The organism is Orlajensenia leifsoniae, from assembly GCF_004570845.1.
Classification (GTDB): domain Bacteria; phylum Actinomycetota; class Actinomycetes; order Actinomycetales; family Microbacteriaceae; genus Orlajensenia; species Orlajensenia leifsoniae.
Map to the genome: position 1 here is coordinate 1 of NZ_SPQZ01000006.1, position 55,263 is coordinate 55,263.

Consider the following 55,263-nt stretch of genomic DNA (forward strand, 5'->3'; position numbering starts at 1 on the left):
GAAGCTAAGACTCTCAGCGCCGATGGTACTGCAGGGGAGACCCTGTGGGAGAGTAGGACACCGCCGGACTTAACTCACGAAAAGGCCACCCACACACTGGGTGGCCTTTTCGCATTTAACACAAATTCAACAGCGACCCCGCGATAATGGCGAGGGCGGCGCGACCAGTTCGCGCGCCTTTCGCAAGAGAAGGATTCCCCCGTGAGCGACTACCCACCCAGAGACCGAGCACCGAAGCGCGACGACGATCGGCCGGCACGATCGGGTGGCACCGGAGGAGCCCGCGGGGACGGCGACAAGAAGCCCTGGGAGAAGCGCGACGGAGCGCCTCGCAGTGGCGGCGGTGATCGCAAGCCGTACAACTCGGATCGTCCGCAACGCTCCGGTGCGGCATCCGGAGACCGTAAGCCGTGGGAGAAGCGCGATGGCGCGCCCAGCGGTGACCGTCGTCCCCCGCGCGATGGCGACCGCAAGCCGTACACCTCCGATCGGAAGCCCTACAGCTCCGATCGTCCGCAGCGATCGGGTGCGCCCTCGGGCGACCGCAAGCCGTGGGAGAAGCGCGATGGCGCACCGAGCGGTGACCGCCGTCCGCCCCGCGATGGGGACCGCAAGCCGTACAACTCGGACCGGAAGCCCTACAGCTCCGATCGTCCGCAGCGATCGGGCGCGCCCTCGGGCGACCGCAAGCCGTGGGAGAAGCGCGACGGCGCACCGAGCGGTGACCGCCGTCCGCCCCGCGATGGGGACCGCAAGCCGTACAACTCGGAGCGGAAGTCGTACAGCTCGGATCGTCCCCAGCGCAGCGGCGGCCCCTCTGGAGACCGCAAGCCGTGGGAGAAGAACGACGACCGGGGCGGCTCGAAGCCGTGGGAGAAGCGCGACGGTGCGCCCAGCGGCGACAGTCGACCCCCGTGGGTCGGTGACCGCAAGCCCGCGCGTGATGGCGACCGCAAGCCGTACAACTCGGATCGGAAGCCGTACGGCTCCGACCGCCCGCAGCGCTCCGGCGCGCCCTCCGGCAAGCCGTGGGAGAAGCGCGACGACCGGGGTGGGTCATCCTCGGGCAAGCCGTGGGAGAAGAAGGACGACCGCGCGCCGAAGAAGCTCTGGACGCGCGACGGCGCTCCGGCCCGGGGCGACCGCGGTGCATTCGAGGCCGAGGTCGAGCTGACTGAGGAGGAGCGGCGCGCTGAAGAGCTGCGCATGATCCGCCCGCGTCACGACGACCCCTGGGTGCCCGACGGCGTCGAGCCCGACGAGCTCGATCGGGTCGCCCGCAACGAGCTGAAGACCCTCACCAAGGAGAACGCGGAGTGGGTGGCCAAGCACCTGGTGATGGCCGTCCGTCTCATCGAGGACGACCCCGAGCTCGCCCACCAGCACGTGATCTCCGCGTCTCGTCGCGCCGGCCGCATCGCCGTGGTGCGCGAGACGCTCGCGATCACCGCGTACGCCGTGGGCGACTACGCCCTGGCGCTCCGTGAACTGCGCACCTTCCGCCGCATCTCGGGCAAGAACGACCAGTTGCCGCTGATGGTAGACAGCGAGCGAGGAGTGGGTCGCCCCGACCGGGCCCTCGAGCTCGGGCGATCCGTCGACCGGTCGACGCTCGCCCCTGACGTGCAGGTAGCCCTGGCCATCGCCATGTCGGGTGCCCGCCTCGACCTCGGTCAGACCGACGAGGCCCTCGCCGAACTCGAGATCACGCAGCTCGACCCGAACACGGCCTTCTCCTACAGCCCCGGCCTGTTCGCGGCCTACGCCGACGTGCTCGAGGATCTCGGCCGCAACGAGGACTCCGCCGTCTGGCGCGAGCGCTCCGAGCGTGCCGCTGCAGCGATCACGGCACGCGACGGTGGCGACGACGACTACGTCGAGGTGCTCGAGGAGGAACTCGAATTCGACGACGTGGAAGAGGATGTCGACGGGGAGTACGCCGAGGACCGCGCGGCCGATGCCGATGCCGATGCCGATGCCGATGCCGAGGCCGAGGCGGACGCCGACGCCGATGCCGATGCCGAGATTGAGGCCGACGCCGAAGCCGAGGAGGAGGGCGAGGAGCTCGAGGCCGAGCTCGACGCCGACCTCGAGGAGGCCCTCGAAGCCGACGAGCCCGTCACCGACGAGCCTGTCACCGACGAGGCGGATGCGACCGAGCCCGACGCCATCGTGACCGATGCCGAGACGGAGAAGTAGCGGCGTGACACCTCTGGATGGTGTCGACGTCGTTCTCGCCGACCTCGATGGCGTCGTGTACGCCGGTCCGCGGGCCATTCCGTTCGCGGTCGAGGCCCTCAATGCGGCATCCGCGCATGCCCGCATCGGCTACATCACCAACAACGCCTCGCGCACCGATGCCTCGGTGGCGACCCATCTCTCGGAGCTCGGCCTGAGTGTCGCGCCGAGCGACGTGGTGACGTCGCCGCAGGCTGCAGTGCGCCTGCTCGCCGGGCTCGTGCCTGCGGCATCCGTGATCCTCGTGATCGGCGGAGACGGCCTCGTGACCGAGGTCGAGAAGGCCGGCTTCACGGTGACGCGCTCGGCCGAGGACTCCCCCGCCGCAGTCATCCAGGGCTTCGCGCCCGAGCTGGGCTGGAAGCAGCTCGCCGAGGCGTCGTTCGCCCTGGCGGACTCCGGCGACGGCGGCATCCCGTGGGTGGCGACGAACACCGACTGGACGATCCCGCAGGAGCGCGGCATCGCACCGGGCAACGGCACGCTCGTGTCTGCTGTGCACACGGCCGTGGGTCGCCTGCCCGTCGTGGCCGGCAAGCCCGAGGTGGCGATCTTCGACGAGGCTCGATTGCGCTTCGAGGCGAGCGCGCCGCTGTTCATCGGAGACCGGCTCGACACCGACATCCTCGGGGCGAACCGGGCGGGCATGCCGTCGGCTCTCGTGCTCACCGGCATCGACAAGGCCAAGCAGGTGCTGGCAGCGGTGCTCGACCAGCGGCCGACGTTCATCCTCGATGACCTGCGCCAGCTGAGCGAACCGTATCCCGAGTCCGTGGTGACGGATGCCGGAGCCAAGGTGACGGTGGGCAGGGCGGTCGTGCGGTTGAAGGGCGAGAACGTCGAGATCGTGAAGCGCGGCGACGCCCCGATCGACCTGCTGCGCGCGGCGTGCGCTCTCATCTGGGGAACCGGCAAGCCGATCTACGCGCTGCGGGTGCCGGAGGAGTTGTACTCCTGACCGATCGCTGAGGCCCGGACGACGTCCGCGGTCGAAGCGTGGCGGCGGTGTCCGTAGGCTGGATGTTTCGACCGATGGGAGGCATCCGTGCTCGACGGATTCGAATGGCACTCGTGGCTGGGCTTCGGCGTGGCCGTCGTGATCGCGGCGATCGCCGCCCTGGTGATCTCGGCGATAGCGCGGCAGATCGCCCGCGCCGTCGGCCGGCACAAGGAATGGCCGCGCATCCTGCTGAAGCGCGCGCGCTGGCCGTTCCGCCTGCTGCTCTTCATCGCCGGTCTCTGGATCGTGCTCGTCGCCACCCTCGACGAGAGCGAGGTGCGCGCGGGCTTCGAGCACCTCCTGCTCATCGCCATGATCGTGGTCGGCTCGTGGTTCGTGTGCGAACTCGCCCTGTTCGGCATGGATCTCAGCACCGCGCGCTACCGCATCGACGTGGCGGACAACAAGGTCGCCCGCCGGGTGCGCACGCAGATCGCCATCCTGCGACGCCTGGTCGTCGTGATCGCCGTGGTCGTCGCCATCGGCGGCGTGCTGCTGAGCTTCCCCGAGGTGCGTCTCGTCGGAGCGAGCGTGCTCGCGTCGGCCGGTCTGTTGAGCGTCGTGGCCGGTCTTGCCGCGCAGTCGACTCTCGCGAACCTGTTCGCCGGCATCCAGCTCGCCTTCAGTGAGGCGATCCGCGTCGACGACGTGGTGGTCGTCGAGGGCGAGTGGGGCAAGATCGGCGAGATCACCCTGAGCTATGTCGTGGTGAACCTCTGGGACGAGCGCAACCTCGTGCTGCCGTGCACCTACTTCACCACGCAGCCGTTCCAGAACTGGACGCGCGAGGGCAGCGCCCTGCTCGGCTCGGTCGAACTCGACCTGGACTGGCGCATAGCCCCCTCCCTCATGCGCGAGCAGCTCGCCGCGTCGCTCGAGCGCACCGAGCTCTGGGATCAGCGTGCCTCGGTGCTGCAGGTGACCGATGCCGTCGGCGGCTTCGTGCGCGTGCGCATCCTCGTGACGGCGGCCGACGCCCCCACCCTCTTCGACCTGCGCTGCTATGTGCGCGAGGAGATGGTGACGTGGGTTCAGACGCAGCACCCGACATCGATCCCGCACCAGCGGGTGCTGGTCGATCCCGTCGCCGTCGACGCGACACCGGATGCCGCATCCGCTCGCCCCGAGAAGAAGTCGTCGCGCAAGCACGAGCCGGAGCCCGAGCCGTTCGTCGACGTGCCGTCTCCGCACACGGGCGAGCAGTCGAACCTCTTCTCCGGCTCCCCCGAGGCTGAGGAACGCGCCAGCATGTTCACCTCGGCCATCCCCATCCAGACCGGTGCCAGCGACCAGGAGGTCGAGGAGACCCTCGACCGCGACGGCGCCTGATCGCTCGTCGCGGTCGGCGGGTCGTCAGCTCTTCGAGGTGCGGGCGCGCAGGTCCTTGCGCAGGATCTTGCCGGCGCTCGACTTCGGAATGACGTCGATGAACTCCACCCGGCGCACCTTCTCGTAGGGCGCGACGTGAGATGCGACGTGCTCCATGACACCGGCCTCGTCGAGGTCGGCATCGGACTGCAATACGACGAAGGCCTTCGGGATCTCCTGGCCGTCGTCGTCGAGCACGCCGATGACGGCGGCGTCGGCGATGGCGGGGTGCCCGAGCAGGACGGCCTCGAGAACCGCCGGCGCCACCTGGTAGCCCTTGTACTTGATGAGCTCCTTCAGCCGATCGACGATGTAGTACACGCCCTCGGCCGTGACGGTGGCGATGTCTCCGGTGTGCAGCCAGCCGTCGCCGTCGAGGGTGCGGCCCGTGGCATCGTCGTTGTTGAGGTATCCGAGCATGACCTGCGGTCCGCGAACGAGCAGTTCGCCTGAGGCGCTCTGACCGTCGGCCGGCACGTCGACGTCGGCGCCGCTCTCGACGTCGATGATGCGGGCCTCGGTGTTGGGCAGCAGGATGCCGATGCTCGAGCGGTCGATCTCGTGGTGCTCGACCGGGATGGAGTGGGACACAGGGCTGAGCTCGGTCATGCCGTAGCCCTGGCAGACGATGCAGTCGAGGCGCTCGGCGACGAGGGCGGCGAGAGAGCCGTCGAGCGGGGCAGCCCCCGAGAACACGACCTCGACGCTCGAGAGATCGAACTGGTCGACCAGCGGATGCTTCGCCAGGGCCACGGCGATCGGCGGGGCGATGAAGATCCAGGTGACCTTGGCTTCGGAGACGATGCGCAGGAACTCGGGCAGGTCGAACTTGGGCATCGTGACGAGGGTGGCGCGCTCGCGGAGGGCGAAGTTGAGCAGCACGGTCATGCCGTAGATGTGGAAGAACGGCAGCACGGCGAGCACCCTGTCGCCGGCGCCCAGGCCCCTGTCGCCGAGGCCGATGGAGCCGCTGGACTGCGCGATGTTCGCGATGAGGTTGCGGTGGCTGAGCATGACGCCCTTGGGGCGCCCGGTGGTGCCCGAGGAGTAGGGGAGCACCGCGACGTGCGTCGCCGGGTCGAAGCTCACCTCCGGTGCCTGCTTCCCCTCGCCGAGGAGATCGCGCAGCGAGGGGTGGCCCTCGGCGCCGTCGAGGACGATGAGGTGATCGGCCGGGATTCCGGTGGCCTCGGCTGCGGCCTCGGCCTGGGGAAGCATGGGCGAGATGGTGAAGAGCCACTGGGCTCCGGCATCCGTCAGCTGGTTCGTGATCTCGCCCGGGGTGTAGAGCGAGTTGATCGTGGTGGCCGTGGCCCCGGCGCGCAGCACTCCGTGGAACACCGTGGCGAACGCGGGGATGTTGGGGCAGAGGATGCCGACGACGTCACCGACGCCGACCCCGCGGGCGGCGAGGGCTCCGGCGAGCAGGGAGATCTGCCCGACCAGCTGGCGGTAGGAGGTCTCGGCTCCGGAGGTGCCGTCGACGAGGGCGATCTCGTCGAGGTCGGCGGCCCCGAGCCCACCGAACAGGTACTCGAAGATGGACGTGTCGGGAATCTCGACGGGCGGATGGGTGCTCAGTGCCATGGGATCTCCAGTGATCGACGTTGATCGGGAACTCGCGTGCACTCATCTTAGACACGGATGCGCTACAGACCGACCGTTCGGAATCCTGGTCTCGCGCACCGATGCGGCCGCCATGCCGCGGCGCAGACGACGAAGCGATCGGTCGCCTTCCTCCGTGCGGAGAAGCGACCGATCGCTCCGTGATGCTTCGATTCAGAGACCGTCGACGACGGATGCCGCCGATCAGATTCCGAGCAGCTTGGCCTTCGCCGCCGAGAACTCGGCGTCGCTGATCACGCCCGCGGTCTTGAGCGTCGCGAGCTTCTCGATCTGCGCCGTCAGGTCGTCGGCCGCAGGAGCCGCCGCAGGAGCGGGGGCTGCCGCGTACTGGGGCTGCTGCGCCGCGTACTCGGCCTGCTGTTGTTGCTGCTGGTAGGCGTCGGCATCCGCGGACTGCTGCGCACGGTTCGCCTGGCGGCGCTGCACGTTGCCGGAGACGGCGGTGGCTGTTCCCGCGACGACCGCGGTTCGTGCCGCCATGCCGATCAGTCCGGGGCGTCCCATTCTTCCTCGCATGTGCTTACTCCTTCGTAGTACTGGTCAGTCGATCTCGGGGACGGTCGCGACGAGCTCGTCGACCACGGGGCCGGGGATGCGCACGGTGTCGAGCAGCACTCCGCCGGCCGCGGCGATGGTGTCGCGCAGCGGCTTCACCCAGGTGTGTTCGAAGACCAGGATGGCTGCCGAGGTACCGGGGTCGAGCTCGGAGACGAGCTCTTCGGCGTCCTCGTCGGACACCAGCCCGTCGACGCGGTCGAGCAGGGCGGCCAGGGCCGCAGCATCCTCGTCTCCGCCGGACTCGGAGAGTTCGGCGAGAGTCACCGATCCGTCCAGGTCCTTCGAGGCGACCAGGCCGTCGACGATGGTGACGACTCCCGACTCGACCAGCTTGTTCAGTTCGGGGAGGATCTTCCCCGTGAGAGGTTCTGTGAACCCGATGACCACGATCTCGACAGGCCCTGACGCCATGAGGATGCCCTTTCGTTGATACCCATGGTCAGCGTATTGAGGGCCGATGGGTAACACAAGGATCGCTTTGGACGGCGAGCAACCGCCGGTGGATCAGTCGCGACCGCCGGGGGGACCGATCAGGAGTAGGGCGCCGAAGACGAGCGCAACAGCGACGACGGCCAGAACCGCCACAAGCACCGGCCGTGCGAGGCCCCATCTGAGAAGGCGGTTCGCGACGCTTCCGTCCGACGGGTGGCCGTCGGTCTCGCGTCGCCAGGGGCCGTGGAGGCGACCGGTCCGATCCGCCCACAGGTCGAACGGGATGGTCGCGTAGGGCACGACGGCGCTGGCGATGCCCGCGGCCGCGACGCCGAGAGACCAGCGCTGGTTCACGGCGACGAGCACGACGCTCGCCGCGTAGGCGATGAACACGAAGCCGTGCAGTCCGCCGCCGAGGCTGACGCCCCACTCGCCCGCGTCGAAGACGTACTTCTGCAGCATCCCGGCGATCAGGAGCGTCCACGTGATCGCCTCGGCTATGGCGACGACACGGAAGTAGCGCTTCGGAGTCGCCGCGAAGGCGCGACCCGCTGCCGGCGCAGGCATCGAGACCGGGCCCGGTGAGCCCGTGGCATCCGTCATTCTCAGACTGAGGCCAGCGTGCGCTCGATGACGCTGGTGAAGAAGGCGAGTCCGTCGACACCGGAGCGCATGGCGACGTCGGTGTCGGGGCCGAAGCCGGGCTCGACGGCGTGCTCGGGGTGCGGCATGAGGCCGACCACGTTGCCGCGCTCGTTGGAGATGCCGGCGATGTCGCGGAGCGAGCCGTTGGGGTTGACGTCGACGTAGCGGAAGACCACGCGGCCCTCGCCCTCGAGGCGGTCGAGCGTCTCGTCGGAGGCGATGAAGCCGCCCTCGCCGTTCTTCAGCGGGATGGTGATGTTCTCGCCGGCCTCGAAGTCGCGGGTCCAGGAGGTGTCGGTGTTCTCGACGCGCAGCACCTGGTCGCGGCAGATGAAGGAGCCGTGGTCGTTGCGGATGAGACCGCCCTCGAGCAGGTGCGCCTCGGTGAGCATCTGGAAGCCGTTGCAGATGCCGAGCACGGGCATGCCGGAGTTCGCGGCGGCGACGACCTCGGTCATGATCGGCGACAGGCTCGCGATGGCGCCGCAGCGCAGGTAGTCGCCGTAGCTGAACCCGCCGGGCAGGATGAGGGCGTCGACGCCCTCGAGGTCGTGAGAGCCGTGCCACAGGGCGACGGGCTCGGCTCCGGCGATGCGCACGGCGCGCTGAGCGTCGCGGTCGTCGAGGGATCCCGGGAAGGTGATGACTCCGACGCGGGTGGCCATCAGACGGCTGCCTCGACCACGTGGATGCCGACGACGTCCTCGATGACCGAGTTCGAGAGGATCTCCTCGGCCACGGTGCGGACCTCGGCGAGGACCGCGTCGTCGACGGGGCCGTCGACCACGATCTCGAAACGCTTGCCGATGCGCACCGACGCGAAGGTGCTGGTGCCGAGCCGGGCGAGGGCGCCGGCGACGGCCTTGCCCTGTGGGTCGAGCAGTTCGGCCTTGGGCATGGTCTCGACGATGATCGTGGTCACCTGAGGCTCCGTCCGGGAGTAGAGAGGGGGATTGCGTCAATTCTATCGGGTGGCTCCACGGGTCGGTGCCGCGCTGCCCGTGCCGGGGGTGACGGTGGCGCCGTGGTCCGAGTAGCGTTGCCGTGGGCGGGATGAAGGAGGAGCCACTGATGCCGATCGGACCAGTAGAGGTGCTCGTGCTGACCTTCCCCGAGGGCGGCGGCCTGCGGGCCATCGCCGGCGAACTGGAGAAGCTCGTCGACGGCGGCAAGATCGCCGTGATCGACGCCATCGTCGTGACGCGTGATGCCGAAGGCCTCATCTCGGCCCGGGACATCGAGCAGGACGAGGTGCCGGGCTTCGAGAGCTTCGCTCCGGACCCGCGTGACCTCCTCAGCGACTCGGATGCCGAGATCGTCGGAGAGGCGCTCGAACCCGGAACCGTGGCGCTGGTGCTCGCCGTCGAGCACCGCTGGGCGTTCCGGCTCTACGAGGTGCTGCGCGAGCAGGGCGGCGAGGTGGCCCTGCATGTGCAGATCGACCATGAGGACGCCGTCGCGGCACTCGTGGACTAATCCGATTCCCAGAATCGACTGTTAGACAGATCCCGGAACGAGGGGAACCACCATGCTCATCGGACGACGCTTCGGGCGACCCGGACTCATCGGCACCGTCGCGCGCACAGCAGTCATCACGGGCACCGCAGCCATGACGGCTGGGGCGATCGCCCATCACCAGCAGCAGAAGTACGCCACCCAGCAGGATGCCGATGCGTACGAGCGGGAGCAGGAGCCCGAGCAGTACGGCTCGGTGACGCAGGTAGCGGCGCCCGCTGCTGCGCCGGCCCAGGCTCCGGCATCCGGTGCCACAGACCCCCTCATCGACAAGATCAACCAACTCGCTGCTCTTCACGCGAGCGGAGTGCTCACCGACACCGAGTTCAGCGAGGCGAAGGCCAAGCTGCTCGCCGGCTGAGTGGGCGACTCCGAAGGCGCGGGTCGTTCCGTCGCCGACAAGGTGTTCTCCATCGCCGATGCCTTCCAGAGCGGCGACGAGCTGACTCTCACCGAGGTCGCCCAGCGCGCACGCCTGCCGATCTCGACGACGCACCGCCTGTTGGCGGAGTGGGTCGAGTGGGGAGGCCTGGTTCGAGGCGACGACGGACGCTACAGGGTGGGGATCAAGCTCTGGCGCCTCGGGACCCGGCAGCCGACGGCGCGACGACTCCGCGATCTCGCGCGCCCCTATCTCGACGACCTGCTCGACGCCACCCGAGAGCACGTGCACCTGGCCGTGCGCGACGACCTGGGAGCCGTGTACCTCGAGCGCCTGTCGGGACGGGACGCGGTTCCCGTCATCTCGGATGTGGGGACCCGGCTGCCGCTGCACGCCACGGGTGTCGGGCTCGTGCTGCTCGCGTTCTCGCCGCCCGAGGTCTTCGACGCCGTGCTCGCGGCCGGCCCGCGGCGCTATCTCCCCAACACCCTGACGTCGGATGCGCAACTTCGCGCCCGCCTCGCCGAGATCCGCCTCACTGGCCTCGACACCTCGGTCGAGGAACTCACGAGCGGGGCGTTCTCGGTCGCCGCCCCCGTGCGTGACGCGACAGGGACCGTGGTCGCGGCCGTGTCGATCGTCGCGCGGGTCGAGCGGAAGGCCGAGCCGCAGTTCGCACTCGGGGTGCGCATGGCGGCCCGCGGCATCTCCGCCGCACTCGGGTGGCGTCCGTAGGGTCGGACCACCGGTTTGGTTTCCACTGAGTGGAAACGTCGATGCCGTGCGGGCAGGATGGCGCGACAGTGGGAGCACCTTCCCATCGACGCGAGAGGCTCATCAGTGCAGACGAGCGTGGCCATCATCGGCGCCGGCCCGGCCGGGCTCCTGCTCGGGCACATCCTCGCGCAGGCCGGGGTGCCGTTCGTCATCCTCGAGCGGAGCTCCCGCGAGCACGTTCTGGGCCGCATCCGCGCCGGGGTGCTCGAGCAGGGCTCCGTCGACATCGTCGCCTCGCTGGGGCTCGACGCGAACCTGCGTGAGCGCGGACTCGAGCACGGTGGCATCCACCTGCAGTACGAGGGCGAGCGCCGGCACGTCGACTTCCGCGAGCTCGTGGGACGCACCGTCACCGTGTACGGCCAGCAGGCACTCGTGACGGACATGCTCGCCGAGCACGAGCGCCTCGGCTCCGACATCGTCTTCGACGCCTCCGACGTCTCTCCCCGTGGCACCGACGGCGCGGACCCCGTCGTCGGGTACACGCGGGATGGCATCCGTCACGAGCTGCACTCGGACTTCGTCGTCGGCGCCGACGGCTACCACGGCATCTGCCGGCCGAGTCTTCCCAGCCGCTCGCTGACGACGTATGAGCGCTCCTACCCGTTCGCCTGGCTCGGCATCCTCGCCGACGTCGCCCCGTCGACCGACGACCTCATCTACGCATTGCATCCCGACGGCTTCGCCATGCACTCGATGCGATCGCGGCGGGTGTCGAGGCTCTACCTGCAGGTGGAGCCGGACGCATCGATCGACGACTGGAGCGACGAGCGCATCTGGGACGGCCTGCAGACCCGGCTCGGGGTCGACGGCTGGACACTGGAGCAGGGACCGATCACCGAGAAGTCGATCACGCCCATGCGCAGCTTCGTCACCTCCACCCTCTCGAGCGGAAGGCTCTTCCTGGTGGGCGACGCGGGCCACATCGTGCCGCCGACCGGTGCCAAGGGGCTCAACTCCGCCATCGCCGACGTGGCCCTGCTCGGTCGGGCGCTGCTCGAGCAGCGGGCGGGCGACGATGCCCCGCTGGCGAGCTACAGCGACCAAGCGCTCGCCAGGCAGTGGCAGGTGCAGCACTTCTCGCAGTGGATGACGGAGATGCTGCACGTGCACCACGAGGTTCCGGATGCCGCAGCCCGAGCCTTCCGCTACCGCAGTCAGGTCGGTCAGCTGGAGTACGTGACCGGGTCGCAGCACGCGATGGCGAGTCTCGCCGAGCAGTACGCCGGCCTTCCCTTCTGAGAGCGAGGACATCATGACGATTCCAGCAGAGCAGCTGACCCAGGAGATGGTCTCAGCGGAGATCGAGCAGATCCACGCCGAGCACGGGGAGTGGGCGAGGGCGGGCGGCCGGCCGCTTCCGGTGCATCCTCCGCGCGACTTCCTGCCGTACCGCAGCACGGCACTGCGGCATCCGACCCACGAACTCGTGCGGGCCGACCCGGAGGAGATCGAGCTGGCATCGCCGGCCTTCGGGCACACCGACGTCGCGGCGGAGGAGAGCGACCTCACCATCCAGCACACCGGCGAACCGCTCGGCGAGCGCATCATCGTGACCGGGCGGGTGCTCGATGGCGACGGCCGGCCCGTGCGCAACCAGCTCGTGGAGATCTGGCAGGCGAACGCCTCGGGCCGGTACGTGCACAAGCGCGATCAGCATCCGGCGCCGCTCGACCCCAACTTCACCGGCGTCGGCCGCATCATCACCGGCGATGACGGAGGCTACAGTCTCACCACGATCAAGCCGGGTGCCTACCCGTGGAAGAACCACCGCAACGCGTGGCGGCCGGCGCACATCCACTTCTCCTTCTTCGGCTCCGCCTTCACGCAGCGGCTCATCACCCAGATGTACTTTCCCGGGGACCCGCTGTTCGGCCTCGACCCGATCTACCAGTCGATCGTCGACCCGGCCGCGCGGGAGCGCCTGGTCGCGCGGTACGACCACGACGTGAGCCGGCCGGAGTGGGCGATCGGCTATCGCTGGGACGTCGTGCTGACCGGCCCGAAGTCCACCTGGATGGAGCCGGAGGACGCCGACCATGCCTGAGTCACCCGAGTCCGAGTTCCTGCAGACGCCCTCCCAGACCGTCGGTCCGTTCTTCGGCTACGCATTGCCGTTCGCGGGAGGCGAGAGCGTGGCGGCTCCGTGGCATCCGGCCGCCATCCGTCTGCACGGAACCGTCTTCGACGGCGCCGGACAGCCGATCCCCGACGCCATCGTCGAGATCTGGCATCCGGATGCCGATGGCCGCGTGATCTCCGAACTCGGCAGCCTCGCCCGCGACGGCCACACCGTGACCGGCTTCGGACGCACCCCCGTCGATCGTCGTGGAAACTACGACTTCTCCACCATCAAGCCCGGGGCGACCCGGGCGGATGCCGCGCCCTACGTTCTCGTCACGATCTTCGCCCGGGGACTCACCCACCACCTGTTCACGAGGGCGTACTTCGGCGACGAGGTGGACCGGAACGCCTCGGACGCCTTCCTCGATGGCGTCGATCCGTCGCGTCGTCCGACGTTGATCGCGACATTCGACGCTCCGCACAGCTACCGTTTCGATATACGGCTGCAGGGCGACGATGAAACCGTCTTCCTCGATTTCGATGCGGAGAGCCATGACTGAGGAGCGCGACGCGGGCTGGAGCGACTGGGGACTCCTCGAGCCCCTGGCTGCGTCGGCCGGAGCCACGAGCGACGACGCCGTGCTCGCAGCCCTCCTCGACGTCGAGCGAGCGTTGCTCTGGGCCGACGGAGATCTGACGGGCCGCGACATCGACATCGTGGCGGGTGCGTTCCGCCCCGAGGCCATCGACCGAGATGCTCTGCTCGATGGCCTGCGCACCGGTGGCGTTCCCGTCATCCCGCTCGTGTCGCAGCTGCGCGCCATAGCCGAGTCCGTCGCCCCGGGCTCGGGCCCGTCGGTGCACGCAGGCGCCACCAGCCAGGACGTGCTCGACAGTGCACTCGTGCTCGTGGCGAGCCGCGCCATCCGTGTCGCCCGCGATCGCCTGATCGACGCCGGAGCCGCGCTCGTGGCGCTCGCCGAGAACGAGGCGCGGACCATCGCGATCGCCCGCACCCTCGGGCAGCACGCCGCCCAGAGCACCGTCGGCGTGGTCGCCGCCGGATGGCTCGACGGCGTCACCTCCGCCGTCGAGGAGGTCGACGCGCTCAGCTTCCCCGTGCAGCTGGGCGGGGCCGTCGGCACAGGTGAGGGCGTTGGTCCCGACGTGCGTGCCGCGCTCGCCGCGGGCCTGGGGCTCGATGACCCAGGCAGGTCGTGGCACACCGAGCGCAGCCCGATCCTCCGCATCGCGGCATCCGTCGCCGTCATCACCGCCGTGCTCGGCAGGCTCGGCCGGGACGTGGGGTTCCTCGCCCGCACCGAGATCGGCGAGGTGGTGCTCGGGACGACAGGCGGCTCGTCCGCCATGCCGCACAAGCGCAATCCCGTGGACGCCGTGTTGCTGACGGCGAACGGGCTGCGCGCGCCCGGACTGCTCGCGACGGTGCACACCGCCGCCGTCTCCCAGGACGCCCGGCCGGCCGGTGAGTGGCATGCCGAGTGGGCGGCGTTCCGCGCACTCCTGCGGATCGCGGTCGAGAGTTCCGATGCCGCTGCCACGATGCTCTCCGCTCTCACCATCGACCACGACGCGGTGCAGCGGTCCCGGGCCATCAGCCCGGAACTGCAGCACGACGAGACTGCGACGATCGCGGCATCGCAGCGTGTCGTCGGCGCGGCCGTCCGGCGCTTCGCCTCCCTCTCGACGAAGGATCCCCGATGACCATCCCCCGCCTGCTCGGGTCGATCACGCCGGCAGCCGACACCGCGACGTCGAGCGGCCTGCTCGTGCTCCTCCCCTCACTCGGAACGACGACGGCCGTCTGGGACGGCGTGGTCGCCGAGGTGGCGCACGCGCTGCCCGCCCTGCGCATCCTGCGCATCGACCTGCCCGGCCATGGTGCCAGCCCGGCGACCGGCTCCCCGTTCACCATCGCCGAACTCGCCGAGGCGACGCTGCGCCTGGTCGACGAGGCCGGCGGCGGGCGCTTCCACGTGGCCGGGCTCTCCCTCGGCGGAGCCGTCGCCCTCGAACTCGCTGCGTCGCATCCGGAGCGGCTGCTGAGCCTCGCGTCGTTCTGCAGCGGGTCGCGCATCGGCGACGCCACAGGCTGGGCCGAGCGCGCAGCCCAGGTGCGTGCATCGGGCACGGCATCGGTCGTCACGGGGAGCGCAGCACGCTGGTACGCGCCCGGCTACCTCGAGTCGGACCCGAGCGGCCCGGGCGCCCGCGGTCTCGGCACCCTCGTCGACGTCGACGACGAGTCGTACGCGCTCTGCACGGAAGCTCTCGCCACCTTCGATCGCACGCCGTCCCTTCCCGGGATCGCTGTGCCCGCCCTCGTCGTGAGCGGCGAGCACGACCTCGTCACGACGACCGAGTCGATGCGCGACTTCGCCGACGCCCTCCCGTCCGCGTACTTCGCCGAGATCGCCGGAGCCGCCCACCTCGCCCCGCTCGAGAAACCGGTGGCGTCTGCTGCGCTGCTGCTGGAGCTCATCGAACGGCACACCCCGACAGACGCGGGCGCCTCGGGTATGGCGGTGCGGCGCTCGGTGCTGGGCGACGCCCACGTCGACGCCGCGACCGCGGCCGTCACCGCGGAGACCGCTCCGTTCCAGGACTTCATCACGCGCTACGCGTGGGGGGAGGTCTGGGCCCGCCCCGAGCTCTCGCGCCGGGAACGCAGCATCGCGACGCTCGCGTCGCTGGTGACCGGCGGCCATCATGCCGAGATCCGCATGCATGTGCGCGCGGCCATCCGCAACGGCCTCAGCCGTGCTGAGATCGCCGAGGTCATCCTGCACACGGCGCTCTACGCCGGCCTCCCGGCCGCGAACGCGGCCACCGCCATCATGCGCGAGGTCTTCGCCGAACCGACCAACCCAGGAGAGCCGACCCATGGATAAGACCGTCGCCAGCGCAGCCGAGGCCGTCGCCGACATCCCGGCCGGAGCGTCGCTCGCCGTCGGCGGCTTCGGGCTCTCCGGGGTTCCGATCGTGTTGATCCGCGCGCTGCTCGCGAGCGGGGTGGACCGCCTCGAGGTGGTCTCCAACAACTGCGGAGTCGACGGCTGGGGGCTCGGCGAGCTGCTCGGGGCCGGCCGCATCCGTCGGGTGATCGCGTCGTACATCGGCGAGAACAAGGAGTTCGCCCGCCAGTACCTCGGCGGCGAGGTCGAGGTCGAGCTGACCCCTCAGGGAACCCTCGCCGAGAGACTGCGTGCCGGTGGGGTCGGCATACCGGCGTTCTACACGGCGACGGGGGCCGGGACGGCCGTCTCCGAGGGCGGGATGCCGCTGCGCTACGCCGCCGACGGAACTGTGGCGCTCACCAGCCTGCCCAAGGAACTGCGGCCGTTCGACGTCTTCGGCGACGCGCGCGAGTACGTGCTCGAGCAGGCCATCCGCACCGACTACGGACTCGTGCGGGCGGCCGTCGGAGATCGCCACGGCAACCTGCGCTTCGAGAAGTCGACGCGCAATTTCAACCCGCTGGCCGGCATGGCCGCACGCATCACGATCGCCGAGGTCGATGAGCTCGTGGAGCCGGGTGTGCTCGGGCCGGACGACGTGCACCTGCCGGGCATCTACGTCGACAGGGTCGTGCAGCTCACGCCGGACCAGGCGACGGAGCTGCCGATCGAGAAGACGACGGTCAGGCCGAGGCCCCGCACGACCCAGGACGAGGAGACCGACTGATGCCGCGCACCCGCGATGAGATGGCCGCACGCGCGGCCGAGGAACTCGAGGACGGCAGCTACGTCAACCTCGGCATCGGGCTGCCGACCCTCATCCCCAACCACCTGCCGGACGGCACCCACGTCGTCCTGCATTCCGAGAACGGCATATTGGGTGTCGGCCCGTATCCCTGGGAGGGGGAGGAGGACCCGAAGCTCATCAACGCGGGCAAGGAGACCGTCACGGTGCTCCCCGGGGCGAGCTACTTCGACTCCGCCGCCTCCTTCGGAATGATCCGCGGCGGACGCATCGCGACGGCCGTGCTCGGCGCCATGCAGGTCTCGGCAGGCGGGGACATCGCGAACTGGGCCGTGCCGGGCAAGATGGTCAAGGGCATGGGCGGCGCGATGGACCTCGTCAACGGTGCCGAGAGGGTGATCGTGGTGATGGAGCATGTCGCCAAGGACGGCACGGCGAAGCTCGTGCCGGAATGCACCCTGCCCCTCACCGGACGTGCCTGCGTCGATCGCATCATCACAGACCTCGCCGTCATCGACGTCACGGCGGACGGCCTCGTGCTTCGCGAACTCGCCGACGGCGTGAGCCTCGAGCAGGTCGTCGCGGCGACCGGTGCCCCCCTCTCGATCGACCCGGCCCTGGACGGAGCATCATGACCGAACTGCGCGAGGTCGTCATCTGCTCTCCGCTGCGCACGCCTGTGGGACGGATGGGCGGATCCCTCGCCGCGGTCTCGGCACTGGAGCTCGCGACGACGGTGCTGCGCGCCGTCATCGAGCGCAGCGGCATCGACCCCGCCGCCGTCGACGGCGTCATCGCGGCGCAGGGCTACCCGACCATGGAGGCGCCGGCCTTCGGACGGGTCGCGGCCCTCGACGCCGGGCTTCCGGTGACGGCGACCGGCTATCAGCTCGACCGGCGCTGCGGCAGCGGCCTGCAGGCCGTACTCAACGCGGCCATGGAGGTGCAGACCGGCGTCAGCGACGTGGTCATGGCCCTCGGCGCCGAGTCGATGAGCAACGCGCCGTTCTACACCGTGGAGGGCAGGCGCGGCCTGCCGCCGGGCGGGCTGCTCCTGCACGACGCGCTCGCCCGCGGCCGGGAGACCGTCGGTGGGCGCGACCATCCGACCCCCGATGGCAACGTGGGCACGGCCGAGACGCTGCGCGCCGAGTACGGGATCAGCCGCGAGGCGCAGGACGCCCTCGCCCTGCGTTCGCACCAGCGGGCCGTCGCAGCCCAGGAGTCGGGCGCGTTCGACGCCGAGCTGGTCGCGGTCGAGGTGCCCGGGCGCCGTGGCCCCACGCGTGTCGATCGGGACGAGCATCCGCGGGCCGACACCTCGCTCGAGGCCCTCGCGTCGCTCCGTGCCGTGCTGTCGAGGTCGGATGCCGCGGCCACCGTGACCGCGGGGAACTCGAGCGGCCAGAACGATGCCGCGGCAGCCGCCATCGTCACCACGCCGGGCCGGGCGGCCGAGCTCGGCCTCGTTCCGATGCTGCGGCTGCGATCGTGGGCGGTCACGGGCAACGAACCGGAGCGATTCGGCGTCGCACCTGTCTCGGCCTCGAACCTGGCGCTTCGACGGGCCGGACTGGGCTTCGACGACCTCGACCTGATCGAGCTGAACGAGGCTTTCGCCGTGCAGGTCCTGGCCTGCCTGGCCGATTGGGGCGTCGACGCGGAGGACCCCCGCCTGAACCCGCGCGGAAGCGGCATCTCGATCGGCCATCCGATCGGCGCGACGGGCCTGCGCATGCTCGCGACCCTGGCGCACGAGCTCCCGGCGCTCGACGGTTCCCTTGCCCTGGAGACCATGTGCATCGGCGGCGGACAAGGTCTCGCCGCGGTGTTCGAGCGCGTCTGACCCGTCGCGTCCGGATCGTCTTCGAGGCCGGTCGCGTGCGCGTGCTGAACCGCGCCTACGCCAGCCCCGCCTGCTCTCGGAGCACGCCGCGCAGGGTCTCCCGCACGGCGGCGAGACCGGCGTGGGTCTCCTGGAAGCTGGTCGAGAGCGGCGACAGGCCGATGCGGAGGCCGCCGGGATCGCGGTAGTCGGGGATCACGTCCTGCTGCCAGAGCAGGGCCGTCACCTCGCGCATCGCCGGGTGCGACAGAGTCACATGGCCGCCGCGGCGCTCGGCATCGCGGGGCGAGGCCACCGTCACCCCGAGCGGCGCCAGCCAGTCGTCGGCGAGGGTGATCGCGAACTCGGTGAGCGCCACCGACTTGGCGCGGACCGCCTCCATGCCGGCATCCGCGATCATGGCGATGGTGTCCTGCATGGCGAGCATGCCGACGATCGCGGGGGTTCCGCTGATGAAGCGCCTGATGCCCGGGGCGGGAACGTACTCCGGACCCATCTCGAAGGCATCAGCCGAACCGAGCCAGCCGCGGATGGGCTGTGCGAGCACCTCCTGCAGGTCGGCGCGCACGTAGCCGAAGGCAGGAGAGCCGGGCCCGCCGTTGAGGTACTTGTAGGTGCAGCCGACGGCGAGGTCGACACCCCAGGCGTCGAGCTCGGTGGGGACCGAGCCTGCCGAGTGGCAGAGATCCCACAGCACGAGGGCGCCGGCGTCGTGCGCGATGCGCGTGATGGCCGGCACGTCGGCGAGGAACCCCGAGCGATAGGCCACGTGGCTGAGCACCACGAGCGCGGTCTGCGGACCGACGACGGCCGCGACCTGCTCGGGCGTGACGCCGGCCTCGGTGTCGGCGACGATCCAACGGATGCTCATGCCGCGCTCGCCGGCGATGCCGTCGAGCACGTAGCGATCCGTCGGGAAGTTGTCGGTGTCGACGACGATCTCGGTGCGGGCCGGGTCGCGTGAGAGCTGCGCGTCGGCCGCGGCGCGGGCCAGCTTGTAGATCGTGACGGTCGTGGAGTCGCCGATGTAGGTCTGACCGGATGCCGCTCCCAGAGCCGCGCTGCCCAGGGCGTCGCCGATCGCGAACGGCAGGTCGAGCCACTCCTCGTCCCAGCCGCGGATGAGCCGGCCGCCCCACGCCTCGGTCACGAAGCGCTGCAGCCTCTCGCCCGTGGCGATGGTCGGTCGCCCGAGGGAGTTGCCGTCGAGATAGGCGACGACGGCCTCGGGGGCGGCGCCGTCGGCGGCATCCGTCACCCCCACGAACCGTCGGCGCAGGTGCGCGAGGCCGTCGGAGCGGTCCATGCGCCGAGCGAAGGACAGGTGCGGATCGGGGCTGGGGGCTGCGGTCATGCCAGAGTCTCCTCGAGGTAGTCGATGGTGGTGCCGCGGGCTGTCGACAGCCAGGCGGGAACGTCTCCGGCGCGGGTCGGCGGGAGACCCGGCACCCAGGCGAAGCGGGGGCCGACGGCGTCGGGCGTCCACGATCCGGCGATCGACTCGACGACGGCGTCGCGGTCGAGCCCGGCGTCGGCGATGGCCGTCAGCTCGCGGGAGTTGACGCCGATCGGGAGCGGTCCGTTGCCGAGGTCGGTGCCGTAGCGCACGCGACCGCCGGCCGCGGCGAATCGGCGCAGGTTGTCCTGGGCGATGACGAAGGCCCGCGTGGGGGCGCCCCAGCCGTGGATGTCGAGGGTGGAGATCATGGCGGTGCCGGCGCGCGACATGCGTGCGATCAGCTCGGTGTCGAGCTGTTCGCTGAACGGGGTGTGCGCGAACGCGTTCACTCCGGCGTCGAGTGCGCGCCGGGCCATGCCGACGCCCTCGGCGTGGGCGGCCACGGGAACGCCGTGGGCCCGCGCGGCGAGCACGATGGCCGTGAGCAGATCGTCGCTCGGCACGGGGCCGGCGACGGAGTTGAGGGTGACCTTGATGACGGATGCGCCCAGGGCGACCTGCGCCCGTACCGCCTCCTCGGCGTCGTCGGGGCCGGCGAGTTCGACGGTCGCCCCCGCCGGGGCCCAGCCGCTCGCGGCCGGGTAGCCGCCCGCGCAGGTGAGGAGTCCGCCCGCCATGCGTACCGCGGGCAGCGTGGATCCGGGGTAGCGACTGTCGGTGTGCCAGCCGGCGGCGATATCCGGGATCCACCCGAGATCGACGACGCTCGTGATGCCGGCCGGCAGCAGGCGTTCGGCGTCGACGAGGCCGAGGTGCACGTGGTGGTCGGTGAGGCGGGGGAACAGGGTTCCCGGCAGGTCGAGGTCTGGGGTGGCTGCGGCATCCGTCGACGGATGCAGCATGCCGTCGCGGACGGTGAACAGGGTACGTCCGTGCCAGCCGGCCGCCCAGTACTCCTCGACGCCGAGGAGTAGGCCCTCTTCGATCATGCTGGGTGCTCCGGCGCGATCATGCTGCGGACTCCGGCGCGATCATGCTGTCGGCTCTGGCGACTCCACCGGTGGCTGGCCGATGCGCGTGCGCACGGCGTAGAGCTCGGGGAAGAAGGTGAGCTCGAGGGCCTTCTGCAGGAAGGCGGCGCCCGTCGATCCGCCGGTGCCGGTCTTCATGCCGATCGTGCGCTGCACCGTCTTCAGGTGCCTGAAGCGCCAGAGCTGGAAGTTCTCCTCGAGGTCGACGAACTCCTCGCAGGCCTCGTAGGCCGACCAGTTGTCATGGGCGTCCTCGTAGATGTCGCGGATGACGCCGACGAGCGACTCGTCGAAGACCCAGGCCTCGGTGACATCGCGGTCGAGGATGTGCTGCGGAACGGCATGCCCGGTGCGGGCGAGGTAGCGCAGGAACTCGTCGTAGATGCTCGGTGCCTCGAGCAGTTCGCTGAGGAGGGCGTGAGCGGTGGCATCGGACTCGAACACGCTCAGCATGCGACGGTTCTTGTTGCCGAGCACGAACTCCACGGCACGGTACTGGTACGACTGGAAGCCGCTCGAGTTGCCGAGGAAGCCGCGGAACTCCGCGTACTCGGTGGGAGTCAGGGTGGCCAGCACCGACCACTGCTCGGTGAGCGTGCGCTGGATGTGCTTGACCCTGGCGACGCGCTTGAGGGCCTGGGGCAGCTCATCGGCGCGCAGCAGGTCGCGGGCGCTGGCGAGCTCGTGCAGCATGAGCTTCAGCCAGAGCTCGGTGGTCTGGTGCTGGATGATGAACAGCAGCTCGTCGTGGTGCTCGGGGGCGCTCACGGGGTTCTGGGCGCTCAGCAGGGTCTCGAGGTCGAGGTAGCCGCCGTAGCTCATCCGCTCCCGGAAGTCGGTGACGATGCCCGCGTCGAATTCCCGCGTGTTCTTCTCGATCGCCAACGGATGCCTCCCAGTGAGTGGATCTCCAGCCTAACGATCTCGCTGCTCATCACCCTCCCGCTCGCGCTCCGCTGGTCGAGTAGTGCCCGAGCGCAGCGAGGACACGTATCGAGACCACGCCCACCGATGCTGCGCGTCGACAGAGGTGGTCTCGATACGCCTGCTCGCTGCGCTCGCGGGCTACTCGACCAGTGGTACCGGTTGTGCACAACACAATTGTGTGCAACCGTTGAGGTATGGCCACCCCCATCGCACCCGCGACGACGACGTCGCCCGACGGCTCCGTGCATCCGTCTCCCCTCGATCCCCTGGTGTGCTTCGCGCTCTATCGGGCATCGCACGCGACCAGCGTCGCCTACCGGGAGCTGCTTTCTCCGTGGGGCCTCACCTACACGCAGTACCTCGTGCTGGTGCTGCTCTGGACCGAGGGCGCGGCGTCGGTGCGTCGCCTCGGCGACCACCTCGGGCTCGACTCCGGAACGCTCTCGCCGTTGGTGAAGCGGCTCGAGGAGCGCGGCCTGGTCGAACGCCGCCGGGGCGATGGCCGCGACGAGAGGGTCGTCATGGTGACGCCGACCGCGCGGGGCATCGAACTCCGCACCGAACTCGAAGACGTTCCGCGCTGCGTTGCGGAAGCGACCCGGCTCTCGGCTGAGACCGCACCTGCACTCCTGCAGACGCTGCGCGAGCTGACCGCCGGGATGAATGAGGTGACCGTTGGGCTGCGCACGCCGACGGATGCCGCAACTTAAGGAAAGAAGATGATGGACGTTCTCTACACCGCCGAAGCCCTCTCGACCGGCGAGGGCCGCAACGGCCACGTGCGCTCGACCGACGGTCGCATCGACCTCGAGATGGCCGTTCCCGCAGGCATGGGCGGATCGGGCCTCGGCTCGAACCCCGAGCAGCTGTTCGCCGCCGGCTACGCCGCCTGCTTCCACTCCGCTCTGCACGCCGTCGCCCGAGGCCAGAAGGTGAAGCTCGTCGACTCCACCGTCGGCGGCCGCGTCGACATCACGCCGAACGGCCAGGGCGGGTTCCAGCTCGCCGTGCTGCTCGAGGTCTCCCTGCCCGAGGTCGACCGCGACCAGGCCCAGGCCCTCGTCGACGCCGCGCACCAGGTGTGCCCGTACTCCAACGCGACCCGCGGCAACATCGACGTGAAGATCGAGCTCACGGACGACTAGCCCTCTCGGCTGAAATGGCGGAACGAAAACCCGGTCGACTTCGTCGGCCACGTTTTCGTCCCGCCATTTCAGCTGGTCTGCGCTAGCTGCTCGACCTACTACCCGCTCGCTGAGGCCCGGACGGAGTTCACGGTCGAAGCGCACTTCGTGCGGCCCACCGCAGGCGGGGACTCAACGCACCGTGACGTTGATCAGGTTCGCCCAAGGGTCCTCGAAGGCGACCGTCTGGCCGTCGTCACGGGTCTTCACGCCGTAGTGCCGCATCCGTTCGTCGAGGGCTCCGATGTCGTCGGCGCTCGGCACCACGATGTCGACCTGGCCGAGCCCCAGGGCAAGACCCCGTCTGCCGGCGCCGGCGCTGTTCCAGGTGTTCATGGCCATGTGGTGGTGGTAGCCGCCGGCCGACACGAACAATGCCGAGTCGCCGAGCGCGGCCGTCGTCTCGAAGCCGAGCTTGTCGACGTAGAACGCCCGTGCGCTCGCCACGTCGCCGACGGAGAGGTGCACATGACCCACGACCGCCGTGCCGAACGGCGCGATGGCGGCCGACTCGAGCGCGACCTCGGTGAGGTGCTCCTGCAGGTAGGCGTTCGGATCGAGGTAGAGCGTCGCCATCTCGATCTGGCCGTGCGCCCAGCTCCAGGTGGTGCGTGACCGGTCCCAGTAGAGCTCGACTCCGTTGCCCTCGGGGTCGGTGAAGTAGAACGCCTCGCTCACCAGGTGGTCGGCGCTGCCGGTGAAGGTGCCCGGGTAGCGCGTGGCCACAGAGTAGATCGCGAGCGCCAGGGCCGTCTGCGAGTCGAACACGATGGCCGTGTGGAACAGCCCGGCGCTGCGCGGCTCGGCCGACTTCAGCTCGGGGGCGTGCTGCAGGATCATGATCGGCGTCGTGCCACGGCCGAGCACCGCAGTGCCGCCGTCGTTCGCGATCAGCTCGAGGGTCACGCCGTCGCGGTAGTAGGCGATCATCGCGTCGAGGTCGCCCACCCGCAGGGTGACGGCGCCCATGCCGGTGTCCGGGGCGAGGAGATCGGAAGCAGTGTCGGTCATGATTGTCGCAACAACTAATTTCTGGAGGGTATTCCCACCCTGCTGTCGCGGCATCCCGGCCGGGCGGCGGAACCGTCACTCCGGCGGCGCTGCAACAGACCGGTGCTCGTGGGTGATGAGCCAGACTCCACGCGAGCGGCGCAACCCCGTCGTCACGCGCAGCCAGAGCTGGAAGCGCCGTCCGCCGACCGGCGTGGCCGTGAAGCGATCGACGCTGTGTGCGAACGCCACGTCATCGCCGACGACGACGGCGAGGTCGCGCACGGAGTACTCGATGGAGTCCTCGAACCCGTCGAACCAGTCGCGCAGGTCTGCGGCATCCGTGATCGTCGAGCCAGGGGCGATCGGGGCTGGCGTGAGGTCGAAGCCGGTCGATCCGGGGGCGAAGCGCGACACGAGATAGTCGGCGTCTCTGGCCTTCACGGCCGAGGCCCGCTTCGAGAGCAGCCAGCCGATCTCGGTCTCATCGATCTCACGGTCGAGGTCGAGCAGGGTGGTCATGGTCGTCTCCTGTCCGGCGCCACTGGTGGGCGCTCATCAGGACGACGAACGGATGCCGCCCCGAATCGACAGCGAGCCCAACCTGCGACTCGGACCGAGTTCAGCCCGGCCGCAGATCGAGCTCAGACGGAGCTCAGGCCGCGTCGCCGGTGAGACGCTCGAGCAGCTCGCGGTAGCGCAGTGCCGTTCGCTCGACGATCTCGCTCGGCAGGGTGGGCGGGGGCGTCACGCCGTCGTCCTCCCAGTTGGCGGCGAGCCAGTCGCGCACGATCTGCTTGTCGAAGCTGGCCATACGCTCGGCTGGGGTCGTTCCCGTACGCCAGGCCTCGGCATCCCAGTAGCGGCTGGAATCGCTGGTGAGCACCTCGTCGGCGAGCGTCGTGACGCCGCTCTCGCGATCGGCGCCGAACTCGAACTTGGTGTCGGCGAGGATGACCCCACGCCCCTCCGCCACGTGCGAGGCCTGCGCGAAGATCGCGAGAGAGAGGTCGCGCAGCTCGGCGGCGACGACGGGCCCGACGAGTTCCACGGTCTGCTCGAAGTTGATGTTCTCGTCGTGCTCGCCCATCGGCGCCTTGTACGCCGGTGTGTAGATGGGCTCGGGCAGGCGGTCGCCGTTCTCCAGTCCGGCGGGAAGCTTCAGGCCGCACACGGTCTGCGTCGCCTGGTACTCCTTCCACCCCGATCCCGTGAGGTAGCCGCGCACGACGCACTCGATCGGGAACATGTCGAGCTTCTTCACCAGCATCGAGCCACCCGCGACGGATGCCGGGATGCGGCTGGATCCGTCGACGCGGTGATCGGGCACGAGGTGGTTCGGCACCCGCAGCTGGTCGAACCACCAGAGGCTGAGGGTGGTGAGCAACTCGCCCTTGCCCGGGATGCCGGGCTCGAGGGCGTGATCGAAGGCACTGACGCGGTCGCTCGCGACGACGAGCATGGTGGCATCGGCCGGGTCGACGGGCTCGTAGAGGTCGCGCACCTTGCCCGAGTAGACGCGGGTGAAGCCCGGAAGGCTCTCATCGGCGGTCGGGGCTGGCGTCGGGTCTGGCGTCTGTCCTGGCGTCGCGGTCACGCGCCCAGTCTACTTTCGAGCGGCTGGACGCACGGCCGGATACCGCTGCCGGATGCCGCCCGGCAGGCTGGATGCCGTTCATCAGGCTGGAATCGCGCGAATCGAGCCTGCTGGATCTAATGCAGCCTGCGCCGGGCGAGGGGCGCGGCCTGCGCCGGGCGAGGGTACGTCAGGAGACCTTCGCAGCGATGTCGGTGCGGAACTGCCCGCCCTCGAGGCCGATGCGGCCGAGGGCGTCGTAGGCACGGGCGCGCGCCTCGCCGAAGTCGGCTCCGACGGCGACGACGCTGAGCACGCGGCCGCCCGTGGCGACGAGCTCGCCGGCGGCATCGGTACCCTCCGCGCCGTGAGCCGTGGCCGCGTGGGCGAGGTGCACGCCGTCGACGGATGCGGCATCCGCGAGCCCGAAGAGGATGCGACCGGTGATCGGCGGCTCGGGGTAGTTCTCACTGGCGATGACGACGGTGACCGCCGCGGTGTCGGAGAAGACCGGGCGCTCGAGCTCGCCGAGGGTGCCCGTGGCTGCCGCGAACAGGAGTCCGGCGAGCGGCGTCTCGAGCCGGGGGAGCACGACCTGCGTCTCGGGGTCGCCGAACCGGGCGTTGAACTCGATGACGCGGATGCCCTTCGACGTGAGGATGAGCCCGCAGTAGAGCAGGCCGACGAAGGGAGTGCCCTCGGCGGCGAGCTGGCGCACAGTGGGGAGCGCGATGGTCTCGATGACCTCGTCGACGAAGGCCTGCTCCGAGCCGAACTCGTCGGTGAGCCAGGGCAGCGGCGAGTAGGCGCCCATGCCTCCGGTGTTGGGGCCGGCGTCGCCGTCGAGGAGGCGCTTGAAGTCCTGTGCCGGGGAGAGGGGCAGCACGTGCTCGCCGTCGGAGAGCAGGAACAGCGAGACCTCCTGGCCGTCGAGGAACTCCTCGATCAGCACGCCTCCCCGCGGAGCCCATTGGGCGGCGTGGGCGACGGCCGCGGCGCGATCGCTCGTCACGAGCACGCCCTTGCCGGCGGCGAGGCCGTCGGCCTTCACGACGTAGGGGGCACCGAACTCGTCGAGGGCGGCGGATGCCTCCTCCACCGAGGCTGCACGCACGGCGCGGCCGGTCGGAACGCCCGCGGCGTCCATGATGCGCTTGGCGAAGGTCTTCGATCCCTCGAGGGCGGCCGCGGCCTGATCGGGGCCGAACACGGGAATCCCGGCGGCGCGCACGGCATCGGCGACGCCGGCCACGAGGGGGGCCTCAGGTCCGACGACGACGAGGTCGACGCCGTGCTCGACCGCGAGTGCGGCGACGGCATCCGGATTCTCCGCGTCGATCGGGAAGACGGGAACGTCGCCGGCGATGCCCGCGTTGCCGGGAGCGGCGATGACCTCGTGGCCGGCGGCATCCGCGAGCAGTGCGGTGATGATGGCGTGCTCGCGCGCGCCCGGGCCCAGAACGAGAATCTTCACGCCCTCAAGGGTAGGGGATGCGCCGAGTTGCCCACTTCCGCCAGTCGTGAGCGCCCGGCACTGGCTGAAGTGGGCAACTCGACGGGTGCGGGGACGGGCGGGGGCGCGGGAGGATGGAGCCATGGGACGCGCGCGCATCGATGAGGGTCAGGGGCTGGCCGCCCTGCGGTCGTGGCAGGCGGATGCGGCATCCGCGAGCCGCGACACGAAGGCCATGGCCGTGCGATTCACGCTGCAGGCGCTCGCCGATCGTGCTCCGGGCAACACCGTCGAGGTGCGGGTTCCGCCGTTCGGGGCGACGCAGTGCATCGAGGGACCCCGGCACACGCGCGGAACGCCGCCGAACGTCATCGAGACGGATGCGGCGACCTGGCTCGCGCTCGCCACGGGCGCCGAGGCCTGGGACGACGCTCTGGGGTCCGGCCGGGTGCACGCCTCGGGTCAGCGTGCGCAGCTCGACGGGCTGCTGCCGGTGGTGCGGTAGCTGCGGTGCCTGCGCTTCGAACGCCGACTTCGTCGGGTTCTCACCGAGCGCGCCGTGAGAACCCGCTCGCTGAGGACCGAGCGCAGCGACCGTCCGAAGCGCTTCGGGGTCGCGGCTCGTAGAAGCGCTTCGGCCGCGGACTCCGTCCGGGCCTCAGCGAGCGGGGCAGGCGAGGGTGGTCGGGGGTGCGGCTCACCGCAGCGGCAGGATCAGCGGCGCCCCCGTGCGCGGATGCGGGATCACCTCGACCGGCTGCCCGTAGACCTCCGAGATGCGCTCGCCCGTGAGAACGGCATCCGGGCTCCCGGATGCCACCACTCGCCCACCGGCGAGCAGCGTGATGCGATCGGCATACGCCGCCGCCAGGTTGAGGTCGTGCAGCACGACCACCACGGTGTCGCCCGACCGCGAGCGGGCCCGGGCTATGCGCAGCACGTCCTCCTGGTGGCGCAGGTCGAGCGCCGCCGTCGGCTCATCGAGCAGCAGCGTCGGCGCGGCCTGGGCGAGCACGCGGGCCAGGGCGACCCTGGCACGCTCGCCGCCCGACAGCGACGGCACGGTGCGCCCCAAGAGATGGGCGACGTCGGTCTGGACGAGGGCCGCGGCGATCAATCGCTCATCGTCGTCCTCGGCGGAGGTGCCTCGCCACGGCGCGCGCCCCATGGCCACGACCTCGCCCACGGTGAAGGGGAAGAACACGTCGTGCTGCTGGAGGAGGACGGCACGGGTGCGTGCCAGCTCGCGCAGGCGCCACGATCCGATCGGCCGCCCTTCCACCTGCACGCTGCCGGATGCCGCAGGCCTGTCGCCGGCGAGCACTCCGAGCAGCGTCGACTTGCCGGCACCGTTCGGTCCGATGAGAGCGTGCACCTCGCCGGGCCGGGCGTCGAAGTCGACGCCGTCGAGCAGGGTGGCGCCGTCGATGACGACGCCGACGCCCTGGGCGGCGAGAGCAGGTGCGAGAGTTGAGGCCAGGGCCGGGTCGGGCCCGGCATCCGTCACCGGAAGCGCGCCGGACGCGCTCGCCTGAGCGGTCATGCCCAGCCCCCGGCCCGCCGCCGCGTGCGACGCAGCAGCCAGAAGAAGAACGGTCCGCCGATGAGCGAGGTGAGCAGGCCGATGGGCAGGTCGGCCATCGGCACGGCCGTGCGGGCCACGAGGTCGGCGGCGAGCAGCAGCACGGCCCCGCCGAGCACGCTGGCGGCGAGAAGGCCGCGATGCACCGGGCCGATGATCATGCGCATCAGGTGCGGCACCACGAGTCCGACGAACGCGATGATGCCCGCGAAGGCGACGGCCGCGCAGACCAGTACCGCGACGACGACGACCACGACGATGCGCACGCCCTCGACGTTGACGCCCAGGTGCCGGGCTCCGCGCTCCCCGAGCGAGAACAGGTCGAGGGTGCGCGCGAGCAGGAAGGCGACGACGAGCCCGGCGACGACCAGCGGCGCGACGACGGCGAACTGCTGCCAGCGCGATCCGTTCAGCGAGCCGAGCTGCCAGAACACGATCTGCTCCCGCGATCCGGCGTCACCCAGGAACATCAGCAGGGCGAGCGCGGCCCCGGCGAACGCGTTCACGGCGATGCCGGTGAGCACCAGCGTCACGACCTCGGTCTTGCCGCCCGAGCGGCTCGACAGGTAGACGAACAGGGTGGTCACGAGGCCGGCGGCGAAGGCTGCCACGGCGATGGTCCACTCGCCGAGGAAGGCCCAGCCGAACACGATCGAGGCCGCCGCGCCCAGGGCCGCGCCCGACGAGACTCCCACGACGCCGGGCTCGGCGAGCGGGTTCGCGAAGACCGCCTGCATGAGGGTTCCGGCTGCGGCGAGGGCCGCTCCGATGACCACGGCCATCATGATGCGGGGAAAACGGATGCTCCAGAGCGCGGCATCGGTCGTCGGAACCGCGGCGGCGGGCACGTCGACGCCGAGGCCGCGCAGCAGCGAGTTCCACACCTCGCCCGGCGAGATGGGCAACTGCCCGCTGCACGCGGCCAGCAGCATGACGCCGACGAGCGTCACGGCGAGGCCGGCGAACAGGATCGCCGCTCGAGTGGGGCGGCGTCGGGGTGCGGATGCGGCGGCCGGCGCGGCTGGTGAGGCTGGCGCGGCCGGGGATGGCTCGGCGCGGCTCGGCGATGCGGGGGAGGACGGCGGGGTGACGGCATCCGTCACCAGGTCACTCACTCGACTCACCGGAATCCTCGGCTGCGCCCGCCACGGGACCCGAGGCCTCGGGGGCGTAGATCGCCCGGGCGAGTGCGTCGAGCACCTGGGCGCTGCGCGGCCCGAAGCTCAGGATGTCGGTGTCGTTCATGTCGACGAAGCGGCGGTTCTCGCCGGCGGGGGTCGCGGCCAGCGCCGGCACGGCCTCGAGCAGGCCGTCGACGCCGTCGACCGACTCGAGGCCCTTCGTCATGAGCAGCACCACATCGGGCGCCGCCTGGATGAGGGCTTCGGCGGTGACAGGGCGCATGCCCGTCCAGCCGATCTCGCCGGCGACGTCGACGCCGTCGAGGGCGCGGATGAGGGAGTCGGCGCCGGACTCCTCGCCGAACAGGTAGTAGACGCCCGCAGAACCGCGCACGTAGAGGAACAGGATGCGCGGCCTGTCGGCGGCCTCGGTCGGGGCGACGGCGTCGATCTCGGCGCGCACGGCGGCGACCTCCTTCTCGACACGAGTGGTGAGGGCCGAGCCCGTGTCGTCGACCCCGAGGGCGGCCGCCACCTGGGCCACGAGCTCGCCCACGGTCTCGATGCTGCGCTCCTTCGTGACGATCACGACGGGGATGCCGGCGTCACGCAACTGCGCGATCACGTCGCGCGGGCCGAGCGTGGTGTCGGTGATCACCACCGTGGGCGCGAGGGCGATGATCGGCTCGGCCGAGAGGGTGTGGCCGTCGGCGGTGACGACGGGGAGGTGCGCGGCCTCGGGGAAGCCCGTCGACCCGTCGCGACCCACCACCCGGTCGCCGAGGCCGAGGCCGAAGACCGTGGCGGCGATGGCGCCGGTGATATCGAGCGGGAGGATGCGGGAGGCATCCGTCACGGTCACGCTCGTGCCCTGCGCATCGGTGAGAGTGACGGGCAGTTCGGGCTCGACGGTCGAGCTCACGGCCTCGACGTGCGCGTCGAGCAGGCAGGCGGTCGACGGCCCGTCGACGTCGGCGGGGTCGGGGGCGATCTCCAGCTCGGTGAGTGCCTGAGCCGATCCGATGCACTGGGGTTGCTCCTCGGCCACCGACGATGCGGCGGCGCACCCCGAGAGTGCGATGAGGGCGGCGACGGCCACGATCGCGGTGGGGAGGAGGCGGCGGTGGACGCGGCGGGCAGCAGGATTCAGCATGGCTTGATTAGGTTAGCCTAACCTTAGAATTGACAACGGATGCCGGGTCTGGATACGTTAGGCAAGCCTAAGCTAACTCAGGCGATCCACCCCTCGCAAACCCGCACGCGCCCGGCGAACAGTCGGTCTCCGCGTGCCTTCGTCCTGCCTTGGAGCATCCGCGTCGTGAATCACCCGCATCCGCCTTCCTCGACCTTCCGCCGGCTCCTCGCCGCGCTGACCGTGACTCTTCTGGCAGCCGGGGGTGTGTTCGCGACAGGTGCTCCGGCGCTCGCCGACGAGACCGTGGCGGTCTCGACGCCCACCGCGACCGCCGAGCCGGCTCAGCCGATAGAGCCGACCGAGAAGTCCGAGCCGACGGAGCCGACCGAGTCGGCTGACGAGTCGGCCCCGGATGCCGCACCCGAGGAGACGCCTGCACCGGAGGTCTCGGCGCCAGCGGCCGAGCCCGCCCCCGTCGTCGAGCCCGCACCGGCCACCGACTCGGTGCCGGTGCCCGCGCCCACGGCTCCGACCATCGCTCCGAGCGCCTCGCCCAGCCCTGCGCCGTCATCCGCTCCTGTGCAGGCTCCTGCACCGAAGCCGGCGCAGGCCGCGCCGCTCGCCGCCGTGGCCGCAGCCCCGGTCATCGCCGTGACCCCGGCTCCGGCATCCGGTGGCGCCGTCACCGTGACAGGCAGTGGATTCGCCGGCGTCTCCCCGGGCATCTATCTCGGCCTCGGGCCCGTGGGCCTCGCCGGCTTCTACGCCGGCAGCTCGAGCCTGGTCTCGAGCGAGACCGTCTGGATCGCCGTCGGAAACCCCGAGGGCGAATCCGGCGCCGGCAAGAGCGCGCCGATGCAGGCCGATGGAACCTTCTCGATCACCGTCACGGTTCCCGCGCCGAGCACCGCCGTCCCCGCCTACGCGCTCTACACCTCGAAGGCCCACGGCCAGGGCTTCAGCGACCCGAGCCAGAACGCGATCACCGCAGTCACCTACGCGCCGGCACCCCTGCCGACGCCCACGGTCACGGTCTCCAAGACGACGAACCTGAACCCTGCCGGTGACACCGTCACGGTGACGGGCTCGGGCTTCGTGCCGAACGCTCCCACCACCTCGGGCACCCGTCCGCCGCTGGCAGGGAAGTTCACCGGTGCCTACGTGACCTTCGGCCGTTTCGCCGACGTGTGGAAGCCGACCGAGAACGCCGCGACGAGTGCCCGCGTGGGCCTGCAGACGTACTGGGCCGTGAACGCTGAGGACATGGCAACGATCGGCGGCGCTGCTGCCGGTGCGATCGAGATCAAGCCCGACGGCACCTTCCAGGTCGAGGTTCCGGTGTCCGCAGTGAACTCGAAGGACCCGGGAACCGGCAACTACGGCATCTACACCTACCCCGGTGGCGGCGCGAAGTACGCCGCGTTCGAGACCTACACGGCCCTGACGTTCGCGGCTCCGCTGCCGACCCCGATGGTCACGGTCTCCAAGACGACGAACCTGAACCCTGCCGGTGACACCGTCACGGTGACGGGCTCGGGCTTCGTGCCGAACGCTCCCACGACGTCGGGCACGCGTCCGCCGCTGGCGGGGAAGTTCACCGGCGCCTACGTCACCTTCGGCCGTTTCGCCGACGTGTGGAAGCCGACCGAGAACGCCGCCACGAGTGCCCGAGTGGGCCTGCAGACGTACTGGGCCGTGAACGCCGCCGACATGGCGACGATCGGAGGCGCTGCCGCCGGTGCGATCGAGATCAAGCCCGACGGCACCTTCCAAGTCGAGGTGCCCGTGTCCGCGGTCAACCCGAAGGACCCGGGAACCGGCAACTACGGCATCTACACCTACCCCGGTGGCGGCGCGAAATACGCCGCGTTCGAGACCGCCACCTCTCTTGCCTTCGCCGACCCGACGCCGCAGCCCGAGCCCGACGTGGTCACGACGACCACTCTCGCGGTGTCGGATGCCGCTGTCACGGCCGGTAGCTCCGTCTCCCTCACAGCGACTGTCGCCCCGGCGACGGCATCCGGAACCGTCACCTTCTACGAAGGCTCCACGGCTCTCGGTGACGCCGTCCCCGTGAAGGACGGCATCGCGGCCTCGAGCGCGACGCTCGCAACAGTCGGCGCCGCGAAGCTCAGCGCCCGCTTCGCGCCGGCCGCGGGGTTCGCAGCCAGCACGTCGCCGGTCGTCACGGTGACGGTGTCGAGCGTCGTCGTTCCGCCGGTCACCCCAACCGAGAAGGGCTCGCTGACCTGGGGCATCGACGCGGACTTCCGCGCCTACGTCACCGGCCCCATCGCCTCGGGGTCCGTCACTCCGGGCACCGGAGCCACCAGCGCAGGAGGAGCTTTCCGCTTCGCTCAGTCAGGGGGATCGTTCACGGCCACCACCGGCCGCGGCACGGCCGAGTACGCCGGCTCCGTGCGATTCACAGGCCACGCAGGTGCGCTCGACCTGACCTTCTCCGACCCGATCCTGCGGGTCACGAGTGCCACCGCGGGGGTGTTGACCCTCTCGGTCAACGGCGCCCGCGTCGACTTCGCGACGGCGAACCTCAAGGCCGCGAAGCGCACCACGGTGAAGGGCGCCACGGTCTTCACCGACGCCCCGGTCACGCTGACCGCCGCCGGTGCCGCCGCGTTCGACGGCTTCTACCCGGCCGGTCGCAGCCTGTCGCCGCTCACCGCCGTCATCGGCGCTGCCACCGTCACGCCGGAGCCGCCGACCGATCTCGTCGCCACCACGACCACCCTCTCGGCATCGCAGAAGAGCGTGACCGCCGGAGCATCCGTCACCCTCACCGCGAAGGTCGCCCCGACGAATGCGAAAGGCTTCGTGACGTTCTACACCGGCGGGAAGGCCATCGGCACCCCGGTCGCGCTCTCCTCGAGCAGCGCGAAGACGACGGTGAAGCCGAGCACGGTCGGCGCCCACACCTTCACGGCGCGGTTCGCACCGGCCTCGGGTGTTGCCTTCGCCGCGAGCACCTCGAGCGCGGTCACCGTGACGGTCACAGGTGCCGTCGCGCCGCCGGTCGCGCCGACAGCACCGCCGGCATCCGACCCGACCTCGACAGGCTCTCTGCGCTGGGGCATCGACACGGCGTTCAGCTCCTACGTGACCGGCCCGATCGCCCACGGCGCCATCGCCGTGAGCGGCGGAGCCACCGCGGCCGGGGGAGCCTTCCAGTTCGGCCAGTCGGGCGGATCGTTCGACCAGGCCGCGGGAACCGGAACCGCCGACTACAGCGGCGCCGTGCGCTTCACCGGCCACGCCGGAGCTCTCGACCTCACCTTCTCGAACCCCGTCCTGCGGGTGACGGATGCCGCCTCCGGCGTGCTCTCGGTGTCGGTCAACGGCTCCCGGGTCGACTTCGCGACCGTCGATCTCGGCACGGCATCGCGCTCATCGGCCGGCGGCGCGACGACCTTCACTGCGGCCCCGGTCACGCTGACCGCAGCCGGAGCCACGGCGTTCAACGGCTTCTACTCGGCCGGTCGCTCGCTCGCCCCGCTCACCGCCGTCATCGGCGCGCAGGGCGCAGCACCGGCCGGAACCGGCGGCACCGTGGCCTCGGCGCCTGCAGCGGATGCGGCATCCGTCACCGACATCCCGGCCACCCCGCCGGCGACCACGGGCATCGAGCTCGACGAGACCACCCTGGCCTCGCTCGTGAACGGCGACGAGGTCACGATCACCGTCGGCGGCTTCGAGCCGAACGAGACCGGCATCACCGTAGTTATCTACTCGACGCCGACCGTGCTCGCCCGCGATCTCACGGCCGACGCCTCGGGCGTGGTGACCTGGACCGGCACCCTTCCGGCCGCCCTCACCGGCACGCACACGCTCACCTTCCAGGGCTCGACGGCGAAGGGCATCGTGCTGACGATTCCCGAGCGCGCGTCGGTCGCCGGCCAGTGCACCGTGGCCGACGCCACGCTCAGCTGGGGCTTCAAGGAGTCGTTCCGCGGCTACCTCACCGGCGGAATCGCGAACGGCGACTGGGCACTCACCGGCGTGACGGAGGAGAACGGCATCTTCGGCTGGGCCGGCGGCACCGGCTCCGTCGACCCGGCGGCCTCGCGCGGCTCGGTCGGATACCCGGGCACCATCGAGTTCACCGGCCACGAGGGCGCTCTCGACACGACCATCGCGAACCCCCGCATCGAGCTCACCGGCCCCGCCGAGGGCTACCTGCTGCTCGACGTCACCGGAACCACCCAGCAGGGCGAGCCCGTGACGGCGGCCGGCATCCGCTTCGCGACGCTCGATCTCAGTGGCGACGTGCTGACGACGACGGATGCCGCTCTCACCGGAACCGCGATCCCCGCCGTACTGACCGAAGAGGGTGCCGCAGCGTTCGGCACCTACCCGGCCGGGGAGGCGCTCGACCCCGTGTCGTTCACCGCTCCGCTCCCGGCCGATTGCGGCGTCGCGGCCTCCACGGCCGATGAGCCCGTCGCCGAGGCGGCCGATGGCGATTCCGCCGCCGCGCCTGCATCCGACGTCGAGCCCGTGAGTGACTCGAGCTGGTGGATCTGGGCCGTCGTGGCGCTGCTCGTGCTCGCGGCCGTCGCGGTCGCCGTCATCCTGCGCCGCCGGGCCGTGGTGGCAGCGCGAGCCGGCAAGCAGTAGCGACCAGACGCGCTCGCCGTGCGGGGATGTCCGGTCGTCCGGACCTCCCCGCACGTCGTGCTGCCGCGAATGGGCGTCGTGCTCCCGGCGGGTGGGACAATGGAGGGGTGAGCCTCGAGAACCGCGCCGATCGTCCGTCCTCCGAACCCGATGGGGTGACGGATGCCGCTGACGACGCCGCGGTCGTCGAGATCGAGCGCGGCGAGGCCGTCGTGCGCCGCTCGCCCCGCTACCTGCGGTTCCTGCTCTCCGGCGCCATCGTCGGAATCGTGGTGGCGCTCATCCTCACCGTCACGTTCCCGGCCAACGACGAGTTCAGCATCGGCCAGGTCTTCGGCTTCCTGCTGCTGCTCTGCGGCGTCATCGGAATGACGTTGGGCGCCGTGGTTGCGCTGGTCTTCGACCGCGTGCTGGCCAAGCGCTCGCACACCGAGCAGGTCGAGCACACGACGCTGACGACTCCAGAGGGCTGACGCCCCGCCCGTCAGATGACGGTGCCTCGCAGGCTGTCGATGGGTTGTTCGTCCCAGGTCGTGAAGGGATCGTCGCCGACCTCGGCCATCAGGGGTTCGGAAGCAGCCTGGGCATGGTCGATGGATTCCCACACGGCGATTCCGACGAGTCGCCCACTGGCGTCATCGACGATGCCGGTCCACACGAAGCCGGGCTGCTGACGCGCCACCTGGCTGTATCGCGACATCGACTCGACGACAGCCTCGCGATGCTCGGGGCGAGGAGAATGAACGGACACGACGGCGTAGGTCATGCGGCATCAAACCACACGATGGCGAGTCTCTCAATCGAGGGAGACGCCGCGTCGGTGCGAGAATCCCTGTCCGGGCATTCGAGCCCTGTGGTAGACCGGCAGGATGCACGAGATTCTCACGTTCCCTGATCAGCTGCGGCTGATCGACGAACGGTCGGCCGCCTTCGGCGCCGCGGTCGCCGCGACACCCAGCCTCGAGGTTCAGATGCTGACCCATCCCGCACGGACGCTGTTCGAACACGTACAGCATGTGGGCATGGGGCGCCGTAAGGCGGCTGCCATCGTCGCTGCCGGGCCCGCGAACGGTCCGCCGGAGGAGTCGGCGTGGGGAGGCGACACGGGTGCGCCTCGGGAGCGCGAGGCTCTCCTGGCCTGGTGGGTCGAATCCGTCGAGCACCTGCAGAGCGTGCTGCGCGAGGCTGGCCCCGATCGCGACTGCTGGACATGGTGGGCCGACTCGCCGTCGCCACAGACGTCCGGAGCCTGGGCGCGGCGGCAGCTGCATGAGATCGCGGTGCACACCTATGACATCCAGCTGACTGAGGGTGCCGCGGAGCCGATACCGGAGACCATCGCCCTCGACGGATTCGACGACTGCCAGTTCACCCTCTGCGCGACGACGGTCGCCTGGCCGCACGACCCCGCCATCGTCGACTACCACGCCACCGAAGGCCGATCCTGGCGCCTCCGACTATCTCCCGATGGCGCACAGGTCGCCCACCTCGCGCACGCTTCCGACGAGGGACACGTCACCGCAGACGCCTCCGCCCGGGGCACGGCGAGTGACTTGGTCCTCTTCTTCTACGACCGCATCCCGCTGGACTCGCTGGAGTTCGACGGCGACCGCCGCATCTTCGATCAGCTCGCAGACTGGGATCCGTCCGTCTGACAACCGACAGCTGCTGCCCGATCCTTCACCGGGAACCCGATTGTCTTCGACCGTGAGTGCCAGCAGTGTCCGGTCTGCCCTGAGCGGAAAGGGTGGCAGGCTTCACGCGGCTCTGAGAGCATGCGGAAATGAAGATCCTGGTGCTCGGCGGAACCGCATGGCTCAGTCGAGAAGTAGCGTCGACGTTCATCGGGCGCGGGCACGAGGTGACCTGTGTAGCCCGCGGATCGTCGGTCCCGGACGGCGCGCGTCTCGTGAACGCCGACCGAGACGCGGAGGATGCTCTGCGTCCAGTCTTGGGTGAACGGTGGGACGCCGTTGTCGACGTCGCGCGGCAGCCTGGGCATGTACGACGTGCGGTCCGCGACCTTGAAGATGCGGCGAGCTCGTACGTCTTCGTGTCGACCGTCAACGTCTACGCGTCGCACCACGACGTCGGCGCTGATGAGGAGGCTCCGCTGTTGGAGCCGCTGGCGGCGGACAGCTTCACTGATCCGGAGCTGTACGGATCTGCGAAGGTCGCCTGCGAGCACGCCGTGCTGGATTCGTTCGGAGCCGATCGTTCTCTGATCGCTCGCGCGGGGCTGATCGGTGGGCCGGGAGATCACACGCACCGCACCACGTACTGGCCCTGGCGTTTCGCCCATCCCGCCCGCAAGAACACGGTCCTGGTCCCGGATGCCCCGGAGCTTCCCACCGCGGTCATCGACGTCCGGGACCTTGCGGAGTGGCTGGTTCGATCCGCCGAGCGCCGCTTCACCGGGGTGTTCAACGCGACGGGCCCCGTCGTCTCATTCGATGAGCAGCTGGCGGCAGCGAGAGAAGCGGCCGACAGCACGGCCGAGGCCGTGCGAGCGCCCGAACAATGGTTGCGGGATCACGATGTCGTGGAGTGGGCGGGCGCCCGGTCCTTGCCACTGTGGCTGGCCGATCGTTCGTGGTACGGATTCAGCAGCCGGTCCAACTCTCGAGCATCTGCCGCCGGACTCGCCCTCCGCCCGCTCGTTCAGACACTTCGGGACGGCCTCGCAGCGCAGATGGACGCTGCGTCAGGAGACCTGACGAGCGGCCTGACCGATGATGAGGAACGGGCCCTCCTGGATGAACTGACGCACTCCTGACCTCAACCGGTCCGCCATCCGATCGACCAACGGGTGTGTCGGTGTCGAGCGCTACAGCGCGGCGAGCTCGTCGCGCAGCCGCTGCTTGGTGGCGTCGTCGACCCGACCGCCGACAGCGCCCAGTGCCGCGTCGAGGCTCATCCCCCTGGCAAGACCGATCATCGGGTTGGATGACACGCCCGGTGCGATGCGTTCGAGAATCGCAACCGCATCCGGATCATCCAGCAGAGTGCCGACCTTCACAGTGGAGATGTCGTACTTGCCCATGCTGCTCCTTCGTCTCGGTTTCATCCTGACATGCGTCGGTACCGCTCGCGAGGGATCCGCCCGTGGACCTCCGATCCGCTCGAGGCATCATGCTCGCTATCAGGCGGCGACCACGGCTGCCGATGCGGTCCGGTACGGGAGCATGAGAGCCGCCGAGGCGAGCCAGATGAGCCCGACGAGGCTGAGCAGCACACCACCGTCGACTCCGACGAAGGGCGCTATGAGCGCCGCCCCGAGCGCTCCCGCGGCGGCTCGGAGTCCGGATCCGACTGTGAAGACCTGGGCGCGCACGGAGGCGACACTGTTGATCGTGCGCAGCTCGAACATGGCTGCGACGCTCGGCGCCGAGAACAGGCCGGACAGCCCGACGAGGACGATCGTCCACGCGAGAGAGACGTTGAGGGCGCTGAGGGCCGTGAGAATTCCGGTGAGAGCGAAGCCACAGGCCATGACGAGCGCCGGAGGCAACGTGTCGATCGGACGGATCGCGACGGCGACGGCGCTCACGAGGGTACCGATGGAGAATGCCGTGACGATCCATCCGCCGGTTTCCGCCTGGTGCCAGTGCTGCATCGAGAACACGACAGCCGCGATGGGAAAGGCGCCGGCTCCGATCTGGGTGAGGGTGCTGGACGCCGTCACGAGCAGGAGCGGGCGGTGCCGCACGAGATAGACGGCACCCTGTGTCATACGCCTCCACAATCCGTCCGACATCCCGTGGGAGTGCGGCTTCGGTCGAAGCGCCAGCATCATGACGGCCCCGGCAAGACCGGCGGTGGCGAGCGACAGCGCCGCCCAGCGAGGGGACGCGATTGCAATGACGGCTGAGCACAGTGCCGGGCCGCTGACACCGGCGATGCTGTACGCGAGGGTGTCGGTGGCGTAGGCCGTGCGCTCCGGGGCGATCAGGCCCGTGACGAAGCTCGACAGTCCTCCCATGAGGACGGGCGTCACGCATCCCGCCGCGACCAGTGCGAGCAGGACGACGCCGAACGGAACCAACCCGAGCAGGGCGGCCGTCGCGTACCCGCCGGCCGACACCACGCCGGCCCCGAAGAGGAAGAGGCGGGGATGCCTGGCCGAGTCCAGCACCGCGCCGACGAGCGGTGAGAACACCACAGTCGGGGCCAGGGCCGCGGCGACGAGGACTGCTCCGGCCGCCAGGTCGTCCAGCTCGCGCAACGCGAGGATCGGGAACACGACGACTCCGCCCGCCGCGGCGATGCGCGACAGCACGGCCGCGACGAGGAATGTGAAGACCCGCACCCCGCCATCCTTCCGCCTGGCTCCGACACCGGCTTCTCGCCCATCATCCCAGCCGAAGCGATGGTGGCATGGCAGAAACCTCAGCCCGACAGGGGCACAGTCCATTGTTCACGTCGTCGTCTTCGCTGCATGGTCCATGCCTCCGCGACAAGCCCGATTGGCTTGCGCCTCTCCGAGTGGGTCTCAGTCCCTTCATTACTAATGGGAGGACCGTCCAAATTCGAGGTGGTCATGTGGTGAGGACGATCGTTGTTAAGATCCCGCTCATGGCTTACCGATTCCAGCGCATGCTCGAACTGACTTGGTTGCGCAGCACCCTCCTAGAGAAGGTGATGATTGTCTGGGGTGTTATCGGGACCGCACTCATGTTCGTGATCGCCGTCGCTGTTTGGGTCACCGGTAGCCAGTGGGTGATGAACGTAGCCGCCGTCCTGATCGCGCTTTACGCCCCTGCAGGTTTCTACTGGATCTACAAGGATGGGCTGGCACGTTTGAAGCGCGCCGACCGTCGGCAGCGAACTGCTACCGAAGTGAAGTCAGAGTAGCCAAGGCAACATCCAAACGACTGCTCCCGACGCGTCGCTCGGATTCGATGATGGATGGCTGACCGGTACTCTCAGCCCATGTTGACGAAAGAGTCTCGTGCGTCGCACGACACCGGGCCAGCCCGACATGCTCCGTACGACCCCATCGGGACCGCGTCCCTCGCACTAGCCATTTCAGCCTTTGCTGCGTTCCTGCTCGGGGCTGTGGTTGGAGCGGCAATGAACTTCTCGAGTATTCGTGAGATTGCTGACCTTCGCACGATCTTTGGTTGGTTGGGCGTTGGAGCCGGTACGGTGCTCGCCATTTCGGCTCTCGTTCTGTCACTGATAGCGGTGTCTAAGACGAGTCTGATCAGCTCAGGTGGTCGACGGCGCGCGCTCTGGGGCCTGGTCATTTCGGGAGCGAATCTTGTCCTGTGGCCTGCGCTATTTTCAGGGGTTGTGTGGCTGATTCTCTATCCCGATCATTTTTTACCCCGATAGCGTGTAGGCGCGGTCGCTGCAGCGTGGGCTAGAGGCGGTCCTGTCCCGACCTGGGTGATCCGCACAGCGAATCAAACCCTGCCGCCAAATCGAGCGCAGACCTGGTATCCAGTCGCCCCGTACCACGCGAGGCGTTCGCAGAGCGATCGGCATACGCTGTCGGTGATGCCGACCGAAGGATTCGCCGTGTCTAATGAGAACACTCCTGACCACCACATCTCCACGACGGATGAGCCGAGCGTTCCTGAGCTCGAGGCTGACGAAACCATACCGCCGCGGCCGGAGGAGGAGATCGCCGACGTGCTGCGCGCCGAGCCCGACCTTGAGGATCACAGCCAGCATCCAGAGGCTTGAGCCGCGTCAGACGACGATCCTTCAGTGTGGTGGACGACCCTACCCGTCATGCACCATTGGCTCGCGCGCGAAGCTTCCGAAAGGGAGCTCGGAAGTACGGCTTGTGTTTAGGGCGTGTGGATCAGGCCTGATCTGACCCAGACCAGCGGTGAGCGGAGCGTTGCAGGTCTCAACGTCATTGGCGGAGCGTAACCTCGGCCCGGTGGCAGTGAGCGAGACAGGGCGACCTAGAGTCGTGATGATGTGCGGACCAGGCGGTTCAGGCAAGACCACGTACGCCAAGCGGCTAGAGCGCGAGGGCTGGACGCGGTTGTCGTTCGAGGTGGAGTTCTGGGATCGCGGAATCACGACGATGCCCTCCACCGAAGTGGTCGCTGAGGTGGCGGCAGATCTGAAGGCGCGCTTGCTGCGTCATGTCGCGGCGGGGGACGATGTCGTGCTCGACTTCGGATTCTGGTTTCGCCGACAACGCGATGAGTTCCGCGCACTGCTCGCACCGCAGGGCATCGTGCCGGAAACTGTGTACATCGCAACGAGCCTGGAGACCATCCTGAGCCGAGTCGATGATCGACACGGCAAGCGAGCGGACGATTGGCCGCTCACCGAACAGACCGCGACGGAGTATTTCGAGCGGTTCGAGCCGCCGACGTCCGAGGAGGGGCCGCTCGACGTGGTCCTTTAGGTGTGCAGGAGCGGGCGTACACAGCGAGATTGAGTGCTTCGTCCTACTGCAGTGAGGGATCGGGCTGCGACGGTTCAGCAGGACGTTCTAGGCGAGAAGACCAGGGTGGGCGATACGGCGCCGAAACCATTCCGCGGCAACAGCCGCGGCCGCGGCCACCGACACATCATCGACGGCAAGTCCATCCGGCGATGATGTGTCAATATGCGCGTCAGCTGCGCGAACACCGTCATCCCAGTTCAAGCAAGCAGGGCTCCATCCGCCGCGAAGCGAGTGCCCGTCATAGTCCAGCCGAAGCGTCTTGCGCACGGCGTCACCTACAACGAAGTCATGAGACACGATCATCCACGGTGAGCCGACCTCGTCGAAGTGGTACCAGGCCTCCAGCCCGGGAACTTGGACCGACAACAACGTAAAGAAGGTGGACTCAGCCTCGGTCGGGTCTTCGTCTCTCACATTGCGAGTCTCGCGAATCAGCGCACGCCTGTCCAACTTGGTCTCGACGACGGGATCCGTAAGCCGGTCCCTCAGGGGACTCGTTCTCAGTGTCGGTGTGTGTGGCGGCCTGTAAGTCCAGACGCGGACCCGTGATGATTAGGGCCATGACTGACGCAGTGCGCCACTCCCGCTTCGCGGACTACGTTTGTGCGTGACTATCGCCCCGGGCAATGGGTCACGCTCGACGCTCGGACAGCGCGTAAAGAGTTCAGAGAACTGATGCGAGAAATGCCGTCGAGGATCGATGAGCTTCAGAACCTTCTCAAGAAGTATGGGCTCGAGCTTGGCGCCGACGCCGCATCCCTCCAACGACTGAATGACTGGTTTCTCAGCAATATCACCGCTGATAGGGAAGGGATCTACCCGACGAAGGAATGGCGCTCTGTGGCGCTGGACATAGGACTGTTCATTGGCGAGCATGCTCGACGGGAACGCCCCACCCTGCGGTGGGAAATCGTCTCAACTGGACCGTCATTCGTGGACTACCGCCGCCACGTGTTGAGCGGCTTCACAAATGTTCCGTACACGAAGTATCGCTTCAGTCCGTCAAACGCAGTTTTCGTGTATGCGCTCAATGCGATCGCCGGCGATGAGGACGAGATCGTATTGGTTGGGGACATGCCCATGTCTTTCACTCACCGTCCGTTGGACCGGGATGAGTTACCCAAACTCATGTCTGGCCTTCTTGAGAGGGCGTGAGTCGTCTGGCTACAGGCGAGCAGCGCTCCGACGATTCAGTCCCTTCCCGCCGCCGGGATGCGATCAAGCGCCTTCTGCGCTTCCTTCCTTATGTAGGGCCGAGGATGGTCGAGTAGTTGCTTCAGCTTTCGCCTAGCTTTCCCGGCTCGGAGTCGAACCAGTGCAGAGATCGCGTGGGCGACAACGTCGTCATCATCCAGGAGCTCGATGAGTAGGTCGACGGCACGGGGATCCTTTGACTTCCGCATCCCATAGACCACCATCTGGCGCGATTCGCCATACCCCACATCGACTGCAATCCGCGCTAGGTCGTCGAAATGCGAATCACTCCAGAGAACGTCCAGAGCATTTCCGGCCGCCCACCGTTTTCCGGATTCGTCAGGAGACATTGAGGAGAACACCGCAAGCATCGGCTCGAGAGCTAACGGTTTCGCCCATGGAACGGTCAACGCACGAATAACGACTTCTTGCTCGATCCCGTCGAGTCGGGTCAACCAATCGATCAGCACAGGTACGGCGTCGACGTAGCGCCACGCCTTCAGCTCATCAATCCGCCTGATCGGGTATCCGACCGCATTCAGGTCGTCGATTAAGGATCCGTGTTCATCAGCGAACAACGGTGGAGCGTCACCGGTCATTGCAGCCGCCCGGTGTGACTGACAGGTCAGGGGTGGGTAAGGATATGCGTCCCGGCGATCGGATGTCTCCGGCTGAAAAACCACTCACTGCGGGCGCCATCCCGACTCCTCGTCGCATACAACAGGGTAGAACTCGCTCAAAGTGCGTTCGAGGCCTTCAAGGGCATCCCAATACCGCTCGCCCCAGTCAGCTGGGTCATCGTAGGCGGACGATCCTCGAGTCGCGCTGTAGTCCTGCAAACCGGCCATGCCCCATATCCGTCGCAGCAGTATGCACACCTGATCAACCGGTGCGGTCGCCGGATCCGGCTCGATCACCTTCCGAATCACCTCGAACCAAGGCGGTGCATCCGTTGGGCCGGCCTCATCCAACACTGCCCGGACAAGCCGAAGCGAGTCCGAAACCTCCGTCCACATCTTGTTCATTCAGTTCCCGGGTCCGTCCGTGTGCTTCAGGACTCTGGTCCAATTGTTGACAGTTTGAACTCCCGGCGGGTCGACCAGCGTCGGGGTCCCGCCCGCGGAGGAGCTCAGCAGGCGAGGACCGAAACTCCTAGGAGAGCTGCGTACGCTCGACCCAGTCGAGGTACTCGGGCGTCACTGTGCCGGTGACGTACTCGCCCGTGAAGCACGAGAGGTCGAGGTCGGTCACGTCGCTGCCCTCGATGATGGCCGAACGCAGGTCGGCCACCTCTTGGTAGATCATCGCGTCGGCACCCAGCTCGGCACCGATCTCGGGGATCTTGCGTCCGGCGGCGATGAGCTCGGTGCGGGACGGCATGTTGATGCCGTAGACGTGCGGGTAGCGCACGGGAGGAGCAGCCGAGGTGAAGGTCACCTTGTTCGCACCCGCGGCGCGCGCCATCTCGACGATCTCCTTGGAGGTCGTGCCGCGCACGATCGAGTCGTCGACGATCAGGATGTTCTTGCCCTTGAACTCCGTGCCCATGGCGTTCAGCTTCTGGCGCACGCTCTTCTTGCGCTGGGCCTGGCCCGGCATGATGAATGTGCGGCCGACATAGCGGTTCTTGTAGAAGCCCTCGCGGTACTCGATGCCGAGCTTCTGGGCCACCTGCATGGCGGCCGGGCGCGACGAGTCCGGAATCGGCATGACGACGTCGATGTCGCCCTTGTCCATGTGGGTCGCAATGGTGTCGGCCAGGCGATCGCCCATGCGCAGGCGCGCCTCGTATACGGAGATGCCGTTCATCACCGAGTCGGGGCGCGCGAGGTAGACGTACTCGAACGAGCACGGCACCAGGCGGGGGTTCCGAGCGCACTGCTTCGAGTGCAGCGTGCCGTCGAGCGAGATGAAGATGGCCTCACCCGGAGCTACGTCGCGCACGATCTCGTAGTCGCCGTTCTCGAGAACGAGCGACTCGGATGCGACGATCCACTCCTCTTTGCCGGCATCCGTCACGCGGCGACCGAGGATGAGGGGGCGGATGCCGTACGGGTCGCGGAACGCCAGGAGGCCGTAGCCCGCGATGAGCGAGATGACGGCGTAGGAGCCCTCGACGCGCTCGTGCACCTGGGTGACGGCGTCGAAGATCTGGGCGGGGTCGAGCGAGAGCGAGGTGATCTGGCCCTGCAGCTCGGTCGCGAGCACGTTGAGCAGCATCTCGGTGTCGCTCGCCGAGTTCACGTGGCGGCGGTCGATGCGGAACAGGTCGTCGCTGAGTTCGCGGGTGTTCGTGAGGTTGCCGTTGTGCACGAGGATGATGCCGTAGGGCGCGTTCACGTAGAACGGCTGCGCCTCGTCTTCACGCTCGGCGGCGCCCTTCGTGGCGTACCGCACGTGGCCGAGGCCCATGTTGCCCATCAGGGAGCGCATGTCGCGGGTGCGGAATGCCTCGCGCACCTGCCCCTTGGCCTTCGTGATGTGGAAGGTCGGGCCGTCGGCCGTCGCGATTCCGGTCGAGTCCTGCCCGCGGTGCTGCAGGAGGAGAAGGCTGTCGTAGACCTGCTGATTGGCCGCCTCAGTCGAGACGATGCCGACGATGCCGCACATGCGGAAAGGGCTCCCGGGGGTTGGCTTTTCGGCCCTGATTCGGACCGCGTCAAGTCTCGCACATCGCAGCCTGCGGATTCGCTGCACGGATGCCGCACCGCGCTCATGTGAGCGGCGGAACCGTCAGGGGTGGTGGGGGAGTGGATGCGTCGGGCTCAGTCGCGATCGCGCCGAGGGCGCCATGCTCGTGTGGTCACCGCGATCGCGTTCCACGCGTTGATCGTCACGACGGCGGAGAGGAGAGCGCCGACTTCGTCGTCCGAGAAGACGGCGCGCGCTTCGGCGACGACCTCGTCCGGCACGTGGGTGTCGGCCAGAAGAGTCACCGACTCGGTGAACGCGAGGGCGGCCCGCTCGCGCGCAGTGAAGAAGCCGGACTCCTGCCACACCGCGACGGCGTGCACGCGCTGGTGGGTGTCGCCGGCCGCCACGGCCGACTTGCTGTGCTGGTCGACGCAGTAGGCGCATCCGTTCAGCTGAGAAGCCCGCAGGCGGATGAGTTCCCGAAGCCGCGCGTCGAAGCCCACCCGGTCGAGTTCGGCTGTGGCCGCCTCGTCGAGAGCGCTCATGGCTCGGGAGTATCCGGGCGTCACGCTGTCGAAGTCGATGCGCACCGGGATGCTGATGAAGGTGTCCGTTGTCGTCATGCTTCCCACCGTAGGAAAGAATGGCGCACTGATACAGTCCATTCCTATGAGCGAATCATGGGCCAATTCAGGCCTCGATCTGCATCTCGACCTCGGCCGCACGCGCCGGGCGGCGTCAGTCGAGGCTGCGATTCGCGCCGCCATCCTCGACGGCCGTCTGGCACCGGGATCCAGGCTGCCGCCATCGCGGTCTCTCGCCGCCGACCTCGGCATCGCGCGCAACAGCATCGCGGACGTCTACGGACGACTCGTCGCCGAGGGGTGGCTCGAGTCGCGTGTCGGCTCGGGAACCTGGGTGAGCGATCGACGGGTGATCGCTCCCGAACGGTCCCGCGTGGGCACGGATTCGGCCTTCGCGCTCGACCTGCGCGGCGGTCTTTCGGATGCGTCGGGGTTCCCGCGGTCGGAGTGGTCGGCGGCGACACGACGAGCCCTCGCCCGAGCCGACGCGGTTTCGTTCGGCTACGGGGATCCTGCCGGGCATGAATCCTTGCGCACGTCCCTGGCCACCTACCTCGGCCGGGCCCGCGGAGTCTGGGCGGAACCCGACCGCGTCGTCGTGATGCACGGTTTCGGCGAGCTCCTCGCCGTTGTCGGTCGGGCGCTCGTTGCCCGCGGTTCCCGGCGTATCGGCGTCGAGGCCTACGGTCACGAGCGGCATCGGCGCATACTCAGCGCCGCCGGTCTCGACGTCGTCCCGCTCGGCATCGACGCGGAGGGCGCCGACGTCACCCGGCTCGACCAGCTCGGGATCGACGCCCTACTGCTCACTCCCGCCCACCAGTTCCCCACCGGCGTGCCGCTGTCGCCGTCCCGGCGGGTCGAGGTCGTGCGCTGGGCGGAGCGCTCGAACGGCCTCGTCATCGAAGACGACTACGACGGGGAGTTCCGCTTCGACGGCCGCACCATTGGCGCCCTGCAGGCGCTCGCCCCGGAACGCATCGTCTATGCAGGCACCGCGAGCAAGAGCCTCGCCCCGGCGGTCGGGCTGGCCTGGGCCGTGGTTCCCCCGGACCTCCGGGCTGGCGTGCTCGAGCAGCGGTTGCTGCTCGGCTCCTCGGTCGACTCGCTCGCGCAACTCTCGCTGGCCGAGTTCATCGACGGCAACCAGTACGACAGGCACCTGCGTTCGTTGCGGTCGATGTATCGCGAGCGCCGCCGGCACCTCGAGGAGGTACTCGGCAGGCGGCTCCCCGGGTTCGCTGTCACGGGAATGGCAGCCGGGTTGCACTGCTTGCTGGAGCTGCCGCCCGGTGTCGAGGAGGCCGATGTCGAGAGGGAGGCGGCCGAGCGTGGGCTGCGCGTCGAGGGCATGGCGCGCTACCTCGCCCCGGGTGCCGCCCCGAGCGCCGTCCGTGCCCTCGTGCTGGGCTTCGGAGCTCCGCCGCCGCACCGCTACGACGAGGCGCTCGGCATCATCGCCGAGGCCGTGGTGGCGGCTACGCGATCTCCGCGATGATCGGGTGGATCGCCGCGTCGAAGGCTGCGGCATCCGTTCTCAGGGAATCGGTCACGGCCACGGTGAGAGATCCGATCCACCAGACGCCGCGCTCGGCCAGGGGAAGCACCTCGACGTTGAGCTCGAAGGAGTGCGCCCGACGCCCGACCTCGCGTTCGTGCTCGGCGATGGTGCCTGCATAGGCGCGGTAGCTGTCGGACGGGCGACCGCTCGATGCCTTCGTGTAGCCGCTGCGCGCCCATTCCACCCACGAGGTCGCAGCGACGTGCAGCGGACGGATGGCCGCGGCCAGGTCGTCGGCGCCCGATGTGGGCAGGGCCACCCAGGTGCCGTACTCGTCGATGAGTTCAAGGGGAACCGCCGACGGATGCGCCTCCGGCTCGACCGTCATCGCCCACCACTCGCGCCACTGGCGTTCGAGGCGGTCCTGCTCGTCGACGTCACGGTCCGGGGTGTCGCCGACGGGAACTCCGCGGAGGCGGGGCAGGTCGGTGGGGGAGGCGATGTGCAGGGTCTCACGCAACCACAACGCGAGGAGCACGGGGATGCTCGAATCCTCGTGGATCATCCAGGACGGCTGACCGTCGGCGCTCATGGCGTGGATTCTACGCCGCAGAAGGGGTGCAGGCGCGGATCCACGCGGATCGACGCGGAACCGCCGCCTCGCCGAGCCGGTACTCTGGACGCGTGAGCGCCAACTCGTCCTACGCCGCAGCCGGAGTCGACACCGCTGCTGGCGATCTCGCCGTCGAGCTGATGAAGGAGGCCGTCGCCAAGACGCACGGCCCCAACGTCCTGGGAGGCGTCGGCGGGTTCGCCGGCCTCTACGACGTGTCGTTCCTCACGCGGTTCAAGCGGCCCTTGCTGGCCACCTCGACCGACGGCGTCGGCACGAAGGTCGCCATCGCGCAGGCCATCGACAAGCACGACACCATCGGCCAGGACCTCGTGGGCATGGTCGTCGACGACATCATCGTCGTGGGCGCGACCCCCCTCTTCATGACCGACTACATCGCCTGCGGCAAGGTCGTGCCCGAGCGCATCGCGTCCATCGTCGGCGGCATCGCGAAGGCCTGCGCGGAGACCGGAACCGCCCTCGTCGGTGGCGAGACCGCTGAGCACCCCGGACTCCTCGGCCCTGACGACTACGACGTGGCCGGCGCTGCCGTCGGCGCCGTCGAGGCCGACGCGCTGCTCGGCGCCGACCGGGTGCAGCACGGTGACGTCGTCGTCGCGCTGTCGTCGTCGGGCCTGCACTCCAACGGCTTCTCGCTCGTCCGCCACATCCTGAGCGAGGGCGGCATCGGCTACACGGACTCCCTCCCCGAGCTCGGCGGTCTCGTGGGCGAGGCACTGCTCGAGCCCACGCGCCTCTACACCGGACCGCTCGTGCGCCTGCTCGGTGACCCCGACCTCGCGGGGGCCGTGCACTCCCTCAGCCACGTGACCGGTGGAGGTATCGCCGCCAACCTCGCCCGCGTGCTGCCCGTCGGAAGCTGGGTCGAGCTCGACCGCGCCAGCTGGTCGCCGTCGCCGGTGTTCCGTGTGCTGAGCGACATCGCAGGCTCCAGCCTCGAGAGCTCGGAGGGCACCTGGAACCTCGGCATCGGCATGTTCGCCGTCGTGGCGGCGGATGCGGCTTCCGACGTCATCGCCCGCATGCAGGCCGAGGGCATCCCGAGCTGGATCGCCGGCCGTGTTTCGACGGCGGCGAACGACCTCAGCTCCTTCGTACAGGGCGAGAAGGGCGTGAACGGCGGAGCCGTGCGCCTGATCGGCAGCTACGCGGCCTGATCCGCGGTCAGCGGGTCAGCGGGTCAGCGGGTCACCCGGCCACCCGGCCATGCCCGCGAGCGCGATCGACCGCGCGGCGAACGCGAAAGCGCGACGCGAGTGATCGCGCCGCGCTGAAGAAGACGATAGAACGCTACGCGCGCTTCTGCTCGTCTTCGGTCGCATAGTGGTCGACATACTCGTCGGACTCGCTGGCCTCGTACTCGGGCCACTTGGCGAGGTCCTCATCGAGCCGCTCGTCGACGACACGAGCATCGCCGTGCGTCAACTCACGCTCCAAGGCACCGTAATTGGTGTCGGGGCTGAAGTACTTGAGCTCGCGAGCGACCTTGGTGTGCTTCGCCTTCTGACGGCCACGCCCCATGCGAGACCCCCTCACAATGCTGGCCGGTGGCGTGATCGCCTCCCGGACTGTGGACCGGATTAATGAAAACTTCCCCGTAGTTTAGCATGGAGGACTGGCCGGACTTCCGTCTGTGCCCACAGTGCCGCCACGGGAAGAGGGTGTATGTCCATCGCGGCGACCACTGTGGTGGTCATCGGTGCCGGTCAAGCCGGATTGTCGGTGGCGTACTACCTGAAGCGGTTCGATCTGGAGCCCGGAGTCGACTTCCAGGTGCTCGATCGCGGCCCGGCCCCGGGCGGCGCCTGGCAGCACCGCTGGGAGGCCCTGAAGCTCGGCACGGCTCACCGCGTGAACGATCTGCCGGGCATGGCCGAGATGGGCCTGAGCTTCGACACCGCCGACCGCAGTTGGGCGGCGCGGGAGATCGTCGGTGCCTACTACGGCAGCTACGAGCAGTTCTACGGACTCAAGGTGCGCCGGCCCGTCGAGGTGTCGAGCGTGGAGAACGCCGGCGTCGACCTGCTGGTGCACCACTCCCAGGGTGAGACCCGCACTCGCTTCCTGGTGAACGCCACGGGCACATGGGGCTCGCCGTTCGTGCCCTATTACCCGGGCATGCGCGACTTCGCGGGCCGCCACGTGCACACCTCCGACTACGTGTCCGCCGAGGAGTTCCGCGACCAGAACGTGGTCGTCGTGGGCGGCGGCACCTCTGCCATCGGTTTCCTGCTCGAACTCGAGGGCGTTGCCGCAAGCACGGTCTGGGCCTCGCGCCGACCCATCGACTGGGTGGAGGGGGAGGCGCTCGATCTCGAGGGAGCATCCGCCGCCGTCGCAGCGCAGGATGAGGCCGCCCGCTCGGGCCGAGCGCTGCCGAGCATCGTGAGCGGGACGGGCGTGCCCAAGAGCCGACGCATCGCTGCGGGCATCGAGCGCGGCGTGCTCGACGCCCGTCCGATGTTCGAGCGCATCGAGGCCGACGGCGTGCGCTGGAGCGACGGATCGTTCTCCCCGGCGGATGCCATCATCTGGGCGACGGGATTCAGGCCCGAGTTGCGTCAGCTCGCACCGCTCAAGCTGCGTGAGAAGGCCGGCGGCGTGAGCGTCGGTGCCGGCGCATCGTGGAGCGACCCGCGGGTGTTCCTCGCGGGCTACGGACCGCAGGCTTCCACGATCGGTGCCCAGCGCGCCGGCCGCATGATCGCGCGGCAGATCGTGGCGCTGCTGTAATCCCCGCTCGCAGAGCCCGCGCGAAGCGCGCGGCCGAAGCGTGTGTCAGTGCGCTTCGGACGCGGACTTCGTCCGGTCCTCAGCGAACGGATAGGTACGCGCCCAGTGTGACCGCGAAGCCCAGGGCGAGCGTGACGGCGATGTTCAGCACTGCCGCCCTCCATCGTCCGCCCTCGGCGAGTTCGATGGTCTCGACGGTCCAGGTGCTGAAGGTGGTGAGGCCGGCGCAGACGCCGCTCAGGATGACGAACTGCCATTCGGGTGAGACCGCCGCACGCTCGGCGAGCCCCAGGGTCAGTCCGCCGACCAGCGATCCGACGACGTTGACGATCAGCACGCCGCGCGGGAGGTGTCCGGGTACGACGGGCAGGGCCTTGGTCACGAGGTAGCGGATGACGGCACCGATCGCCCCGCACAGCAGGGTGGCGATCACGACGAGAGGGGTCACAGGGTGTCTCCCTCCTGGATCTCACCGGGCATCATGAGGTGCGCCAGCGTCGATCCGAGGCGGAGGCCGGCGAACGCCGCAGCGAGGCCGAGCACGAGCGAGGCCACGAGGTAGACGGATGCCGGGCCGACGGCATCCGCAGCACCCATGCCCACCACCGAGACCATGACGGCGGAGAACGTGGTGAACGAACCGAGCACGCCGGCGCCCAGCCCGGCGCGCACCCAGTGCGGCAGACCGGGCCGCTTCCAGAGCATCCCCACAAGCAGCCCGAGCACGAGCGCGCCCAGCACGTTGATGATGAGCGTCGACCACGGGAACTGCCCGCCTGAGTGCGGCAGGGCTGCGTCGATGGAGAGGCGCAGCGCGGTGCCGATCAGCCCGCCGACGAAGACGGCGGCGAGGTCACGGGGCATGCCCCGAGACTACTTGCGCTTGCGTCGACGCGACGCGGCCGGCCGCGAGACGCCGGGCGCCACAGGGGGAGGAGCGACGGTCGTGGTCGTGATCATCGCGGGCGGCATCGGGGCACGAGGCACCGGCCGCACCGGCTCGCCGCGGCGGTCCTGGCCCGGCAGCGGGCGTGACCGGCGGCCGTAGAGAAGATCGGAGGAGTCGAGCAGCCACGGCACCAGCGCAATGGTGACGCCGTGCACGAGCATCAGCTTCTGACGGATGCGGCGGGCCTTGTGGTTGTGCAGCAGGGACTCCCACCAGTGGCCCACGATGTACTGCGGCATGTAGATGGTCGTCACCTCGGACCCGTGCTCGGCCCGGCGATCCTTCACGTGACGGATGACGGGATAGCTGAGGTCGCGGTAGGGCGACTGGATGATGCGCAGGGGCACCTGGATGTTCATGCGCACCCAGTCCTTCTTGACCTGCTTCGTCTCCTCGTCGTCGATGGAGACATGCACCGCCTCGAGGCTCTCGTGGCGAGCGGCGATGGCGTAGTCGAGGGCCTTGAGCACGGGCTTCTGCACCTTGCCGACCAGCACGATGGCGTGGTCGCCCGTGGCTCCGAAGGTCGTGGTGGGGTCGGCCTCGACCTCCGTGGCGACGTCGCGGTAGTAGCGGTTCACGCCCATCATCAGCAGGAACAGGATCGGCATCATCACGAAGACGATCCACGCGCCGTGGGTGAACTTCGTGATGGTCACCACGACGAGCACGATGCCGGTCATCCCGGCGCCGAGTGCGTTGATCGACAGGCTCTTGACGATGGAACCGCGGTGGGCCCCCGGAGTCTTCAGCTCGCGCAGCCAGTGCCGCACCATGCCGGTCTGGCCGAGCGTGAACGACACGAAGACGCCGATGATGTACAGCTGGATGAGCACGGTGAGGTTCGCCTGGAACACCACGAGGATGAGGATGGCAGCGAGTCCCAGGAGCAGCACGCCGTTGGAGTAGATGAGTCGGTCACCACGCGTGGAGAGCGACTTGGGGGCGTAGCCGTCCTTGGCTAGCACGGAGCCGAGCAGGGGGAAGCCGTTGAAGGCCGTGTTGGCCGCGAGCAGCAGCACGAGGGCTGTGGCCGCCTGGATGAGGAAGAACATGATGGTGCTGTTGCCGAAGACGGCCGCAGCGATCTGGGCCATGAGCGAGAGCTGCGGCGCTGTCGCGCACTCGGCCCAGCCCTGGAGCGAGCACGGGTTCTCCGCGTAGTGCACGTTCGAGATGAGGGCGAGAGCGGTCAGTCCGACGAACAGCGTGATGGCGATGCCGCCCATGATCACGAGGGTGTGCTGCGCGTTCTTGACCTTGGGCAGGCGGAAGGCCGGAACGCCGTTCGCGATGGCCTCGACGCCCGTGAGCGCGGAGCATCCGCTCGCGAAGGAACGCAGCAGCAGCAGCACGATCGCCGCCTGGGTCAACTGCTCTCCCTGCACGGTGTACGCGGCGGACGCGGCGACCGGTGCGGTCCCGAAGATGGTCTGGCCGAGGCCGACCACGATCATCAGGAAGACACTGCCGATGAAGATGTACGTCGGGATGGCGAAGGCCTTGCTGGACTCGCTCACTCCGCGCAGGTTCACGGCCGCGAGGACGATGACGAAGAACACGGCCAACTCGACCCGGAACGGCGCGAGCCAGGGGAGGGCCGAGATGATGTTGTCGACTCCGGATGCCACCGACACGACGACGGTCATGACGTAGTCGACGAGGAGGGCCGAGGCGACGACGAGGCCGGCCTTCTCGCCGAGGTTCTTGTGTGCGACCTCGTAGTCCCCGCCGCCCGACGGGTAGGCCTTGACCAACTGGCGGTACGACAGGACGACGGTGACGAGCAGCACGACGACCGCCAGTGCCACCCACGGGGCGAACGCGAGGAAGGAGAGGCCGCCGAGCAGCAGGATCATCAGGAGTTCCTGGGGCGCGTAGGCCACCGAGGAGAGCGGGTCGCTCGCGAAGATCGGGAGGGCGAGGTGCTTCGGAAGCAACTGCCCCTCGAGTCGTTCGCTCGGGAGCGGGTCGCCGATGATCCAGTGTTTCGGCGACTTCAGTTCTGGTGGAGGCGTGGATGCCCCGTCATTTGCCACGGGGGACAAACCTACTCACTCGGTGAGCACTGTCAAGTTCCACACGTTTCCCTCACGGATCCCTTACGCGTGACGCTACTCCCCGGCTCCGACGATGGGACGAGGCTCGAGAGTGAATTCCCAGTCGTTGCAGCGGATGGGGTTGCCCGGCGGGTACTCGAAGTCCATCTCCCGGTTGAAGGTCATGCCGGCCTTCGCGCAGATCGCGTTCGACGCCGCGTTGTCGGTGCGCGGATACGCGTGCACCGAGCGCCTGCCGCCTACGAACCGGGCATGGTCGAGTGCTGCGATGAGTGCTCGCGTGCCGATGCCCTGGCCCTGGTACCAGGGTTCGACGCTCCATCCCGTCTCGTAGACGGCCGTGTCGTCGTGCACGGCGTTCCAGTAGCCGATGACCCCGACGCCCTCCGGATGCTCCGGCGTGACGATGCGGAACATGTGGGCCTCGCCATCGCGCCCGAGGCGGAGGTAGCGCTCGTGGCGGGTGCGCAGCTTCTCCTCGGTCTCGCTTCCCCCGAGGTAGGTCATCATCTCGGGGGCGTTGCTGCGCCTCAGTGTCTCGAGGTCGTCGGCGGCCCACGGCTTCAGTGTCACTTCTGCCATGACCACATCACACCATGGGCCGCCGACAGGTGTCAGTCCTTCGTGGGCAGCGAGTCGACGAACTCCGTGCGCAACTCGACGAGCCGCTGGCGCAGCAGGTTGACGTTCGCGTCGGTCACTCCCCCGCGCGCGGCCTGCAGACGCAGGTCGGTGCGCAGCTGCTGACGGAACTCGTTGATCGCGACGTCGGCATCGCGCACGGCGCGGTTGGTCTCCGACGTGACGCTGTCGCTGGCGCGGGTGGTCGTGCCGGAACGCCGGGCGTCGCGGGCGGCGCTCGCCAGATCGGCGCGCAGGCTCTTCATCGCGGAGCTGACCTCGGATCGCACCTCATCGGCGAGGCGCCGCACGGAGTCGGTCACCTCGTCCTCGATGCCGGCGAGCTCGGGCTCTCGGGCGGCGAGTTCGGCGCGACCGGCATCCGTGATCTCGTAGACGGTCTTGCGGCCGTCGGTCGACTTGGTGACCAGCCCCTCCTCCTCGAGCTTCGCGAGGCGGGGGTAGATGGTGCCGGCGCTCGGGCTGTAGGTGCCGCCGAAGCGGTCGCTCAGTGCTGTGATGAGCTCGTAGCCGTGGCGGGGCTGCTCGGCCAGGAGGCTGAGCAGGTAGAGGCGCAGGTTGCCGTGGGCGAAGACGGGCGGGGTCATTCTGCGGCCTGCCCGTCGTTCTGCTCGGCCTGGTCGGTCGAGGCCGGAGACTCGGCCGGCACCACGGTACGGCCGACGATGGAGACGTCGCCGGCGACGGAGTTGGCCTGCAGGTCGAGCCAGGAT

The 55,263-nt window shown here is 69.1% G+C and carries 59 protein-coding genes and 1 rRNA gene (1 of these 60 only partly in view); 29 read left to right on the forward strand and 31 right to left on the reverse strand.

The window, feature by feature from the left end; all coding sequences use genetic code 11:
- The 4 genes from rrf to E4M00_RS14430 form a co-directional block, all read left to right on the forward strand.
- Positions 1-69: ribosomal RNA gene (gene rrf / locus E4M00_RS18300) — 5S ribosomal RNA — on the forward strand; the annotation flags it as partial.
- Positions 70-201: 132 nt separating this feature from the next.
- Positions 202-2,199, forward strand: coding sequence for a primosomal protein (locus E4M00_RS18085; protein WP_240037156.1), 1,998 nt, complete (start codon positions 202-204; stop codon positions 2,197-2,199).
- The gene (locus E4M00_RS14425) at positions 2,180-3,196 is read left to right on the forward strand and encodes an HAD-IIA family hydrolase (RefSeq protein WP_135121199.1); all 1,017 of its coding nucleotides are present in this window, start codon (positions 2,180-2,182) and stop codon (positions 3,194-3,196) included. Before E4M00_RS18085 ends, E4M00_RS14425 begins: the two co-directional genes overlap by 20 nt.
- A gap of 87 nt (positions 3,197-3,283) precedes the next feature.
- On the forward strand, positions 3,284-4,567 hold the full coding sequence (locus tag E4M00_RS14430; RefSeq protein ID WP_135121200.1) for a mechanosensitive ion channel family protein: 1,284 nt from the start codon (positions 3,284-3,286) through the stop codon (positions 4,565-4,567).
- Between the two features lie 24 nt (positions 4,568-4,591).
- Here the strand turns inward: E4M00_RS14430 and E4M00_RS14435 are convergent, their stop codons facing one another.
- The 6 genes from E4M00_RS14435 to purS all read right to left on the reverse strand — a co-directional run bounded on the left by E4M00_RS14435 (position 4,592) and on the right by purS (position 8,789).
- Positions 4,592-6,193, reverse strand: coding sequence for an AMP-binding protein (locus tag E4M00_RS14435; protein ID WP_135121201.1), 1,602 nt, complete (start codon positions 6,191-6,193; stop codon positions 4,592-4,594).
- A 222-nt stretch (positions 6,194-6,415) separates the two neighbouring features.
- Entirely contained in the window at positions 6,416-6,748 is a 333-nt protein-coding gene (locus tag E4M00_RS14440; RefSeq protein ID WP_240037158.1) for an SHOCT domain-containing protein, read from the reverse strand.
- A 24-nt stretch (positions 6,749-6,772) separates the two neighbouring features.
- A complete protein-coding gene (locus tag E4M00_RS14445) occupies positions 6,773-7,201 on the reverse strand; it encodes a DUF6325 family protein (protein WP_135121202.1) in 429 nt (142 codons plus the stop codon).
- 93 nt (positions 7,202-7,294) lie between these two features.
- Entirely contained in the window at positions 7,295-7,825 is a 531-nt protein-coding gene (locus tag E4M00_RS14450) for a DUF3817 domain-containing protein (RefSeq protein WP_240037160.1), read from the reverse strand.
- 2 nt (positions 7,826-7,827) lie between these two features.
- Positions 7,828-8,532 carry a phosphoribosylformylglycinamidine synthase subunit PurQ gene (purQ, locus tag E4M00_RS14455; RefSeq protein WP_135121203.1) on the reverse strand — a complete coding sequence of 235 codons (705 nt, stop codon included), beginning with the start codon at positions 8,530-8,532 and terminating at the stop codon, positions 7,828-7,830.
- Positions 8,532-8,789, reverse strand: coding sequence for a phosphoribosylformylglycinamidine synthase subunit PurS (purS, locus tag E4M00_RS14460; RefSeq protein WP_135121204.1), 258 nt, complete (start codon positions 8,787-8,789; stop codon positions 8,532-8,534). The genes purQ and purS overlap by 1 nt, the downstream gene beginning before the upstream one ends.
- Positions 8,790-8,938: 149 nt before the next feature.
- On the opposite strand from purS, the gene E4M00_RS14465 reads away from it, so the two are divergent.
- The 11 genes from E4M00_RS14465 (at position 8,939) to E4M00_RS14515 (ending at position 18,174) form a co-directional block, all read left to right on the forward strand.
- Positions 8,939-9,343: a DUF6325 family protein gene (locus E4M00_RS14465; RefSeq protein WP_056171125.1), complete on the forward strand. Its 405-nt coding sequence runs from the start codon at positions 8,939-8,941 to the stop codon at positions 9,341-9,343.
- A 52-nt stretch (positions 9,344-9,395) separates the two neighbouring features.
- Positions 9,396-9,743, forward strand: a complete 348-nt coding sequence (locus tag E4M00_RS14470) for an SHOCT domain-containing protein (protein WP_135121205.1) — start codon at positions 9,396-9,398, stop codon at positions 9,741-9,743.
- The gene (locus E4M00_RS14475; protein WP_135121206.1) at positions 9,744-10,499 is read left to right on the forward strand and encodes an IclR family transcriptional regulator; all 756 of its coding nucleotides are present in this window, start codon (positions 9,744-9,746) and stop codon (positions 10,497-10,499) included.
- Between the two features lie 105 nt (positions 10,500-10,604).
- A complete protein-coding gene (locus tag E4M00_RS14480; RefSeq protein WP_135121207.1) occupies positions 10,605-11,783 on the forward strand; it encodes a 4-hydroxybenzoate 3-monooxygenase in 1,179 nt (392 codons plus the stop codon).
- Between the two features lie 13 nt (positions 11,784-11,796).
- Positions 11,797-12,588 carry a protocatechuate 3,4-dioxygenase subunit beta gene (gene pcaH / locus E4M00_RS14485; RefSeq protein ID WP_135121208.1) on the forward strand — a complete coding sequence of 264 codons (792 nt, stop codon included), beginning with the start codon at positions 11,797-11,799 and terminating at the stop codon, positions 12,586-12,588.
- Positions 12,581-13,165 carry a protocatechuate 3,4-dioxygenase subunit alpha gene (pcaG, locus tag E4M00_RS14490; RefSeq protein WP_135121209.1) on the forward strand — a complete coding sequence of 195 codons (585 nt, stop codon included), beginning with the start codon at positions 12,581-12,583 and terminating at the stop codon, positions 13,163-13,165. The genes pcaH and pcaG overlap by 8 nt, the downstream gene beginning before the upstream one ends.
- Positions 13,158-14,330: a lyase family protein gene (locus E4M00_RS14495; protein WP_167756909.1), complete on the forward strand. Its 1,173-nt coding sequence runs from the start codon at positions 13,158-13,160 to the stop codon at positions 14,328-14,330. The genes pcaG and E4M00_RS14495 overlap by 8 nt, the downstream gene beginning before the upstream one ends.
- On the forward strand, positions 14,327-15,517 hold the full coding sequence (gene pcaDC, locus E4M00_RS14500) for a bifunctional 3-oxoadipate enol-lactonase/4-carboxymuconolactone decarboxylase PcaDC (protein WP_135121211.1): 1,191 nt from the start codon (positions 14,327-14,329) through the stop codon (positions 15,515-15,517). Before E4M00_RS14495 ends, pcaDC begins: the two co-directional genes overlap by 4 nt.
- Positions 15,510-16,310: a CoA transferase subunit A gene (locus tag E4M00_RS14505; RefSeq protein ID WP_135121212.1), complete on the forward strand. Its 801-nt coding sequence runs from the start codon at positions 15,510-15,512 to the stop codon at positions 16,308-16,310. Before pcaDC ends, E4M00_RS14505 begins: the two co-directional genes overlap by 8 nt.
- Positions 16,310-16,963: a CoA transferase subunit B gene (locus E4M00_RS14510; protein WP_056171146.1), complete on the forward strand. Its 654-nt coding sequence runs from the start codon at positions 16,310-16,312 to the stop codon at positions 16,961-16,963. The genes E4M00_RS14505 and E4M00_RS14510 overlap by 1 nt, the downstream gene beginning before the upstream one ends.
- Positions 16,960-18,174 carry an acetyl-CoA C-acetyltransferase gene (locus E4M00_RS14515; RefSeq protein WP_135121213.1) on the forward strand — a complete coding sequence of 405 codons (1,215 nt, stop codon included), beginning with the start codon at positions 16,960-16,962 and terminating at the stop codon, positions 18,172-18,174. The genes E4M00_RS14510 and E4M00_RS14515 overlap by 4 nt, the downstream gene beginning before the upstream one ends.
- 55 nt (positions 18,175-18,229) lie before the next feature.
- Here the strand turns inward: E4M00_RS14515 and E4M00_RS14520 are convergent, their stop codons facing one another.
- Genes E4M00_RS14520 through E4M00_RS14530 form a run of 3 tightly spaced genes read right to left on the reverse strand, consistent with a single transcriptional unit; the run spans position 18,230 to position 21,489 of the window.
- A complete protein-coding gene (locus E4M00_RS14520; RefSeq protein WP_135121214.1) occupies positions 18,230-19,528 on the reverse strand; it encodes a kynureninase in 1,299 nt (432 codons plus the stop codon).
- Positions 19,525-20,562 (reverse strand): amidohydrolase family protein, encoded by a 1,038-nt coding sequence (locus tag E4M00_RS14525; RefSeq protein ID WP_135121215.1) that lies wholly within the window; start codon positions 20,560-20,562, stop codon positions 19,525-19,527. The genes E4M00_RS14520 and E4M00_RS14525 overlap by 4 nt, the downstream gene beginning before the upstream one ends.
- 42 nt (positions 20,563-20,604) lie before the next feature.
- Positions 20,605-21,489, reverse strand: a complete 885-nt coding sequence (locus tag E4M00_RS14530) for a tryptophan 2,3-dioxygenase (RefSeq protein ID WP_056171156.1) — start codon at positions 21,487-21,489, stop codon at positions 20,605-20,607.
- Positions 21,490-21,725: 236 nt separating this feature from the next.
- On the opposite strand from E4M00_RS14530, the gene E4M00_RS14535 reads away from it, so the two are divergent.
- Both E4M00_RS14535 and E4M00_RS14540 read left to right on the forward strand, forming a co-directional pair.
- Positions 21,726-22,241, forward strand: coding sequence for a MarR family winged helix-turn-helix transcriptional regulator (locus tag E4M00_RS14535; RefSeq protein ID WP_135121216.1), 516 nt, complete (start codon positions 21,726-21,728; stop codon positions 22,239-22,241).
- 12 nt (positions 22,242-22,253) lie between these two features.
- Complete coding sequence (locus E4M00_RS14540; protein ID WP_135121367.1) at positions 22,254-22,676, forward strand: organic hydroperoxide resistance protein; 423 nt, start codon at positions 22,254-22,256, stop codon at positions 22,674-22,676.
- Between the two features lie 171 nt (positions 22,677-22,847).
- Here E4M00_RS14540 and E4M00_RS14545 read toward each other — a convergent pair whose 3' ends face one another.
- The 4 genes from E4M00_RS14545 to purD form a co-directional block, all read right to left on the reverse strand.
- Positions 22,848-23,726, reverse strand: a complete 879-nt coding sequence (locus tag E4M00_RS14545) for a VOC family protein (RefSeq protein ID WP_135121217.1) — start codon at positions 23,724-23,726, stop codon at positions 22,848-22,850.
- A 75-nt stretch (positions 23,727-23,801) separates the two neighbouring features.
- Positions 23,802-24,227 (reverse strand): YybH family protein, encoded by a 426-nt coding sequence (locus E4M00_RS14550; protein ID WP_135121218.1) that lies wholly within the window; start codon positions 24,225-24,227, stop codon positions 23,802-23,804.
- Positions 24,228-24,360: 133 nt separating this feature from the next.
- The gene (locus tag E4M00_RS14555) at positions 24,361-25,302 is read right to left on the reverse strand and encodes a phosphoribosylaminoimidazolesuccinocarboxamide synthase (RefSeq protein WP_135121219.1); all 942 of its coding nucleotides are present in this window, start codon (positions 25,300-25,302) and stop codon (positions 24,361-24,363) included.
- 169 nt (positions 25,303-25,471) lie between these two features.
- Positions 25,472-26,755 carry a phosphoribosylamine--glycine ligase gene (purD, locus tag E4M00_RS14560; RefSeq protein ID WP_135121220.1) on the reverse strand — a complete coding sequence of 428 codons (1,284 nt, stop codon included), beginning with the start codon at positions 26,753-26,755 and terminating at the stop codon, positions 25,472-25,474.
- Between the two features lie 121 nt (positions 26,756-26,876).
- Between purD and E4M00_RS14565 the strand changes: the two genes are divergently transcribed.
- A complete protein-coding gene (locus tag E4M00_RS14565; RefSeq protein ID WP_135121221.1) occupies positions 26,877-27,239 on the forward strand; it encodes a sterol carrier family protein in 363 nt (120 codons plus the stop codon).
- Between the two features lie 192 nt (positions 27,240-27,431).
- Here the strand turns inward: E4M00_RS14565 and E4M00_RS14570 are convergent, their stop codons facing one another.
- Genes E4M00_RS14570 through E4M00_RS14580 form a run of 3 tightly spaced genes read right to left on the reverse strand, consistent with a single transcriptional unit; the run spans position 27,432 to position 30,590 of the window.
- A complete protein-coding gene (locus tag E4M00_RS14570; RefSeq protein ID WP_135121222.1) occupies positions 27,432-28,277 on the reverse strand; it encodes a heme ABC transporter ATP-binding protein in 846 nt (281 codons plus the stop codon).
- Positions 28,274-29,440, reverse strand: a complete 1,167-nt coding sequence (locus E4M00_RS14575) for a FecCD family ABC transporter permease (protein ID WP_420813456.1) — start codon at positions 29,438-29,440, stop codon at positions 28,274-28,276. Before E4M00_RS14575 ends, E4M00_RS14570 begins: the two co-directional genes overlap by 4 nt.
- Positions 29,424-30,590, reverse strand: a complete 1,167-nt coding sequence (locus E4M00_RS14580) for a heme/hemin ABC transporter substrate-binding protein (protein ID WP_135121223.1) — start codon at positions 30,588-30,590, stop codon at positions 29,424-29,426. The genes E4M00_RS14575 and E4M00_RS14580 overlap by 17 nt, the downstream gene beginning before the upstream one ends.
- Before the next feature lie 165 nt (positions 30,591-30,755).
- Here E4M00_RS14580 and E4M00_RS14585 point away from each other — a divergent pair, with 165 nt between their 5' ends.
- On the forward strand, positions 30,756-35,204 hold the full coding sequence (locus E4M00_RS14585; RefSeq protein WP_135121224.1) for an HtaA domain-containing protein: 4,449 nt from the start codon (positions 30,756-30,758) through the stop codon (positions 35,202-35,204).
- Positions 35,205-35,311: 107 nt separating this feature from the next.
- Complete coding sequence (locus E4M00_RS14590) at positions 35,312-35,677, forward strand: hypothetical protein (protein WP_240037162.1); 366 nt, start codon at positions 35,312-35,314, stop codon at positions 35,675-35,677.
- 11 nt (positions 35,678-35,688) lie between these two features.
- Here the strand turns inward: E4M00_RS14590 and E4M00_RS14595 are convergent, their stop codons facing one another.
- Positions 35,689-35,970, reverse strand: a complete 282-nt coding sequence (locus tag E4M00_RS14595; protein ID WP_135121225.1) for an antibiotic biosynthesis monooxygenase — start codon at positions 35,968-35,970, stop codon at positions 35,689-35,691.
- 103 nt (positions 35,971-36,073) lie between these two features.
- On the opposite strand from E4M00_RS14595, the gene E4M00_RS14600 reads away from it, so the two are divergent.
- Positions 36,074-36,859 (forward strand): maleylpyruvate isomerase N-terminal domain-containing protein, encoded by a 786-nt coding sequence (locus E4M00_RS14600; RefSeq protein WP_135121226.1) that lies wholly within the window; start codon positions 36,074-36,076, stop codon positions 36,857-36,859.
- Between the two features lie 128 nt (positions 36,860-36,987).
- Complete coding sequence (locus E4M00_RS14605; RefSeq protein ID WP_135121227.1) at positions 36,988-37,980, forward strand: NAD-dependent epimerase/dehydratase family protein; 993 nt, start codon at positions 36,988-36,990, stop codon at positions 37,978-37,980.
- 51 nt (positions 37,981-38,031) lie between these two features.
- Here E4M00_RS14605 and E4M00_RS14610 read toward each other — a convergent pair whose 3' ends face one another.
- Positions 38,032-38,247 (reverse strand): hypothetical protein, encoded by a 216-nt coding sequence (locus E4M00_RS14610; protein ID WP_135121228.1) that lies wholly within the window; start codon positions 38,245-38,247, stop codon positions 38,032-38,034.
- A gap of 99 nt (positions 38,248-38,346) precedes the next feature.
- A complete protein-coding gene (locus E4M00_RS14615; RefSeq protein WP_135121229.1) occupies positions 38,347-39,513 on the reverse strand; it encodes an MFS transporter in 1,167 nt (388 codons plus the stop codon).
- A gap of 266 nt (positions 39,514-39,779) precedes the next feature.
- Between E4M00_RS14615 and E4M00_RS14620 the strand changes: the two genes are divergently transcribed.
- The 3 genes from E4M00_RS14620 (at position 39,780) to E4M00_RS14630 (ending at position 41,577) form a co-directional block, all read left to right on the forward strand.
- Positions 39,780-40,058: a hypothetical protein gene (locus E4M00_RS14620; protein ID WP_135121230.1), complete on the forward strand. Its 279-nt coding sequence runs from the start codon at positions 39,780-39,782 to the stop codon at positions 40,056-40,058.
- A 648-nt stretch (positions 40,059-40,706) separates the two neighbouring features.
- Positions 40,707-40,895, forward strand: coding sequence for a hypothetical protein (locus tag E4M00_RS14625; RefSeq protein WP_135121231.1), 189 nt, complete (start codon positions 40,707-40,709; stop codon positions 40,893-40,895).
- 202 nt (positions 40,896-41,097) lie between these two features.
- Complete coding sequence (locus tag E4M00_RS14630) at positions 41,098-41,577, forward strand: P-loop nucleotide/nucleoside kinase family protein (protein WP_204773016.1); 480 nt, start codon at positions 41,098-41,100, stop codon at positions 41,575-41,577.
- An 87-nt stretch (positions 41,578-41,664) separates the two neighbouring features.
- Here E4M00_RS14630 and E4M00_RS14635 read toward each other — a convergent pair whose 3' ends face one another.
- A complete protein-coding gene (locus tag E4M00_RS14635; RefSeq protein WP_135121232.1) occupies positions 41,665-42,033 on the reverse strand; it encodes a hypothetical protein in 369 nt (122 codons plus the stop codon).
- 189 nt (positions 42,034-42,222) lie between these two features.
- Here E4M00_RS14635 and E4M00_RS14640 point away from each other — a divergent pair, with 189 nt between their 5' ends.
- The gene (locus E4M00_RS14640) at positions 42,223-42,774 is read left to right on the forward strand and encodes a hypothetical protein (protein WP_135121233.1); all 552 of its coding nucleotides are present in this window, start codon (positions 42,223-42,225) and stop codon (positions 42,772-42,774) included.
- 35 nt (positions 42,775-42,809) lie between these two features.
- On the opposite strand, the gene E4M00_RS14645 is transcribed toward E4M00_RS14640, so the two are convergent.
- From E4M00_RS14645 to E4M00_RS14655, 3 genes are all read right to left on the reverse strand, one after another.
- Positions 42,810-43,412 (reverse strand): hypothetical protein, encoded by a 603-nt coding sequence (locus tag E4M00_RS14645; RefSeq protein ID WP_135121234.1) that lies wholly within the window; start codon positions 43,410-43,412, stop codon positions 42,810-42,812.
- 553 nt (positions 43,413-43,965) lie between these two features.
- Positions 43,966-45,423 (reverse strand): amidophosphoribosyltransferase, encoded by a 1,458-nt coding sequence (purF, locus tag E4M00_RS14650; protein WP_135121235.1) that lies wholly within the window; start codon positions 45,421-45,423, stop codon positions 43,966-43,968.
- A 155-nt stretch (positions 45,424-45,578) separates the two neighbouring features.
- Positions 45,579-46,070, reverse strand: coding sequence for a carboxymuconolactone decarboxylase family protein (locus E4M00_RS14655; protein ID WP_193555597.1), 492 nt, complete (start codon positions 46,068-46,070; stop codon positions 45,579-45,581).
- A 46-nt stretch (positions 46,071-46,116) separates the two neighbouring features.
- On the opposite strand from E4M00_RS14655, the gene pdxR reads away from it, so the two are divergent.
- Positions 46,117-47,529, forward strand: a complete 1,413-nt coding sequence (gene pdxR, locus E4M00_RS14660) for a MocR-like pyridoxine biosynthesis transcription factor PdxR (RefSeq protein ID WP_135121236.1) — start codon at positions 46,117-46,119, stop codon at positions 47,527-47,529.
- Here pdxR and E4M00_RS14665 read toward each other — a convergent pair.
- Positions 47,510-48,124 (reverse strand): zinc-binding alcohol dehydrogenase, encoded by a 615-nt coding sequence (locus E4M00_RS14665; RefSeq protein ID WP_135121237.1) that lies wholly within the window; start codon positions 48,122-48,124, stop codon positions 47,510-47,512. The genes pdxR and E4M00_RS14665 overlap by 20 nt on opposite strands.
- A 92-nt stretch (positions 48,125-48,216) precedes the next feature.
- On the opposite strand from E4M00_RS14665, the gene purM reads away from it, so the two are divergent.
- Positions 48,217-49,323 carry a phosphoribosylformylglycinamidine cyclo-ligase gene (purM, locus tag E4M00_RS14670; protein ID WP_135121238.1) on the forward strand — a complete coding sequence of 369 codons (1,107 nt, stop codon included), beginning with the start codon at positions 48,217-48,219 and terminating at the stop codon, positions 49,321-49,323.
- 133 nt (positions 49,324-49,456) lie between these two features.
- On the opposite strand, the gene E4M00_RS14675 is transcribed toward purM, so the two are convergent.
- Positions 49,457-49,687 (reverse strand): DUF3073 domain-containing protein, encoded by a 231-nt coding sequence (locus E4M00_RS14675; protein WP_135121239.1) that lies wholly within the window; start codon positions 49,685-49,687, stop codon positions 49,457-49,459.
- Positions 49,688-49,831: 144 nt separating this feature from the next.
- Between E4M00_RS14675 and E4M00_RS14680 the strand changes: the two genes are divergently transcribed.
- Positions 49,832-50,899 carry an NAD(P)-binding domain-containing protein gene (locus E4M00_RS14680; RefSeq protein WP_135121240.1) on the forward strand — a complete coding sequence of 356 codons (1,068 nt, stop codon included), beginning with the start codon at positions 49,832-49,834 and terminating at the stop codon, positions 50,897-50,899.
- A 79-nt stretch (positions 50,900-50,978) separates the two neighbouring features.
- Here E4M00_RS14680 and crcB read toward each other — a convergent pair whose 3' ends face one another.
- The 6 genes from crcB to E4M00_RS14710 form a co-directional block, all read right to left on the reverse strand.
- A complete protein-coding gene (gene crcB / locus E4M00_RS14685; protein WP_135121241.1) occupies positions 50,979-51,347 on the reverse strand; it encodes a fluoride efflux transporter CrcB in 369 nt (122 codons plus the stop codon).
- Complete coding sequence (locus E4M00_RS14690) at positions 51,344-51,763, reverse strand: fluoride efflux transporter FluC (protein ID WP_135121242.1); 420 nt, start codon at positions 51,761-51,763, stop codon at positions 51,344-51,346. Before E4M00_RS14690 ends, crcB begins: the two co-directional genes overlap by 4 nt.
- Before the next feature lie 9 nt (positions 51,764-51,772).
- Positions 51,773-53,887 (reverse strand): APC family permease, encoded by a 2,115-nt coding sequence (locus tag E4M00_RS14695; protein WP_240037165.1) that lies wholly within the window; start codon positions 53,885-53,887, stop codon positions 51,773-51,775.
- Between the two features lie 75 nt (positions 53,888-53,962).
- Positions 53,963-54,490, reverse strand: coding sequence for a GNAT family N-acetyltransferase (locus E4M00_RS14700; RefSeq protein ID WP_135121243.1), 528 nt, complete (start codon positions 54,488-54,490; stop codon positions 53,963-53,965).
- A 32-nt stretch (positions 54,491-54,522) separates the two neighbouring features.
- On the reverse strand, positions 54,523-55,137 hold the full coding sequence (locus E4M00_RS14705) for a PadR family transcriptional regulator (RefSeq protein WP_056165078.1): 615 nt from the start codon (positions 55,135-55,137) through the stop codon (positions 54,523-54,525).
- On the reverse strand, positions 55,134-55,263 hold the 3' portion of the coding sequence (locus E4M00_RS14710; RefSeq protein WP_135121244.1) for a DUF4097 family beta strand repeat-containing protein. It continues 743 nt past the right edge of the window; 130 of the gene's 873 nt are visible here — the last part of the coding sequence; its start codon lies beyond the right edge, outside the window; the stop codon is at positions 55,134-55,136. The genes E4M00_RS14705 and E4M00_RS14710 overlap by 4 nt, the downstream gene beginning before the upstream one ends.

Bases quoted from the DNA above. Each gene is read 5' to 3' on its own strand.
- E4M00_RS14425 (WP_135121199.1), top strand. From the start codon at position 2,180: ATGCCGAGACGGAGAAGTAGCGGCGTGACACCTCTGGATGGTGTCGAC.
- E4M00_RS14435 (WP_135121201.1), bottom strand. From the start codon at position 6,193: ATGGCACTGAGCACCCATCCGCCCGTCGAGATTCCCGACACGTCCATC.
- E4M00_RS14440 (WP_240037158.1), bottom strand. From the start codon at position 6,748: ATGCGAGGAAGAATGGGACGCCCCGGACTGATCGGCATGGCGGCACGA.
- E4M00_RS14445 (WP_135121202.1), bottom strand. From the start codon at position 7,201: ATGGCGTCAGGGCCTGTCGAGATCGTGGTCATCGGGTTCACAGAACCT.
- E4M00_RS14450 (WP_240037160.1), bottom strand. From the start codon at position 7,825: ATGACGGATGCCACGGGCTCACCGGGCCCGGTCTCGATGCCTGCGCCG.
- purQ (WP_135121203.1), bottom strand. From the start codon at position 8,532: ATGGCCACCCGCGTCGGAGTCATCACCTTCCCGGGATCCCTCGACGAC.
- E4M00_RS14465 (WP_056171125.1), top strand. From the start codon at position 8,939: ATGCCGATCGGACCAGTAGAGGTGCTCGTGCTGACCTTCCCCGAGGGC.
- E4M00_RS14470 (WP_135121205.1), top strand. From the start codon at position 9,396: ATGCTCATCGGACGACGCTTCGGGCGACCCGGACTCATCGGCACCGTC.
- pcaH (WP_135121208.1), top strand. From the start codon at position 11,797: ATGACGATTCCAGCAGAGCAGCTGACCCAGGAGATGGTCTCAGCGGAG.
- pcaG (WP_135121209.1), top strand. From the start codon at position 12,581: ATGCCTGAGTCACCCGAGTCCGAGTTCCTGCAGACGCCCTCCCAGACC.
- E4M00_RS14495 (WP_167756909.1), top strand. From the start codon at position 13,158: ATGACTGAGGAGCGCGACGCGGGCTGGAGCGACTGGGGACTCCTCGAG.
- pcaDC (WP_135121211.1), top strand. From the start codon at position 14,327: ATGACCATCCCCCGCCTGCTCGGGTCGATCACGCCGGCAGCCGACACC.
- E4M00_RS14505 (WP_135121212.1), top strand. From the start codon at position 15,510: ATGGATAAGACCGTCGCCAGCGCAGCCGAGGCCGTCGCCGACATCCCG.
- E4M00_RS14510 (WP_056171146.1), top strand. From the start codon at position 16,310: ATGCCGCGCACCCGCGATGAGATGGCCGCACGCGCGGCCGAGGAACTC.
- E4M00_RS14515 (WP_135121213.1), top strand. From the start codon at position 16,960: ATGACCGAACTGCGCGAGGTCGTCATCTGCTCTCCGCTGCGCACGCCT.
- E4M00_RS14520 (WP_135121214.1), bottom strand. From the start codon at position 19,528: ATGACCGCAGCCCCCAGCCCCGATCCGCACCTGTCCTTCGCTCGGCGC.
- E4M00_RS14525 (WP_135121215.1), bottom strand. From the start codon at position 20,562: ATGATCGAAGAGGGCCTACTCCTCGGCGTCGAGGAGTACTGGGCGGCC.
- E4M00_RS14535 (WP_135121216.1), top strand. From the start codon at position 21,726: ATGGCCACCCCCATCGCACCCGCGACGACGACGTCGCCCGACGGCTCC.
- E4M00_RS14540 (WP_135121367.1), top strand. From the start codon at position 22,254: ATGGACGTTCTCTACACCGCCGAAGCCCTCTCGACCGGCGAGGGCCGC.
- E4M00_RS14545 (WP_135121217.1), bottom strand. From the start codon at position 23,726: ATGACCGACACTGCTTCCGATCTCCTCGCCCCGGACACCGGCATGGGC.
- E4M00_RS14550 (WP_135121218.1), bottom strand. From the start codon at position 24,227: ATGACCACCCTGCTCGACCTCGACCGTGAGATCGATGAGACCGAGATC.
- E4M00_RS14565 (WP_135121221.1), top strand. From the start codon at position 26,877: ATGGGACGCGCGCGCATCGATGAGGGTCAGGGGCTGGCCGCCCTGCGG.
- E4M00_RS14570 (WP_135121222.1), bottom strand. From the start codon at position 28,277: ATGACCGCTCAGGCGAGCGCGTCCGGCGCGCTTCCGGTGACGGATGCC.
- E4M00_RS14580 (WP_135121223.1), bottom strand. From the start codon at position 30,590: ATGCTGAATCCTGCTGCCCGCCGCGTCCACCGCCGCCTCCTCCCCACC.
- E4M00_RS14595 (WP_135121225.1), bottom strand. From the start codon at position 35,970: ATGACCTACGCCGTCGTGTCCGTTCATTCTCCTCGCCCCGAGCATCGC.
- E4M00_RS14600 (WP_135121226.1), top strand. From the start codon at position 36,074: ATGCACGAGATTCTCACGTTCCCTGATCAGCTGCGGCTGATCGACGAA.
- E4M00_RS14605 (WP_135121227.1), top strand. From the start codon at position 36,988: ATGAAGATCCTGGTGCTCGGCGGAACCGCATGGCTCAGTCGAGAAGTA.
- E4M00_RS14610 (WP_135121228.1), bottom strand. From the start codon at position 38,247: ATGGGCAAGTACGACATCTCCACTGTGAAGGTCGGCACTCTGCTGGAT.
- E4M00_RS14620 (WP_135121230.1), top strand. From the start codon at position 39,780: ATGGCTTACCGATTCCAGCGCATGCTCGAACTGACTTGGTTGCGCAGC.
- E4M00_RS14625 (WP_135121231.1), top strand. From the start codon at position 40,707: ATGCCGACCGAAGGATTCGCCGTGTCTAATGAGAACACTCCTGACCAC.
- E4M00_RS14645 (WP_135121234.1), bottom strand. From the start codon at position 43,412: ATGACCGGTGACGCTCCACCGTTGTTCGCTGATGAACACGGATCCTTA.
- purF (WP_135121235.1), bottom strand. From the start codon at position 45,423: ATGTGCGGCATCGTCGGCATCGTCTCGACTGAGGCGGCCAATCAGCAG.
- E4M00_RS14655 (WP_193555597.1), bottom strand. From the start codon at position 46,070: ATGACGACAACGGACACCTTCATCAGCATCCCGGTGCGCATCGACTTC.
- pdxR (WP_135121236.1), top strand. From the start codon at position 46,117: ATGAGCGAATCATGGGCCAATTCAGGCCTCGATCTGCATCTCGACCTC.
- E4M00_RS14665 (WP_135121237.1), bottom strand. From the start codon at position 48,124: ATGAGCGCCGACGGTCAGCCGTCCTGGATGATCCACGAGGATTCGAGC.
- E4M00_RS14675 (WP_135121239.1), bottom strand. From the start codon at position 49,687: ATGGGGCGTGGCCGTCAGAAGGCGAAGCACACCAAGGTCGCTCGCGAG.
- E4M00_RS14680 (WP_135121240.1), top strand. From the start codon at position 49,832: ATGTCCATCGCGGCGACCACTGTGGTGGTCATCGGTGCCGGTCAAGCC.
- E4M00_RS14690 (WP_135121242.1), bottom strand. From the start codon at position 51,763: ATGCCCCGTGACCTCGCCGCCGTCTTCGTCGGCGGGCTGATCGGCACC.
- E4M00_RS14700 (WP_135121243.1), bottom strand. From the start codon at position 54,490: ATGGCAGAAGTGACACTGAAGCCGTGGGCCGCCGACGACCTCGAGACA.
- E4M00_RS14705 (WP_056165078.1), bottom strand. From the start codon at position 55,137: ATGACCCCGCCCGTCTTCGCCCACGGCAACCTGCGCCTCTACCTGCTC.